General features: G+C 69.4%; 52 protein-coding genes (1 of these 52 only partly in view). 28 read left to right on the plus strand and 24 right to left on the minus strand.

Annotated elements, in window-relative coordinates:
* Positions 1-20: 20 nt before the first annotated feature.
* The gene (locus tag FE263_RS00725; RefSeq protein ID WP_138324047.1) at positions 21-407 is read right to left on the minus strand and encodes a response regulator; all 387 of its coding nucleotides are present in this window, start codon (positions 405-407) and stop codon (positions 21-23) included.
* 125 nt (positions 408-532) lie between these two features.
* On the opposite strand from FE263_RS00725, the gene FE263_RS00730 reads away from it, so the two are divergent.
* Positions 533-1024, plus strand: coding sequence for a VOC family protein (locus tag FE263_RS00730; RefSeq protein WP_138324048.1), 492 nt, complete (start codon positions 533-535; stop codon positions 1022-1024).
* Positions 1025-1265: 241 nt separating this feature from the next.
* Here FE263_RS00730 and FE263_RS00735 read toward each other — a convergent pair whose 3' ends face one another.
* On the minus strand, positions 1266-2984 hold the full coding sequence (locus tag FE263_RS00735; protein ID WP_138324049.1) for a thiamine pyrophosphate-binding protein: 1719 nt from the start codon (positions 2982-2984) through the stop codon (positions 1266-1268).
* 476 nt (positions 2985-3460) lie between these two features.
* On the opposite strand from FE263_RS00735, the gene FE263_RS00740 reads away from it, so the two are divergent.
* Positions 3461-3775 carry a hypothetical protein gene (locus FE263_RS00740; RefSeq protein ID WP_138324050.1) on the plus strand — a complete coding sequence of 105 codons (315 nt, stop codon included), beginning with the start codon at positions 3461-3463 and terminating at the stop codon, positions 3773-3775.
* On the opposite strand, the gene FE263_RS00745 is transcribed toward FE263_RS00740, so the two are convergent.
* From FE263_RS00745 to FE263_RS00755, 3 genes are all read right to left on the minus strand, one after another.
* A complete protein-coding gene (locus FE263_RS00745) occupies positions 3759-5723 on the minus strand; it encodes a S9 family peptidase (RefSeq protein ID WP_138324051.1) in 1965 nt (654 codons plus the stop codon). The two genes, FE263_RS00740 and FE263_RS00745, sit on opposite strands and share 17 nt — an antisense overlap.
* Positions 5724-5776: 53 nt before the next feature.
* Positions 5777-7114: an alpha/beta hydrolase gene (locus FE263_RS00750; protein WP_138324052.1), complete on the minus strand. Its 1338-nt coding sequence runs from the start codon at positions 7112-7114 to the stop codon at positions 5777-5779.
* Between the two features lie 63 nt (positions 7115-7177).
* Positions 7178-8020 (minus strand): PhzF family phenazine biosynthesis protein, encoded by an 843-nt coding sequence (locus FE263_RS00755; protein WP_138324053.1) that lies wholly within the window; start codon positions 8018-8020, stop codon positions 7178-7180.
* Positions 8021-8093: 73 nt separating this feature from the next.
* Here FE263_RS00755 and FE263_RS00760 point away from each other — a divergent pair, with 73 nt between their 5' ends.
* A complete protein-coding gene (locus FE263_RS00760) occupies positions 8094-8426 on the plus strand; it encodes a hypothetical protein (protein WP_138324054.1) in 333 nt (110 codons plus the stop codon).
* Here the strand turns inward: FE263_RS00760 and FE263_RS00765 are convergent.
* Positions 8420-10438: an alpha/beta hydrolase family protein gene (locus FE263_RS00765; protein ID WP_138324055.1), complete on the minus strand. Its 2019-nt coding sequence runs from the start codon at positions 10436-10438 to the stop codon at positions 8420-8422. The two genes, FE263_RS00760 and FE263_RS00765, sit on opposite strands and share 7 nt — an antisense overlap.
* A gap of 134 nt (positions 10439-10572) precedes the next feature.
* Here FE263_RS00765 and nagB point away from each other — a divergent pair, with 134 nt between their 5' ends.
* Both nagB and FE263_RS00775 read left to right on the plus strand, forming a co-directional pair.
* Entirely contained in the window at positions 10573-11343 is a 771-nt protein-coding gene (gene nagB, locus FE263_RS00770; protein ID WP_138324056.1) for a glucosamine-6-phosphate deaminase, read from the plus strand.
* A gap of 76 nt (positions 11344-11419) precedes the next feature.
* Complete coding sequence (locus tag FE263_RS00775; protein ID WP_138324057.1) at positions 11420-12634, plus strand: oxalate decarboxylase family bicupin; 1215 nt, start codon at positions 11420-11422, stop codon at positions 12632-12634.
* A 78-nt stretch (positions 12635-12712) separates the two neighbouring features.
* Here the strand turns inward: FE263_RS00775 and FE263_RS00780 are convergent, their stop codons facing one another.
* The 3 genes from FE263_RS00780 to FE263_RS00790 all read right to left on the minus strand — a co-directional run bounded on the left by FE263_RS00780 (position 12713) and on the right by FE263_RS00790 (position 16987).
* Positions 12713-13492: a Bax inhibitor-1/YccA family protein gene (locus tag FE263_RS00780; protein WP_138324058.1), complete on the minus strand. Its 780-nt coding sequence runs from the start codon at positions 13490-13492 to the stop codon at positions 12713-12715.
* Between the two features lie 162 nt (positions 13493-13654).
* Entirely contained in the window at positions 13655-16237 is a 2583-nt protein-coding gene (locus tag FE263_RS00785) for an ABC transporter permease (protein ID WP_138324059.1), read from the minus strand.
* On the minus strand, positions 16238-16987 hold the full coding sequence (locus FE263_RS00790) for an ABC transporter ATP-binding protein (RefSeq protein ID WP_240758922.1): 750 nt from the start codon (positions 16985-16987) through the stop codon (positions 16238-16240). It abuts the gene before it with no gap.
* A 110-nt stretch (positions 16988-17097) separates the two neighbouring features.
* Here FE263_RS00790 and FE263_RS00795 point away from each other — a divergent pair, with 110 nt between their 5' ends.
* From FE263_RS00795 to FE263_RS00850, 12 genes are read left to right on the plus strand one after another with little or no spacing between them, the layout of a single operon-like run.
* Positions 17098-17640 (plus strand): arylesterase, encoded by a 543-nt coding sequence (locus FE263_RS00795; RefSeq protein ID WP_276611166.1) that lies wholly within the window; start codon positions 17098-17100, stop codon positions 17638-17640.
* Positions 17637-18170 carry an RNA 2',3'-cyclic phosphodiesterase gene (gene thpR, locus FE263_RS00800; protein ID WP_138324061.1) on the plus strand — a complete coding sequence of 178 codons (534 nt, stop codon included), beginning with the start codon at positions 17637-17639 and terminating at the stop codon, positions 18168-18170. The genes FE263_RS00795 and thpR overlap by 4 nt, the downstream gene beginning before the upstream one ends.
* Before the next feature lie 7 nt (positions 18171-18177).
* Positions 18178-18618, plus strand: coding sequence for a copper chaperone PCu(A)C (locus tag FE263_RS00805; RefSeq protein WP_171033869.1), 441 nt, complete (start codon positions 18178-18180; stop codon positions 18616-18618).
* A gap of 22 nt (positions 18619-18640) precedes the next feature.
* On the plus strand, positions 18641-19327 hold the full coding sequence (locus tag FE263_RS00810) for an NAD-dependent deacylase (RefSeq protein WP_138324063.1): 687 nt from the start codon (positions 18641-18643) through the stop codon (positions 19325-19327).
* Positions 19324-19926: a uracil-DNA glycosylase family protein gene (locus FE263_RS00815; RefSeq protein ID WP_138324064.1), complete on the plus strand. Its 603-nt coding sequence runs from the start codon at positions 19324-19326 to the stop codon at positions 19924-19926. Before FE263_RS00810 ends, FE263_RS00815 begins: the two co-directional genes overlap by 4 nt.
* Before the next feature lie 10 nt (positions 19927-19936).
* Entirely contained in the window at positions 19937-21589 is a 1653-nt protein-coding gene (locus tag FE263_RS00820; RefSeq protein WP_171033870.1) for a peptide ABC transporter substrate-binding protein, read from the plus strand.
* A complete protein-coding gene (locus FE263_RS00825) occupies positions 21586-23265 on the plus strand; it encodes a peptide ABC transporter substrate-binding protein (RefSeq protein WP_138324066.1) in 1680 nt (559 codons plus the stop codon). Before FE263_RS00820 ends, FE263_RS00825 begins: the two co-directional genes overlap by 4 nt.
* Positions 23266-23267: 2 nt before the next feature.
* Positions 23268-24911, plus strand: a complete 1644-nt coding sequence (locus FE263_RS00830) for a peptide ABC transporter substrate-binding protein (RefSeq protein ID WP_240759004.1) — start codon at positions 23268-23270, stop codon at positions 24909-24911.
* Positions 24911-25870, plus strand: a complete 960-nt coding sequence (locus FE263_RS00835) for an ABC transporter permease (protein ID WP_138324068.1) — start codon at positions 24911-24913, stop codon at positions 25868-25870. The genes FE263_RS00830 and FE263_RS00835 overlap by 1 nt, the downstream gene beginning before the upstream one ends.
* On the plus strand, positions 25863-26735 hold the full coding sequence (locus FE263_RS00840) for an ABC transporter permease (protein ID WP_138324069.1): 873 nt from the start codon (positions 25863-25865) through the stop codon (positions 26733-26735). Before FE263_RS00835 ends, FE263_RS00840 begins: the two co-directional genes overlap by 8 nt.
* Positions 26732-28576 carry an ABC transporter ATP-binding protein gene (locus tag FE263_RS00845; protein ID WP_138324070.1) on the plus strand — a complete coding sequence of 615 codons (1845 nt, stop codon included), beginning with the start codon at positions 26732-26734 and terminating at the stop codon, positions 28574-28576. The genes FE263_RS00840 and FE263_RS00845 overlap by 4 nt, the downstream gene beginning before the upstream one ends.
* Positions 28577-28622: 46 nt before the next feature.
* The gene (locus FE263_RS00850; protein WP_138324071.1) at positions 28623-28832 is read left to right on the plus strand and encodes a hypervirulence associated TUDOR domain-containing protein; all 210 of its coding nucleotides are present in this window, start codon (positions 28623-28625) and stop codon (positions 28830-28832) included.
* Between the two features lie 2 nt (positions 28833-28834).
* On the opposite strand, the gene pstS is transcribed toward FE263_RS00850, so the two are convergent.
* From pstS to FE263_RS00870, 4 genes are all read right to left on the minus strand, one after another.
* The gene (pstS, locus tag FE263_RS00855) at positions 28835-29908 is read right to left on the minus strand and encodes a phosphate ABC transporter substrate-binding protein PstS (RefSeq protein WP_138324072.1); all 1074 of its coding nucleotides are present in this window, start codon (positions 29906-29908) and stop codon (positions 28835-28837) included.
* A 1-nt stretch (position 29909) separates the two neighbouring features.
* The gene (locus tag FE263_RS00860) at positions 29910-31379 is read right to left on the minus strand and encodes an MFS transporter (RefSeq protein WP_138324073.1); all 1470 of its coding nucleotides are present in this window, start codon (positions 31377-31379) and stop codon (positions 29910-29912) included.
* Positions 31380-31629: 250 nt separating this feature from the next.
* Entirely contained in the window at positions 31630-33750 is a 2121-nt protein-coding gene (locus FE263_RS00865; protein WP_138324074.1) for a lysylphosphatidylglycerol synthase domain-containing protein, read from the minus strand.
* A 5-nt stretch (positions 33751-33755) separates the two neighbouring features.
* On the minus strand, positions 33756-35390 hold the full coding sequence (locus FE263_RS00870) for a lysine--tRNA ligase (protein WP_138324075.1): 1635 nt from the start codon (positions 35388-35390) through the stop codon (positions 33756-33758).
* A gap of 132 nt (positions 35391-35522) precedes the next feature.
* Between FE263_RS00870 and FE263_RS00875 the strand changes: the two genes are divergently transcribed.
* Together FE263_RS00875 and FE263_RS00880 are read left to right on the plus strand one after the other, a co-directional pair.
* Positions 35523-38432 (plus strand): ATP-dependent DNA helicase, encoded by a 2910-nt coding sequence (locus FE263_RS00875; protein ID WP_138324076.1) that lies wholly within the window; start codon positions 35523-35525, stop codon positions 38430-38432.
* A 55-nt stretch (positions 38433-38487) separates the two neighbouring features.
* On the plus strand, positions 38488-39054 hold the full coding sequence (locus FE263_RS00880; RefSeq protein WP_138324077.1) for a hypothetical protein: 567 nt from the start codon (positions 38488-38490) through the stop codon (positions 39052-39054).
* Positions 39055-39093: 39 nt separating this feature from the next.
* On the opposite strand, the gene FE263_RS00885 is transcribed toward FE263_RS00880, so the two are convergent.
* From FE263_RS00885 to groES, 3 genes are all read right to left on the minus strand, one after another.
* Positions 39094-39297 (minus strand): cold-shock protein, encoded by a 204-nt coding sequence (locus FE263_RS00885; RefSeq protein WP_138324078.1) that lies wholly within the window; start codon positions 39295-39297, stop codon positions 39094-39096.
* 223 nt (positions 39298-39520) lie between these two features.
* Positions 39521-41158 (minus strand): chaperonin GroEL, encoded by a 1638-nt coding sequence (groL, locus tag FE263_RS00890; protein WP_138324079.1) that lies wholly within the window; start codon positions 41156-41158, stop codon positions 39521-39523.
* Positions 41159-41237: 79 nt separating this feature from the next.
* Positions 41238-41537, minus strand: a complete 300-nt coding sequence (gene groES, locus FE263_RS00895; RefSeq protein WP_138324080.1) for a co-chaperone GroES — start codon at positions 41535-41537, stop codon at positions 41238-41240.
* Between the two features lie 264 nt (positions 41538-41801).
* On the opposite strand from groES, the gene FE263_RS00900 reads away from it, so the two are divergent.
* Entirely contained in the window at positions 41802-42062 is a 261-nt protein-coding gene (locus FE263_RS00900; protein WP_138324081.1) for an usg protein, read from the plus strand.
* A gap of 56 nt (positions 42063-42118) precedes the next feature.
* Here FE263_RS00900 and FE263_RS00905 read toward each other — a convergent pair whose 3' ends face one another.
* Positions 42119-42325 carry a DUF4169 family protein gene (locus FE263_RS00905; RefSeq protein WP_138324082.1) on the minus strand — a complete coding sequence of 69 codons (207 nt, stop codon included), beginning with the start codon at positions 42323-42325 and terminating at the stop codon, positions 42119-42121.
* 41 nt (positions 42326-42366) lie between these two features.
* Here FE263_RS00905 and FE263_RS00910 point away from each other — a divergent pair, with 41 nt between their 5' ends.
* Complete coding sequence (locus tag FE263_RS00910; RefSeq protein ID WP_240758923.1) at positions 42367-43059, plus strand: dienelactone hydrolase family protein; 693 nt, start codon at positions 42367-42369, stop codon at positions 43057-43059.
* A 105-nt stretch (positions 43060-43164) separates the two neighbouring features.
* Positions 43165-43320, plus strand: a complete 156-nt coding sequence (locus tag FE263_RS00915; RefSeq protein ID WP_138324083.1) for a DUF3309 family protein — start codon at positions 43165-43167, stop codon at positions 43318-43320.
* A 118-nt stretch (positions 43321-43438) separates the two neighbouring features.
* Here the strand turns inward: FE263_RS00915 and FE263_RS00920 are convergent, their stop codons facing one another.
* Entirely contained in the window at positions 43439-45472 is a 2034-nt protein-coding gene (locus FE263_RS00920) for an acyltransferase family protein (protein ID WP_138324084.1), read from the minus strand.
* Positions 45473-45669: 197 nt separating this feature from the next.
* Here FE263_RS00920 and FE263_RS00925 point away from each other — a divergent pair, with 197 nt between their 5' ends.
* Entirely contained in the window at positions 45670-46794 is a 1125-nt protein-coding gene (locus FE263_RS00925; protein ID WP_171033871.1) for an acyltransferase family protein, read from the plus strand.
* 45 nt (positions 46795-46839) lie between these two features.
* On the opposite strand, the gene FE263_RS00930 is transcribed toward FE263_RS00925, so the two are convergent.
* The 3 genes from FE263_RS00930 to FE263_RS00940 are packed head-to-tail and all read right to left on the minus strand — an operon-like array spanning position 46840 to position 49890.
* Positions 46840-47718, minus strand: a complete 879-nt coding sequence (locus FE263_RS00930) for an S-methyl-5'-thioadenosine phosphorylase (RefSeq protein WP_138324086.1) — start codon at positions 47716-47718, stop codon at positions 46840-46842.
* Positions 47719-47743: 25 nt separating this feature from the next.
* Complete coding sequence (locus FE263_RS00935) at positions 47744-48529, minus strand: cytochrome c1 (protein WP_138324087.1); 786 nt, start codon at positions 48527-48529, stop codon at positions 47744-47746.
* Positions 48529-49890, minus strand: a complete 1362-nt coding sequence (locus FE263_RS00940; protein WP_240758924.1) for a cytochrome b — start codon at positions 49888-49890, stop codon at positions 48529-48531. The genes FE263_RS00935 and FE263_RS00940 overlap by 1 nt, the downstream gene beginning before the upstream one ends.
* Before the next feature lie 144 nt (positions 49891-50034).
* On the opposite strand from FE263_RS00940, the gene hemF reads away from it, so the two are divergent.
* Both hemF and FE263_RS00950 read left to right on the plus strand, forming a co-directional pair.
* Positions 50035-50964: an oxygen-dependent coproporphyrinogen oxidase gene (hemF, locus tag FE263_RS00945; RefSeq protein WP_138324088.1), complete on the plus strand. Its 930-nt coding sequence runs from the start codon at positions 50035-50037 to the stop codon at positions 50962-50964.
* 95 nt (positions 50965-51059) lie between these two features.
* Positions 51060-52184: a hypothetical protein gene (locus FE263_RS00950; protein ID WP_138324089.1), complete on the plus strand. Its 1125-nt coding sequence runs from the start codon at positions 51060-51062 to the stop codon at positions 52182-52184.
* 626 nt (positions 52185-52810) lie between these two features.
* Here the strand turns inward: FE263_RS00950 and FE263_RS00955 are convergent.
* Positions 52811-53017 (minus strand): DUF1150 family protein, encoded by a 207-nt coding sequence (locus FE263_RS00955; RefSeq protein ID WP_408886143.1) that lies wholly within the window; start codon positions 53015-53017, stop codon positions 52811-52813.
* 227 nt (positions 53018-53244) lie between these two features.
* The gene (locus tag FE263_RS00960) at positions 53245-53736 is read right to left on the minus strand and encodes an Hsp20 family protein (RefSeq protein ID WP_138324091.1); all 492 of its coding nucleotides are present in this window, start codon (positions 53734-53736) and stop codon (positions 53245-53247) included.
* Between the two features lie 190 nt (positions 53737-53926).
* On the opposite strand from FE263_RS00960, the gene def reads away from it, so the two are divergent.
* From def to truA, 3 genes are read left to right on the plus strand one after another with little or no spacing between them, the layout of a single operon-like run.
* A complete protein-coding gene (gene def, locus FE263_RS00965) occupies positions 53927-54514 on the plus strand; it encodes a peptide deformylase (RefSeq protein WP_138324092.1) in 588 nt (195 codons plus the stop codon).
* Between the two features lie 3 nt (positions 54515-54517).
* Positions 54518-55438 (plus strand): methionyl-tRNA formyltransferase, encoded by a 921-nt coding sequence (gene fmt, locus FE263_RS00970; RefSeq protein ID WP_138324093.1) that lies wholly within the window; start codon positions 54518-54520, stop codon positions 55436-55438.
* A 2-nt stretch (positions 55439-55440) separates the two neighbouring features.
* Positions 55441-56244: a tRNA pseudouridine(38-40) synthase TruA gene (truA, locus tag FE263_RS00975; RefSeq protein WP_138324094.1), complete on the plus strand. Its 804-nt coding sequence runs from the start codon at positions 55441-55443 to the stop codon at positions 56242-56244.
* On the opposite strand, the gene FE263_RS00980 is transcribed toward truA, so the two are convergent.
* Positions 56237-56575, minus strand: partial view of a hypothetical protein gene (locus FE263_RS00980; protein ID WP_138324095.1) — the 3' portion only. It continues 321 nt past the right edge of the window; 339 of the gene's 660 nt are visible here — the last part of the coding sequence; its start codon lies off the right edge, out of view; it ends in the stop codon at positions 56237-56239. The two genes, truA and FE263_RS00980, sit on opposite strands and share 8 nt — an antisense overlap.

Genomic DNA, 56575 nt, shown 5'->3' on the forward strand with positions numbered 1-56575 from the left:
GCAGCAACGCCAGTCGCGGTTCAGGAGCCCGCCGGAGGGGAAGCCGGCGCGGTATCGAGCTCGCGCAGCAGGTCGATCAGCTGGCTCGGGCGGAACGGCTTGGCCAGCATCCTCTCGCCAGGGCGCAGCGTTCGGTCTTCCAGCACATCGGCCCGACCGGTGATGTAGACCACCGCGATGTCCGGCAGCAGCGCCTGGGCGATGGCGGCAACGACGAAGCCGTTGCGTCCGGTGCGCAGGTCGAGGTCGGTCACCAGGACGCGCGGCTTCACCTGCTCGTCGCGCAACGCTGCCAGCGCCTCCGCCTCGCTCGCCGCCTCGACCACGCCGATGCCGGCATCGCGCAGCGCCTCGCCGAGCGTTGTCCGCACCAGCGGGTCGTCGTCGAGCAACAACAGGTCACACATCAGGTGTCCTTCCCGCCCACGACGATGCAACGAAATACCGGCGCAGTTCTATCACGGATAGATAACGTCGAAACGCTCTGTTTTCCCAAGCGCTTCGTCCGAGCGACGGTTGCAGGGGAAACAGCATGTCCACGATCGACCAGGGAAGCGGGCCAGGCAGCGGTCCGGCGGGCGCGGCGCAGGCAGCGGGCGACACCCGGCGTCCAAGGATCAGCCACCTGCTGGAGACCTCGGTCTATGTCGCCCACCTGGACCGGGCGCAGCACTTCTACCAGGAAGTGTTCGGCTTCGAGCTGTTCCTGCGTGACGAACGCATGGCGGGCCTGGCGATCCCGGGTTCGAGCGTCCTGTTGCTGTTCCTGGCCGGCGCCTCGACGCAGCCGACCCCGACCGATGGCGGCGGCGCGATCCCGCCGCATGACGGCGGCGGCGCGGTGCATCTGTGCCTGGCAATGCCGCTCGGCGAGATCGAGGCCTGGGAGGCACATCTTGCCCGGCTCGGGGTGCCGGTGGAAAGCCGCATTACCTGGCCGCGCGGGGGCGTCAGCCTCTACGTGCGCGACCCCGACGGCAGCCTGCTCGAAATTGCCACCCCGGGGCTTTGGCCAAGCTGGTAGTCGCAAATTATAACGTCTGACACTAGGGATTTTACGATTTATTCATTACGTTAATCCGGATCCGCACGGCGATTGTCCCGGCTGTCGAACCGTTATCGGAACGGTATCCCAGGACCTCATTCCATGCTTGAACTTGCCATCATGCTCATGAGCTTTGTCTCCTTCGGAACGCTGTGGGCGTTCTGCGCGATGTTGTTCGACCGCACTCCGATGCTTTCGCCGGAGGACGTCTGAGCCTGCATCACACCGAGATCGGCACCTCGATCAGGTTGGGCAGGCCTGAGGCGATCCCCGCCTCGACGGCCTGGGCGATGTCGGCGGCGCGATCGACCCGCCGGGCAGGTACTCCCATCGAGGCGGCCAGCGCGAGGTAGTCGATCGGTGGATCGATCAGGTCCATGGCGATGAAGCGGTTCGAGGCGCGCGACAGGTAGTGCGCCTGTCCCTTCATGTAGTTCTTCAGGATGTTGTATTCGCGGTTGTTCATGACCACGAACGTCACCGGCAGCTTCTCGTGCGCCGCCGTCCACAGCGCCTGCGGCGAATACAGCGCCGCGCCGTCGCCGACCAGGCACACCACCGGCTCGCGGCCGATGCCGAGGCTGTAGCCGACCGAGGCCGGCAGGCCCCAGCCGAGTGCGCCGCCGCGGAGGAAGGCATACTCGCGCACCGTCTCGCTGTACAGCAGCGACCGCAGATGGCCGGAGGTGGCGATCGCCTCGTCGACGATCGGGATCTTCGGACCGATGGCGCGCAGCACCTCGCGGGCGGCGACCAGCGGCGTGGTGACCGCCTGCCCGGCCTCGCGATCGGCCTGCGCCGCCAGCGCCTCGCGACGCGCGCGCATGGCGGTGGCGTGGCCGGCGGCGGCGCGGTCGTGCGCCTCGCGGCGTGGCGCCACCCGGTCGCGCAGCATCGGCACCAGCACGCGCAGCGAGGCCTGGATATCGCCCTGCAGCGACAGCTCGGTCGGATAGGAGCGGCCGAGATCGCGCACGTCGGTCGAGAGCTGGAACACCCGGCAGGTATCCGGCACCGCCGAACCCTCGGTGTAGAGGATCGTGATCACCGACTTGCCGCCGAGCGCGAACAGCGCGTCGTAACCCGCCAGCACCTCGGCGATCTCGTTGGCGCGGGTCGGCAGGTTGCCGCTCCAGAGCGGGTGCGCCGTCGGAAACGGCAGGTGCGCCGGCCAGGACGAGCCGTACACCGGCGCGCCGAGCGCGTCCGCCAGCAGCACCATCTCGCCGGTCGCCCCACGCGCGCTCACCTCGTCGCCGGCAATCAGGGCCAGACGGCCGGGCGGGATCGAGGCCAGCAGATCGGCGAGCCGGTCGAGCGAACCCGCGACCGAGGCGGTATCGATGGTGGAGCGCTCCGGGACGGCGATGGTGGTCATCGCCTCCATCATGTCCATCGGCAGCGACAGGAAGACCGGCCCGGACGGGGCGGCCGCGCAATCCAGGAAGGCGCGCCGCACCAGGATCGGCAGCTGGTCGACATGGGTGACCTCGCGCGCCCACTTCACGCTGGGGGCCGCAATGCCGACCAGGTCGCCGAACAGCAGCGGGTCCATCAGCGCATGGCGGCTGTCCTGCTGGCCAGCGGTCACCACCAGCGGCGTCCCGGAGATCGAGGCGTTCAGCAGATTGCCGAGCCCATGCCCCAGCCCTCCGGCGGTATGCAGGTTGATGAAGCCGGGGCGCCGCGCCGCCTGCGCGTAGCCGTCGGCCATCGCCACCACGCTCGCTTCCTGCAGGGCGAGCACGTAGTCGATCTGCGTGGTGCTCAGCAGGGCGTCGATCAGGGGCAGCTCGGTGGTGCCGGGATTGCCGAAGATATACTCGACGCCCTCGCCTTCGAGCAGTTCGAGCAGCAGCTCGGCGCCACGACGCGGCGCGAGGTCGGCGGCGCGCCGGACACCGCTGGACCCGGCGCCGAGGGTGGATGGGTCGGACATCGGTGGCGCTCCGGTTGCAGGTCGCCATGATGCCGGCATGACGCACCGGCGTCAGCCCCTCCGGCAGCAGTGCCATGTCGCGACATGCTGCAGCTAATTTCGCAATAACGGTCTCCGTCCGACAAAATACCGTTTTCGTCCGTTACAACAAATATAGATGCGTGTTAGCCTAGTAATACTTCGTCAAAGCGAGGTGAGTAACGATCTCGTTGCTTGGTTGGAAGTTTCGTCTTCGACATGTTGTCGGCAGTGCTTCAACCGGATTACCCCTCGTCATGTGGCTGGCAAGATCCGCTCGCTGGGCTCTGCTGTTCGCATGCCTTGCCGGGACCTCCTCCGCTTTGTCGGTCGTCGGCGGCGCAAGATCGCTCGATACCCCGCCCAACGGAGCGCCGGGCTTCGCAACGCTGCCGAGCATCGGGGGAGCGCCGGCAACCGCTTCCGTCCGTCCGCGGGGGATGCCCAGGGGCCGGCACATGGAGCCGATCGCCGATGCGCTCGCCGACGCCGCGACGTTGCCGTCGGGCACCGAGTTGCTGGTCGGTCCGGGCTGGCTGCTCTGCACCAAGAACGGAGCCTGCATCCTGCATGACGAGGACGATCCGAGGGTGTCGATGACCATCGGGACTGCCTTCCTGGTCAACGGGCAGCGCGAGATGCTGGTCGCCAACCCGTCGCTGCTGAATGCACCGGCGGCGGTGCGGCTGGTCCGCGCCAGCAGCGGCCGGACGTCCTACCAGGCCCTCGAGGTAGTCGACGCCAGGACGCGCGAGCCTATCGGCCTGGAGTGATCGCGGGGCCGGACGCCGTGGCGAACCAGCGGGTGAACCAGGCGACGCCGCGGCGCTTCAGGTCCTCGCGATCGGCCTCGTGCACCAGGGCGTGGCCCTCGCCCGGGTAGACGACGAAGCTCGCCGGGACGTGCAGCGCCCGCATGGCGGTGAAGAACTCCTGGCTCTGCGGCAGCGGACATTCCACATCGCGCTCGCCGACGGCGATCAGTACCGGTGTCGCCACGCCGCGCATGTGGGTGATCGGCGAGGCGCGCAGGTAGGGCGCCGGATTGTCATACACCGAGCCGCCGAAATTGACCTCGTCGGACCCGGCCTGCGGCGCCTCGCCCTCGATCGACAGCCAGTCCGACACGCCCGCATCGGCGACGCCGGCGCGGAAGCGATGGGTCTGGGTGACCGCCCACATCGTCATGTAGCCGCCGTACGAGCCCCCGGTGATGCCGAGCCGGCGATCGTCGATTGGTGCCGCGCGTTCGGCGGCGTCGACCCCGGTCAGCACGTCGCGCCAGTCGCCGCCGCCGATGTCGCGTATGCTGCCGGCGGCGAACGCCTCGCCCTGGCCGAAGCTGCCGCGATAGTTCGGCTCGAACACGTCCCAGCCCTGTTCCAGCCAGGCGCGCACGGCACCGCGCATGGACGGAAATTCCGGTGTCGCGGCGGCCTCCGGACCGCCATGCACGTCGACGATCATCGGCCGCCTGGCGGTGCCGGCGTGCGCGGGCGTCAGCAGCCAGCCCTGCACGTCGAGCCCGTCGTTGCGCCAGGTGATCGAGCGGGCAGTGCCGGCGGCGGCGGCACCATCGTTGTCGTGGGTGATCGGCCGCCAGGCGCCGACCGGGCCGGCCACGATCGCGGGCGCGCGGTCGAAGCTCTGCGACACCGCGGCGGAGCCGTGCCGGCTGCAGGACAGCGATAGATTCCAGCCACCGGCCGACAGCATGCGCTGGCCGGACCACAGCGTGCGCGGCGGCATCCCCGGCGCCAGGGTGGCGATGGCGCTGTCGCCGCCCGAGAGCATGGTCGCGGTCAGGCCGTCGCCGCAGTGCCAGTCGAGCGAGGTGACGGTGGCGTGCAGCCCGGGGGTGAGGTTGCGTGGCGGCGTCGCCGAGGCGCCGGAGAGCGGCAGCAGGAACGCGTCGCCGCCGGTGGAGCCGAAATCGCTCATCCAGCCGCCGATGAAGGCGACGCTGGCGCCGTCCGGGGCGACCACCGGACTGGCCAGTTGCTCGCTCGGTCCGGGGGTGAACAACGTGCGCGCGGCGCCCGATCGATCGAAGGCGTAGAGCCGCGCGACCCACCAGTTGCTGTCGCCGTTGCCGTGCGCCGCGGTGGCGACGAAGCCGCCATCCGGGCGCCAGTCATATTCGTAGACGTAGAGATCGGCCGGCGATGCAAATCGCAGCGCGCCGTGCTCGACGGTGGCGATGCGCTGCTCGTCGAAGGTGACGCCGACCTCGCCCTGCAGGGGCGCTGCCGCCTGGGTGGCGCCGACGCGCTTGTGGGCGTTCGCGGTGGCCAGCACGGCGAGCCGGTCGCCGGGGCCGTAGCGCAGGCTGTCGAGCGGCCCGTCGAACGACAGGATGCGGCGCGGCGTGCCACCGGTGGCGGCGACGGTCTCGATGGTGGTGCCGACTCCGTCCGGCGCGTCGAGCAGGAAGGCGAGCGTGCTGCCGTCGTGCGACCACGCCAGCGAGGATGGCGCGCAGCCCGGCTGGCCGTCGCACGGCAGCGCCACCGGCCGGGCGCTGCCGTCGAGTCCGCGGATCAGCAGGCGGGCGGGCGGCTGCGTCTCCGCAGGCAGGTCCAGCGTCTCGATCGAGGCGACGTGCAGCCCGTCCGGCGCGATCGCGACGCTCCTGAACAGGTGCAGGGGCGGCGTGTCGGCCGAAGCGTCGGCAAACGGAACGAGGGCGAGGAGAGAGGTGGCAGCAAGCAAGCGAAGCATGACCGGGGTCTGGGGCCTGCGGCCCCAGCGGGTCAAGGGCAGCGCCCTTGCCCTTACCTGCCTGTCGACGAGTAGCCCGCCCAGACCCACTCCAGCGCCTCCGGCAGCGTCTGCGCCAGGGTCGGCTTGTCGACGTGCGCCGCGTTGCGCGCGAACACGAACTGGTAGCGGTAGTCCGCCGCCGCCAGCACCCTGGCGGTGTGCTCGTTGGCCAGGACCCAGTCGTGCATGCCGTCGGCCAGTGCAGCCGCCGGGTAGAACAGGTCGCGGTCGCCGGTCTCGAACCAGTAGCGGATCGGCTTGCGCGGCGCGTTTGCGATGAGCGGCACGCCGGTGCCGCCGGTCGCGGCCGTGATGTGCAGCCCGTCGACCGCCTGCGGGGCATGCGCGGGACCCGGCCAGTCGTCGTGGTATTCCCACGCCCCGCCCGGCAGCGCGCTGTCGTGCGGCCATTGCTGGTTCACCATGGTCGGCGAGTAGGCCAGCACGCGGTGGTACCATTCCGGATGGAACCAGGCCATCGTGAAGGCGGCGACGCCGCTGGAACTGATGCCCATGGTGGCGCGCCCGTCCGGATCGTGCGTCAGCTTCACGTGTGCCGTCTGCTCGACGCGCGGCAGCACCTCGTGCTCGACCCACTCGGCATACAGGCCGTTGACCGCGTCGTATTCGCGGCCGCGCTCGCTGCCCTGCGCATCCTGGCCGCCGGCGCCGATGCCGATCGCCACCATCGGCGGCAGCTTGTGCTGGTGGATCAGGTTGTCGAGCGTGGTGAAGAACTGGTGCTCGTTGAAGAACCCGGCCGGCCCGCCGTCGCCGAACACGATGAACGGCGCGTTGCGGGGCACGTGCCCGGCCGGAACGTAGACATCCACCGCGCGCGTCCACTGGCCGGGATGGCTGCTGGTGACGATCATGCCGGACGGGTCGCCAGGCGCTGTGTGCGCGCTGAAGATGGCGGCGTTGCGGCAGCCGTTGGCGTCGTCGCGCACCATGCCCGGGCGGTAGATCACGCTGTCGTTCGAGGTCATCGTGAACGACACCACGCGCCCGGCGGGCACGCCGTCATGGTGCATCGTGTCCGGGGACACAGGATGCGTCGGCCCGATGATGAAGTTGCCGCGGGCGCCGGTTGATGGCACCGCGCGGTCGGCGAGCTCGGTGGCGCGCGGGTAGTCCGGGTTGGCTGGATCGCGCGTCGGCGCCTGGGTCTTGAGGTCGAGGCCCCTGGTGTCGATGTAGAACGGCGCCGAGGCCGAACTGGTGTTGGCGCCGGGTGGCACGGCCGCGTTATCGGTGGCGCAGGCAGCGTCGGCGGCACGCCCCTCGGAGGAAATCGCGGCGCAGCACAGGGCGCCGCCGAGGGCGGCGTAGGCAAAGGCACGTTTCATGTTCTGGCGTCTCCCGGTCGGGATCCCGACCAAGACGGACGCTATCGGCGCCGCATTACGCGGTCAAACCGGTGCGGCAGGCAGATCGACGTGCCCCTCGATGCAGGTCGCGACCGCGCCGCCGATCCAGATGGCGGCATCGCGACGCTCGACATGCACCACGCCGCGGCGACCGAGCACGGTGCCCTGCCGGGCGACGTAGCGCGGCGGCGCCAGGCCGGCGCCGATCAGCCACTGCGCCAGCCCGGCATTGAGGCTGCCGGTGACCGGGTCCTCGGTGCGATCGAAGCCGCGCACCTCGAAGGCGGCCTCGTCGCCGTCGACCTCGGGGTCCCAGGGGGCGACCAGGCCGATATCCAGCCCGGCGAGCAGGCTGAAATCCGGCCGCACCGCGAGCAGTTCTGCGCGGGTCGCCAGCATGAGACCGATCCAGCCGGGGCCGTTATCGATCCATTGCGCCTGCCGGATCGCGTTGCGCGCCAGGCCGAGGGCGTTGGCGATGCGATCGAGCAGGCCCGCCTCCACGTCGCCGGTGCGCAGCAGGGGCGGCGCGGCGAAGGCCAGCCGGCCGGCATCGCGGCGGATCCGGATCAGCCCGGCGCCGCATTCCTGCACAACCTGGTCGGAGCGAGGCACGCCGCCGGCCTGCAGCCAGGCATGGCAGGATCCGAGAGTCGGGTGGCCGGCGAACGGGAGTTCGCGATCCGGCGTGAAGATGCGCACGCGGTAGTCGGCCGCGAGCTGCGTCGGCCGCAGCAGGAAGGTGGTCTCGCTCAGGTTGGTCCAGTTGGCGAAGGCCTGCATGGTCGCGCCGTCGAGCGCGTCGGCGTCGTGCACCACGGCGAGCGGATTGCCGAGCAGTGGCGTCTCGGTGAACACGTCGACCTGTCGGAACACGAACTTCATGGGCGATAGCCCCTTCCCTGTATCGGATGCAGGAGGACACCCATCTGGCAGTCCCGGCCTCCCGGAGGACAGCATGCGCCGTTTCCTGGACACGATCATCCCGGCGGGTTTCGCCATCGCGCTGGCCGGCTGCGCCGGACCGGTGCGGGAAACCGACGCCGCCTGCGTCCACCGCTACTACGATCTACCCAACCGCACGATGCCGTTCCAGTCGGCGGTCGTTACGTGCCACCCGGAAGGTCCGATCGATCTCACCGGCGACCGCTACTACCAGCTGCTCGCCAGCAGCCTGAACGTGCCGTACGTGACGCGCACGCCGGCGGCGGACAGCCGGCTGGTGGTGACCGGCAGCCGCATCGCGCAGCCCACCGATCGACCAGCCGACCCGCAGCTCAGCTTCTACTGACGGCGGTCGGCAGCCGGGGCAGCCGGCTTCAGGTAGCGGTCGAACCAGGCCAGGGTGCGGCGGTTGGCGTCGGCGCTGCTGGCCGGATCCTTCATGCCGTGGCCCTGGCCGGAATACACCACGAACTGCGTCGGCACGCCGAGCGTGTGCAGCGCGTGGTAGAATTCCTGTGTCTGCGGCAGCGGGCATTCGACATCGGCGTCGCCGGCATATTCCAGCGTCGGCGTATGTACCTTCGTGATAAAGGTCATCGGCGAGGATTTCGCGTAGATCGCCGGATCGGCATAGATCGAGGCGCCGAAGAACGGCAGCATCCACTGGTCGATGCCGTTCTCGCCATAGTAGGATTGCCAGTTCGAGATGCCGGCGCCGGCGACCGCGGCGCGGAAGCGGTCGGTCTGGGTGACCGTCCACATCGTCATGTAGCCGCCATAGCTATAGCCGGTCAGGCCGAGCCGGGTGTCGTCGACGGGCACAGTGCGCTCGACCGCATCGATGCCGGCCATGATGTCGCGCAGGTCGCCATGGCCGAAATCGCGCACGTTGGCCTGCGCGAACGCCTCGCCCTGGCCGAAGCTGCCGCGCGGGTTGGGCAGGAAAACCCGGTAGCCGGCCTTCAGCAGGAACAAGGTGTCGCCGCGCGGGGTCAGGTAGTACGGCGTCCAGGCCGCCGACGGGCCGCCATGCACGTTGACGATCAGGGCATCTTTCCGGCCATTCATCGCGTCCGGCGCATCGGGCGGCGACAGCAGCCAGCCCTGCACCTGGTACTGGTCGCTCTTCCAGACGATGCTCTGCACGCGGGCGGCGGCGGAGCGGCCGGCATTCTCGTGCGTGAGCGTGCGCCAATGCCCGATCGGCCCGACCTGAACTTCCGGCGGCGCTGTAAAGGTCTGCCGGATCGTGGCCGAGATGCCGCCGCCGCAGGACAGGCCGGAGCCGTACAACGTCGGAGACAGGTCGGCCTGGCCGGACCACAACACGGCGGGCACGACGCCAGGTTTCAGGGCAAGCACCTGCGTTGCCGGCCCGGCCAGGCTGCCCCCGACCAGATCCGGCCCGCATGACCAGGACAGCGAGGTGATGGTGGCGGTGGCGCCCTGGGTAAGGTTCGCGGGTTGCGCCGGATGGTCGAGCGGCAGCACGAAGGCGTCGCCACCGGTCGAGCCGAAATCGCTCATGATGCCGCCGATGAAGGCGACCCGGCTGCCATCGGCGGACACCACCGGATCGGCGAGCTGCTGGCGCTGCGGCGGCGCGTAGAGCAGGCGTTCCGTGCCATCGGAGAAGTCGTAGAGCCGGGCGGTCCACCAGTTGTCGTCACCGTTGCCGGGCGACGCGGTGCCGACGAACTCCGGCGGACGCGTCCCGTGCGGCCGCCAGTCGTACTGGTAGACATAGAGCCCGGCCGGCGATTGCCAGTGCACCGCGCCGCCGGCGATGGTGGCGATGCGCTGCTCGTCCTGCTGCGCGCCGATCTCGCCGACCAGCTTCGCTGCGGCCTGGGTCGCGCCCGGCTCCTTGTGCGCGTTGGCGGTGGCAAGCACGGCGAGCGCACCGTCAGGCCCGTAGCGCAGATCCTGCAGGGTGCCCTTGAACGACAGCAGCCGCACCAGGCCGCCGCCGTCCGCACGCACGCCATAGACGGCGCGCGGCCCGGTCGGCGACGGCTGCAGGACGAACGCGAGGCGCCGGCTGTCCGGCATCCAGGCGAGGCTGGACGGTATGCAGTCGGGACCCGAGCAGGGCAGACGCAGCCTGACCGGAGCGTGGTCGCCATGCACGGCGCGTATCAGCACCGAGGTCGCGACATCCTGGCTCTCGTTCTCCGGCAGGTCCGCTTCGAGCGAAGCAACCAGACTGCCGTCAGGGGAGAGGGCGATCTCGCCGAACTGGTGGAGCGGCGAATTGGCGGGCGGTGCGGCGAGCGTTGGGAGTGTGGCGGAGAGCAGCAGCGCGGCGGTGGTTCGCAGCATCGCACCGGGCAGGCATGAGCGTGTATCGAGGCTCATCGATTGGTATTCCAAGGCAGTAAGGCGCCTGCCTGTAGGCTAAGGGCGACCCTGTCAACCGCGCCACTCGTTGGTTCGCGTTCATAAACAATGGTTTACCATTCAGCTACCCGATCGAGATGGAGCAAGCTGCCATGCAGATCGTCATCCGGCCCGACCGTAATACCGCCTGCGCCACCGCCGCTTCGTTGATCGCATCCCAGCTCAACACCAAGCCGGCTAGCGTTCTCGGGCTGGCCACCGGCCGCACCATGGAGAGCGTCTACGATGCGCTGGTCGACCTCCATGAGGCCGGAGCTGTCGGTTTTTCCGCAGCCACGAGCTTCAATCTCGACGAATATCTCGCCATCGCGCCGGACGATCCGCGCTCCTATCGCAGCACCATGGACCGCCTGCTGTTCGACCGGAACGACATCGATCTCGCGCGCACGCACGTCCCGCACGGCAGCGGTCCCGGCTCCGGCGGCGCAGCGTACGAGGCGCTGATCCGCGACGCCGGCGGCATCGACCTGCAGTTGCTCGGGATCGGGGAGAACGGCCATATCGGTTTCAACGAGCCGCTGTCGTCGTTCGCCTCGCGCACGCGCGAGGTGACGCTCGCACCTGCGACACGCAGGCAGAACGCCGCACTGTTCGATGGCGACGAGGATGCGGTGCCGAAGCGGGCGATCACCATGGGGATCGCGACCGTCCTGGAGGCGCGACGCATCCTGCTGGTGGTGACCGGGCGCGCCAAGGCCGGCATCCTGGCCCGCGCGGTCGAGGGGCCGGTCACCGCCATGATCGGCGCGACCGCCCTGCACTTCCATCCCGACTGCCTCGTCGTCGCCGACGAGGACGCGGCGGGCAACCTGGCCGAGCGCGAGTACTACGATGCCATGGCCGCGGGCAGCCAGGAGCCATGACCGCGCGCTGCAACGACGTCTCGCCCGCCCCGTTGCGATGCGGTCGCGACAGCGATCACGTCACGCGAGGCCATGCATGAACCCGTTCTCCCGCCGGAGTATCCTTTCCACCAGCGCCGCCGCCGCCGGGGGTCTCGCCGCCGCGGCCGTCGCGCGCGCGCAAGGTGCGCTGCAGCCGGCCCATCTCGGTCGCGGCGCGTCCGATCCGGGTCCGCGCGATACGATCCGGGATGCCGAGAATCCCGATATCCTGAACCCGCCGCCGACCGACCAGGGCACGCTGCCGAACCTCCGCTTCTCGTTTGCCGACAGCCACATGCGACAGACCGACGGCGGCTGGACCAGGCAGGTCACGCAGCGCGAGCTCGGCATCTCGACCACCATCGCCGGCGTCAACATGCGCCTGAAGCCGGGCGGCACACGCGAGCTGCACTGGCACAAGGAAGGCGAGTGGTCGTACATGCTGTACGGCAGCGCACGCATCACCGCCGTCGACCAGAACGGCCGCAACTTCGTCGACGACGTGCACGAGGGCGACCTCTGGTACTTCCCGTCCGGCGTACCGCACTCGATCCAGGGCCTTGGCAGCGATGGCTGCGAGTTCCTGCTGGTGTTCGACGACGGCAGCTTCAACGAGGAAAGCACCTTCCTGCTCAACGACTGGTTCACGCACATCCCGCCGGAGGTGCTGGGCAAGAACTTCGGCGTGCCGGCCTCGATGTTCGGACACACGCCGCCGGAGGAGCAGCGCTACATCTTCCCGCTGCCGGTACCTGGCCCGCTGAGCGCCGACCGTATCTCCGGCAACGGCGCGGTGCCGGAGAGCTTCAGCTACCGGATGTTGCAGCAGGCGCCGCAGAAGCTGCCGCACGGCCAGGTGCGCATCGTGGACAGCACCAACTTCAAGGCATCGAAGACAATCTCGGCGGCGCTGGTCGAGATCGAGCCAGGCGGCATGCGGGAGCTGCATTGGCACCCGAACGCCGCCGAGTGGCAGTACTACCTGTCCGGCGAGGGCCGCATGGGCGTGTTCGCCTCGGGCGGCAACGCGCGCACCTTCGACTTCCGAGCCGGCGATGTCGGCTACGTGCCGTTCGCGATGGGCCACTACATCGAGAACACCGGCAACCAGACGCTGAAGTTCCTGGAGATGTTCCGCAGCCCGACCTTCCAGGACATCTCGCTCAACCAGTGGCTGGCGCTGACGCCGCCGGCGCTCGTGCAGGGTCATCTGCAGCTCGGCGACCAGTTCACCGCAGCCCTGGACAAGTCCAAGCGCCCGGTGGTCTGAAATACGGGGCGGCTGGGCCCACGAACGAAAAGGGCGGCTCCCGCGGGAGCCGCCCTCGCCTTTTGTCCTGCAGATCGATCAGTTGTTCGAGCTGCGCGTGCCGGTCAGCGACAGCAGGAACTGGAAGAGGTTGATGAAATTCAGGTAGAGGTTCAGCGCATCATACACGCTGCGCTTGGCGGCACCCTCGACGCCCTCGTAGGCGGCGAACTGCGCGTAGCTCAGCTTGATCCGCTGGGTGTCGTAGGCAGTCAGGCCGGTGAATATGAACACGCCGAGCACGCTGACCAACATCTGCAGGCCGGTGCTGTGCATGAACATGTTGACCACCATGGCGATCAGCAGCCCGACCACGCCCATCATCAGGAACGAGCCGAACTTGGTGAGGTCGGTCTTGGTGGTGTAGCCCCACAGGCTCATGGCGCCGAAGGTGGCGGCGGTGATGAAGAACACCCGGACCACCGACGTCTCGGTATAGATGAAGAACACGCTGGTCAGGCTGACGCCCATCGCCGCACAGAACAGCCAGAACAGGGTCTGCACAGCCTGGCGTGACAGCCGGTTCACGCCGAAGCTCAGCACCAGCACGAAGGCCAGCGGCGCGAAGATCGACAGCATGCCAAGCCCGGTCGGGTGCGGCACGATGCGGCCGTCGGCAAGCTCGACCTGGTTCCAGAACAGGCTGGCCAGCGAGGAATGCGCCACCCCGTACGAAACGATGCCGGTCAGCAGGAGACCGGAGGTCATCCAGTTGTAGACGCGCAGCATGTAGGCGCGCAGGCCGGCATCGATGACCCCGGCCTGGGCACCCACGCCCATGGCGCGGGAGGTGCTTCGGAAATCGGGATTGAAGGCCATGTGAGATCGGTTCCTCTGGTTCGGTCTATCCGGACCGCAGCGGATATCTTGGTGGTACCGGTTGGCAGGTCAAGCGGAACCGGACCGGCCGGTCTCACCGGCCGCTTTATTTCGCATTAAGTCGCATCCATCCCCGGCTGCAGCCCATCCCGGCTCCGGCTGTCACCCCTGGCGCAGCAGCTCCGCGGGACTCGCCCGCAGCGCCTGACGGGTGGCGAGCAGGCCGGCAAGCAGCATGAGCAGGATGGCGCCAGCGATGGTCGCAGCCAGGGTCCCCGGCAACAAGCGCCACGGCGCCTGCAGCACGAAATGCAGCACCAGCCAGCTCAGCGCCGCGCCGACGCCGGACGCGGCCACGCCGGCGACCGCGCCCATGACGCCGAACTCCACCAGCCAGGCCGCGCGCAGCTGCCTGCCGGTCGCGCCCAGGCTGCGCAGGATCGCCGCCTCGCGACGACGCGCCGCCTGCCCGGATGCCAGCGTCGCCGCCAGCACCAGCGCGCCCGACAGCAGCGCAAGCACCCCCATCGCCTGCAACGCGAGCGCCATCCGGTGCACCAGGGAGCCGATCTCGCCCAGCACGTCGGCGACGCGTATGCCGGTGACGTTGGGCAGCGCGTCGGTCACCGCCTGCAGGATGGCGGCATCGTCGGCCGGACGCCCGCTGGAGCCCACGGTTGCCACCAGGGTGTGCGGGGCGCCCGACAGCAGGCCGGGCGATGCGATGAAGGCGAAGTTGAGCTGCAGCGAGCGCCAGGCGATGTCGCGCAGGCTGGCCACGCGCAGATCGACGTTGCGGCCCAGCACGTTCAGCGTGATCGTCGAGCCGACGCGCACGCCCCAGCCGCGCGCAAGGTCGGCGTCGAACGACAGCAGCGGCGGTCCTGCGTAGCCCGCCGGCCACCACGCGCCCTGGGCGATATGGGTGCCGGGCGGCGGCGCGGCCGACAGGCTCAGCCCGTGGTCGCCGCGCAGGGCCCAGCGCGTCTGCGGCGAAGCCCGCACCTGCCCGACCGGCACCCCGTTCACCGCGACGACGCGCGCCCGCAGGCTCGGCAGCTGGCGGACCTGGCCGGCCTGCGGCAGGGCATGCAGCACGGCGTCGAACCGCGCCGCCTCGTCCGGCTGGATGTCGATGAAATAGAAGGACGGCGCGTCCACCGGCAGCTGCCCGAGCACGGCGGCGCGTATGTTGCCCTCGATCAGCGCGATCCCGGCCAGGGTGGAGAGGCCGGCGCCGAGCGCCAGCAGCATCGCCGAGGCTGGCGAGCCAGGCCGATGCAGGGCGCGCAGCCCGAGTGCGAGCCACGCCGAACCCAGACCGGTGCGCGCGAGGCCGGTGCGGCTTACGGCGCCGGCGCCGAGGCGCAGCAGCAGGCCGGCACCACGGAACAGCAGCAGGATGCAGGCCGCGGCACCGCAGAAGCCGAGCGCCAGCCAGGGCGACGGCGAGGTCAGGGTGGCCAGCAGCACCAGCACGGCGACCAGCGCGGCCAGCACCGCCGGCAACCTCCAGCCGCCGATCCGCCGCTCCCACGGATCATCGCGGAACAGGGCGACCGGCGAGACCCGCACGGCGCGCAGCAGCGGCGGCAGCGTGAACAGCGTGGCGACCAGCAGGCCGAACGCCGCCGCCAGCAGCAGCGGGGCCGGATGGAAGCCGGCATCCGGCGACACCGGCAGCAGCCCTGCAAGCTCGTGGATCGCCACCGCCGGCACGACGATCCCGGCCAGCACGCCGGCCAGCACTCCGGCGCCGCACAGCAGCCCGAGTTGCAGCGAGACGATGCGGGCGATGGTGCCCGACGAGGCGCCGAGGCAGCGCAGCACCGCCAGCGTCTCGGTGCGCGCCTGCAACCAGGCCGAGACGCCGGAGGCGACCCCGAGGCCGCCGAGCAGCAGGGACGCCAGCCCGATCAGGGTCATGAACTGCGAGACCTGCGCCACCACCTGCGTCAGCGCCGGGGCGGCATCCTGCACGTCGCGCAGGCGCAGCGGCTGCTCCGGGTAGCGCTGCGAGATCGTCCGCGCCAGGTCCTGCACGCGGCGGGCGCGACCCTGCATGCGGTCGTCGGGCAGCGCGATCCGCAACCGGTAGGTCACCAGCGCACCCGGCGCCAGCAGCCCGGACTGCTCGAGGCGGGCCTGCGAGAGCATCACTTCGGGGGCGAGCGAGGTGCTGCTGGCGCCGTCCGGCACATGCGCCAGCGCACCGGCCAATGGCAGCGCCAGGGTGCCGATCCGCAGCGTGTCGCCGGGATGCACCCCGAGCCGGTCCTCGATCAGGGGTTCGACGAGGACCCCCTGCGCCAGCGCCGAGGAGAGCGTCCGGGCCGGATCGACGGTGACCGCGCCGACCAGCGGATAGGCGGCATCCACCGCCGAGACCTCGACCAGCATGCGCTGCCCGTGCGGGCCATACAGCATGGAGCGCAACCTGGTCTTTTCCGCGATGCGCAGGCCCTGCGCGCGCAGGAACGGCGCGAGATCGGCTGGCAGCGGATCCGGGCTCTCCACGCTGAGATCGCCACCGAGGATGGCGCGCCGTTGCGACGCCACCCCGCCCTGGATCGCGGCGCGCAGGCCGCCGACCGTGCCGATCGCCGCCACCCCGAGGGCGAGGCAGGCGAGCACGATGCGCATGCCGGACAGCGTGCCGCGCATGTCGCGCAGCGCAATCGACAGGGGCAGGCGCCACGAGGGCGGGCTCCAGCCAGGGCGGCGGCCCGGGATATGGCGCGACACCTAGCGGACCGGTTCCGACAAGTGCCCGTCGCTCACCGCCAGCACCCGGTTGCAGCGTGCCGCCAGCGCCGGATCGTGGGTGATCAGCACCAGCGTGGTGCCGCGCTCGCGCTGCAGGGCGAACATCAGGTCGGCGACCCGGCCACCGGTCTCGAGGTCCAGGTTGCCGGTCGGCTCGTCGGCCAGCAGCAGGCGCGGCCCGGGGGCGAACGCACGCGCCAGCGCCACCCGCTGCTGCTCGCCGCCGGACAGCTGGCCCGGGCGATGGTCGAGCCGGTGCGACAACCCGACCTGCTCCAGCGCCTCGGCGGCCCGCCTGGACGCATCGGCGCGGCCGGTCAGCTCCAGCGGGATGGCGACGTTCTCCAGCGCGGTCATGCTCGGGATCAGGTGGAAGGACTGGAACACGATGCCGATGCTGCGGCCGCGGAACTGCGCGCGCTGGTCCTCGGTCAGGCCGGCGAGGTCGGTGCCGTCGATGCGCACGCTGCCGCGCGACGGCCGTTCCAGCCCGGCGAGCAGCATCAGCAGGCTGGTCTTGCCGGACCCGGACGGCCCCACGATGCCGAGCGAGACACCGGCCTGCAGGTCGAGCGAGGCGCCGCGCACGATATGCAGCGAGCCCTCGGCCTGACCATGCTGCGTGTTGACCGCCCCCGGACGCGCGGGCACCGTCAGCCAGAGGTCGCGCGCCTGCAGCATGGCGTGCGCGCCGGAATACTCAGGAGGCAGCGCTGCCGGTCCGTCCACTCTCTCTCCGCCTGGCTGCATGGTGGACGACAACGCGCGCGCCCATCCTGGTTTGCGTCCCTCTCTGGCTCGCGGCCCCGGCGCACGCGGCCGCGGTCAGGATCCTTGCCCTGGGCGACAGCCTCACCGCCGGCTACGGGCTGCCGCACGAGCAGGGCTTTACCACCATTCTGCAGCAGGCGATCGACAAGGCCGGCCTGGATGCGCAGGTGCTGGATGCCGGCGTCTCGGGCGACACCTCGACCGGGGCGCTGGCCCGGCTCGACTGGGCGCTCGGCGACAATCCCGATGCAGCCATCGTCGAACTCGGCGGCAACGACGGACTGCGCGGCCAGCCGCCGGCGCAGATGGAGCACAACATCGCAGCCATCCTCGACCACCTGCAGGCTCGCCACATCCCTGTTCTGCTGTCCGGCATGGTGGCGCCGCCCAACATGGGCGCCGAGTACGGGCACGCCTTCGCCGCGGTGTTCGAGCATCTGTCGCACCGCCCCGGGCTGCTGTACGACCCCTTCTTCCTGCAGGGGGTCGCCACCCACGAGGATCTCGAACAGGCCGACCACATCCACCCCGACGCCGCCGGAGTGCGTATCATCGTCGCGAGGCTGATGCCGCAGGTGCGCGCGCTGATTGCCGAGGCACGCCGGAAGTGAGGCTTTTCGTCGCCCTCGACCTGCCCGATCCGATGCGCGAGCGCCTGACGCGACTTGCCGGCAGCCTTGCAGGAGCACGCTGGACCCCGCCCGCCAACCTGCACCTGACCCTGCGTTTCATCGGCGAGGCGGACCGGGTGATGGCCGAGGAGATCGACCACGCGCTCTCCGCCATACGCGGGCGAGGCTTCAAGCTGGCGCTGTGCGGCACCGGCCTGTTCACCCGGTCCGGAAAGACCTGTTCGCTCTGGGCCGGCATCGAGGCCAGCGAGCCGCTGGAACGCCTGCAGGGCAAGATCGAGACGGCGCTGGTCCGCATCGGCTTGCCGCCGGAGCGCAAGCGGTTCAAGCCGCACGTGACGCTGGCGCGGGTCGACACCGTGGCCGAGCCGGCACTGGCGACCTGGATCCAGGCGCACAACCTGCTGCGCTCGGAAAGCGTTGCCATCACGCATTTCACCCTGTTCTCGTCGCTGCGCGGCAAGGAACAGGCGGTCTATCACCCGGAGGTCGATTATGAGCTTGGCTAGACACCTCGTGCCTGCAGCGGCCGTGCTGCTGCTCGGCGCTTCCGAGCCGGGGCATGCGATGACCCAGGTCTCGGGGCCGATCCAGATCGGGCCCTCGCAGGGCGACCCCGACGACCAGGACCATGCGGCGCAGCTCTCCACCACCATCACCAACCAGGGCACGCTGCCCGACCGGCTGATCAATGCGGCCTGCCCGGGCAGCGGCCACGTCGCGCTGCTCAACGGAAGCATGCGGCAATATCCGAACGGGCAGTACAACGGCCTCGACATCCCGGCAGCCACCGGCGGCCAGTATCAGCCGGTGCAGGCGCAGTTCTCGCTCACCCAGGCGACCCAGCCGATGGTGCGCGGCGCCCTGGTGCCCTGCACCGTGAGCTTCGAGCACGGCGGCCAGCGCATCATCGTCTTCTCCATCGGCATCAAGGAGACGCAGACCGACGAACCCTGAGATGCCGCAGGCTAGGACACAGATGTTCCGCCGCATCGTCATCCTGACCGGGGCCGGGATCAGCCAGGAAAGTGGGCTGCATACGTTCCGCGATCCGGACGGGCTGTGGTCGCGGGTGCGGATCGAGGATGTCGCGACACCGGCGGCCTTCGCCCGTGATGCGGCGCGGGTACATGGGTTCTACAACGCCCGGCGAGCGCAGCTCGCGTCGGTGCACCCCAACGCGGCGCATGTGGCGCTGGCGCGGCTGGAGCGGGAATTTGGCGGCGACCTGCTGGTCCTTACGCAGAACATCGACGACCTGCACGAGCGGGCGGGGAGCACGAAACTCCTGCACATGCATGGCGAACTGCGTCGTGTGCGCTGCACCGCCTGCGGCAACAATCCCCGGTGGGACGGCGATACCGGAACCGACGTGCCCTGCCCGGCCTGCGGGCAGCACGCGCTGCGGCCGGACGTGGTGTGGTTCGGCGAGATGCCGCTGCACATGGAGGCGATCGAGGCGGCGCTGGCGGTGTGCGACCTGTTCGTCTCGATCGGCACCTCGGGCACCGTGTATCCGGCCGCCGGTTTCGTCGATGCCGCAAGGCGTGCGCAGACCATCGAGCTCGACCTGGCGCCCGATCCCGCAAGCCGGTTCGAGCGCTCCATCGAGGGTTTTGCCACCAACACCGTCCCGCATCTTGTGGACGAGCTGCTGCATCCTTGAGCGATCCCGACGCACTCGACCGCCTGGTGGCCGAGGTGCGCGCCTGCCGGCATTGCGAGGCGCACCTGCCGCTCGGGCCACGCCCGATCCTGCATGTGTCGGCGACCGCCAGGCTGCTGATCGCCAGCCAGGCGCCCGGCACCAAGGTGCACGAGAAGGGCATCTCGTTCTGGGACCAGTCCGGCGAGCGGCTGCGCGGCTGGCTCGGCATCGGCAAGGAGGTGTTCTACGACACCAGCCGGGTCGCCATCCTGCCGATGGGCCTGTGCTACCCGGGCCGGCTGCCGCAGGGCGGCGACCGCCCGCCGCGTCCGGAATGTGCGCCACTCTGGCGCGACCGCGTGCTCGGGCTGATGCCTGGGATCCGGCTCACCCTGCTGATCGGCACCTATGCGCAGAACCACGTGCTCGGACCCGGTGCGATGACCGCGCGGGTCGAGCGGTTCCGCGACTATCTGCCGCGCTACTTCCCGCTGCCGCATCCGTCCTGGCGCACCGGGGTGTGGGAAAGCCGCAACCCCTGGTTTCGGGAGATCGTGTTGCCCGCGCTGCAGGCAGAGGTGCGTTGCGCCCTGGACATGGCAGGGCCGCCGCCGTAAACGCGGGTTGGTGAGGGTATCGTCTCTATTTCTGGCCGCGCTGGTGGGCCTGCTGCTGCCCGGGGTGGCGGTGGCGACGACCGCCGGCTGCGGTACGGTGGTGCTGCCGTCCGGACTGGGCTTGTCGGCACCCGGCGCGGTCACCTCGCTCAACCCGCTGCTGACCACGTCCGTCTACAATCTCGAGGTCTCCAACCAGATCTATCGTCCGCTGATCTGGCTGGACCGGCATCTGGAGTTCGATCCGACCCGAAGCCTCGCCTCGGCGGTAGCTACGCCGGATGGCGGCCATAGCTGGCGCTTCACCCTTCATTCCTGGCAGTGGTCGGACGGCATCCCGGTCACGCCCGACGACGTGGCATTTACCTTCGAGCTGATCCGGAAGATCGGCCCGGGCTACGTCAAGTACGGTATCGGCGGCATCCCGGACTACATACAGGATGTCCGTGCCACCGGCCCGCACGAGGTCACCCTCACCCTCAACCATGCGGCTAATCCGGACTGGTTCCTGCGCCTCGGCCTCGGCGGCCTCCCGGTGCTGCCCAGCCACGTCTATCGCGGCCTGAGCCTGCGCGACATGCGGATGCGGCAGACCGATCCAAGCCTGTTCCGGGTTTCCGACGGCCCGTTCCTGGTCGACGAGTTCGCGGTCGGTCGCTACCTCGCGCTGGTGCCGAACCCGCGCTATGGCGGCACGCCGCCGAAGCTGCGGCGCCTTGTGATCGACTTCCTCGAAGGTGGCTCCCCGCTGCAGGCGCTGCGCTCTGGCGAGATCGACGCCGCCGATATCCCCTACAACCTGTGGGATCTCGCCACCGCGCTGCCGAACCTGCACACCATCAGGCTTGGCGGCGGCTTCAGCTACGACGCGATGATCCTGAATTTCCGCAGCTCCGGCGCGCCCTTCCTGCGCGATGTGCGGGTGCGGCAGGCGATGACGCTGGCGATCGATGAGAACGAGATCATCTCGCTGGTCTTCCACGGCCAGTCGACGCCGATCCACGGCCCGGTGCCACCGGCAATGGCAAAGTTGCTGTCGCCGCTTGCCATGTCCGGCTACCCCAGGATGCAATTTTCGCCGCAGCGCGCCCGGGCGCTGCTGAACGAAGCCGGGTGGCATCCGGGACCGGACGGCATCCGGAGCCGCGACGGTCATCGGTTGCAGTTCGAGGTCGAGGCGACATCCGGAATCCCGACCCTGCTGACCTATCTACAGATCGTGCAACGCAACTTTGCGGCGGTCGGTATCGCGATGGATATCCGCGCGATCGACTTCAACGAGATGATCTCGACCCTGCAGGGCAACGGCCATGACTGGGATGCAGCCGTGCTGGGCTGGACCGTCGAGGGCTTTCCGGACAGCCAGGAATTCTTCTCCTCGAACGGTGCGCAGAATTATGGCCATTACGAGGACAAGACGATGGACGCCCTGAATGCAGCCGTGGTGCAGGCTGCCGGGCATCAGGCGCTCGATGCGGCGCAGGACTATGCAGCCGAGCAACAGCCGTTCCTGTTCCTGCCGGCGGGCGAGGTCTCGGTGCTGGCGCGGCCGGAGCTGCACGGGATTGCCAAGATGACCAGCCCGAACGGCAACTGGTCGCCGGAACTGCTGACACTGTCAGGTAACATGGCCTGCCCGTCGCAAGTGGCGGCCACCCGGTGAGCGTTCCGAGCCAGCGCGGGTCCGGCGTCCTGCTGGCGGCCGCGATCCTGTGCCTCGCCGCCGCACCGGCGCGGGCAGCACCCTCGCCCTGCGGCACCGTCGTGCTGCCCGCCGGTCTCGGCCAGAGCACGCCGTCGGCGGTGACGTCGCTGAACCCGCTGCTGACCAACTCGATCTACAACTCGGAGATGATCTACCAGATCTACCGGCCGCTGGTCTGGCTCGACCGCCACCTCGACTACGACCCGGCGCTCAGCCTCGCCTCGTCGGCAACCACGCCGGATGGCGGCCATACCTGGCGCTTCACCATCAAGCCGTGGCTGTGGTCGGACGGCGTGCCGGTGACGCCCGCCGACGTGGTGTTCACCTTCGACCTGATCCGCAAGCTTGGACCATCCTATGTCCTCTACGGCGTCGGTGGCGTTCCGCAATATATCCACAGCGTGCAGGCGAGCGGGCCGCACGAGGTCACCCTGATCCTCAACCATCCGGTCAATCCGGAATGGTTCCTGCGCCTCGGGATCGGCAACACGATCCGGCCGTTGCCCGAGCACATCTATCGCAACCTTACCCTGCGCGAAATGCGTGCGCGGCAGACCGATCCGGCATTGTTCAAGGTATCGGACGGCCCGTTCGTGCTGGACGATTATTCGGTGGGACGGCACATCGTGCTGGTGCCGAACCCGCTCTACGGCGGCACCCGGCCGAAAATACGCCGGCTGGTGGTCGACTTCCTCGAAGGCGGCAACGCCCTCGAGGCGCTGCGCTCCGGCGAGATCGATGCAGCCAGCATCCCGTTCCAGCTCTGGAACCTTGCCACCGCGCTGCCGAATCTGCGCACCATCAAGCTCGACGGGCCGTTCGGCTACATGTCGATCATCATGAATTTCCACAGCCGGTCCGCGCCGTTCCTGCGCGACGTACGCGTGCGGCAGGCGATCGCACTGGCCATTGACCAGGACGAAATCGACAGGCTGGTCTATCACGGCCAGGCGGTGCCGATCCACGGCTCGGTACCCCCCGCGATCGCCCGCTTCCTGTCGCCGCAGGCAAGGGCCGGCTACCCGCAATGGCAATTCTCGCCGGCAAAGGCGCGTGCCCTGCTCGACGCCGCCGGCTGGCACCCCGGCCCCGATGGCATACGCGTCAAGGACGGCCAGCGCCTGGAGTTCGAGGTCGAGGTGTCGTCGGAGTCCATCGACCGCTTCATCGAGTTGCAGGTGGCGCAGCGTGGCCTCGCCGCGGCCGGCATCGCCATCGATATTCGCGGCGTCGCCTTCAGCGAGCTGATCGCGACGCTGAACGGCAACGGCCATGACTGGAACAGCATCGTCATCGGCTGGACCGTCGATGCGTTTCCGGACGGCCAGGAGTTCTTCTCCTCGGACGGCGCGCAGAATTTCGGCCACTACGACGACAAACGGATGGACGCGCTGAACGAGGCGGTGGTGACCACTGCCGGCGAGCAGGCGCTGGACCAGGCGCAGGACTACGCCGCCGAACAGCAGCCGTTCATCTTCCTGCCGACCGGCGCGATCTCGCTGCTGGCCCGGCCGGAGCTGCACGGCCTGCACGACATGACCAGCCCGACCGGCACCTGGTCGCCGGAGTTGCTGACCCTGTCGGGCGACATGGCCTGCCCGACCCGGACCGCTACCGCGGCCACGCCCCGTTGAGCGTGCCGCAGGCGCATGCCACCGGCGCCATCCTGGCGGCCGCCATGTTCTGCACCGCCGCGGCACCGCTGCAGGGCTGCGGCACCGTGGTGCTGCCGGCCGGGCTCGGCCAGTCCGATCCGCAGGCCGTCAACTCGCTGAACCCGCTGCTCACCAACCATGTCTACAACGTGCAGGTCATGCAGCAGATCTACCGGCCGCTGGTCTGGCTCGACCGCCACGTCGACTACGACCCGGATCTCAGCCTCGCCTCGTCCGTCACCAGCGCCGATGACGGCCGCACCTGGCGCTTCACCATCAAGCCCTGGCTGTGGTCGGACGGCGTGAAGGTGACCGCCACCGACGTGCTGTTCACCTTCGACATCATACGCAGGCTCGGCGCCGGCTACGTCAACGACGGCATCGGCGGCATTCCGGAGTTCATCACCCGCGTCGCCAGCGACAATCCCCACGAGGTCACCCTGACACTCGACCGCAGCGTCAACCCTGGCTGGTTCCTGCGCACCGGGCTCAACATCCCGGTGCTGCCCGAGCATGTCTATCGCGGCCTGACGCTGGAGCAGATGCGGCTGCGGCAGACCGACCCCGCCCTGTACCGCGTATCGGACGGGCCGTTCATCATGAGCGAGTTCGTCGTCGGCCGGCACATCACGCTGCTGCCGAACCCGTCCTATGGCGGCCGGCATCCTGCCATCAGCCGGCTGGTGGTGGATTTCCTCGAGGGCGGCAATCCGCTGCAGGCGCTGCGGGCCGGAGAGATCGATGCCGCCGACATCCCGTTCCGGCTCAGCGATCTCGCCCGCGCGCTGCCCGGCTTCACCACCACCCGGCTCGACGGCCCGTTCGGCTACGGGCTGCTCTACCTGAACATGCGGAGTGCGGCGGCGCCGTACCTGCGCGACGTGCGGATCCGCCAGGCGATCGCACTGGCGCTGGACCAGGACGAGATGATCGCCCTTGCCTGGCACGGCCAGTCCGGCGAGGTGCACGGCCCGGTGCCGCCGGCAATGGCGGGGTTCCTGTCCGACGCCGCACGGCAGACCTACCCGTCGCTGCGCCACGATCCCGCCAAGGCGCGCGCGCTGCTCGACGCGGCCGGCTGGCATCCCGGCCCGGACGGCATCCGGCGCAAGGACGGCGTCGTGCTGCGCTTCTCGGTGGGTGTGTCGGCCGGCGTCGTCGACCGGCTGATCGAACTGCAGGTGGCGCAGCGCAACCTCGCCGCCGTCGGCATCGACATCGATCTGCGCGGCCTCGAATTCAACGACCTGTTTGCGACCCTGGAAGGCAACGGGCATGACTGGGACAGCATCATGATCGCCTGGACGATCACCGGCTATCCGGACGGCCAGCAATCCTTCTCGTCCGACGGCGCCTCCAACTATGGCCACTACGAGGATGCGAAGATGGACGCGCTGAACCGCGCCGTGCTGAAGGACGCCGGACGCCGGGCGCTGGATGCGGCACAGGACTATACCGCGGCCGAGCAGCCGGTGATCTTCCTGCCGGACGGTGCGATCTCCCTGCTGGCGCGGCCCGGACTGCACGGCCTGCGCGAGATGGAAAACCCGCTCGGCTCCTGGTCTCCGGAGTTCCTGACACTTTCGGGCGACATGGCCTGCGCCCGCGAAGCAGCGGCGCGCTGATGCGCATCCTGGGCGGCATCGGCCGCAAGCTGGGCAGCGCCGCGCTGTCGCTGGCGATCCTGATCACCCTCACCTTCGTGCTGGTGCATGTGGCGCCCGGCAGCCCGGTGTACCAGATCCTCGGCCCCAAGGCGTCGCCCGCCTCGATACGCGAACTCAATCATGCGCTCGGCCTCGACCTGCCGTTCTGGCACCAGTATTTCCGCTGGTGGCTCGATCTCGCGCACGGCCAGCTCGGCACCTCCTATTCGGTCGAGCGTCCGGTCGGCAGCCTGATCGTCAGCTACGAGCTGAACACGCTGGCGCTGCAGATCGTCTCGCTGGTGGCCAGCCTGCTGATCGCCTTTGCGCTCGGGCTGGCGCACGGCGTGTTCTACGACCGCACGCCGGGCCGCATCATCGGCGGTGTGGAACTCGCGCTGTATGCGATGCCGTCGTTCTTCAGCGGAACCCTGCTGATCCTGTTGTTCTCGATGCAGCTTGGCTGGTTCCCCGCCGGCGGCCTGGAGAACCTGCGCCTCGCGCACCAGACCGTCGCCTCGAACGCTCTGCACATGGCGCTGCCCTGCGTCACCATCGTGCTGCTCACGGTGCCGGTGCTGTCACGCTACTTCGCGCAATCGGTGCACGAGGAACTCGGCCGCGATTATGTGAGGTCCGCCGCTGCACGCGGCGCGTCGCCGTCGCGCATCCTGCTGCACCACGTCATACGCAACGCCCTGCGCCCGCTGGTCACCGTGCTCGGGCTGTCGCTGCCGTCGATCTTCGCCGGCGGCGTGGTGGTCGAGACGGTGTTCTCCTATCCCGGCCTGGGCTGGCTGCTGTGGCGATCGGCGCTGGCGCAGGATTATCCGGTGCTGATCGGCATCGTGCTGGTGATCGGCATCCTGACCGTGCTGGGCAACCTGCTCGCCGACATCGTCAACACGCTGCTCGACCCGAGGACCGGATATGCTTGACGCCACCCAGCAACCGGTCCGGATCGGCGCCTCCTCGTTCCTGGCGCGCCTGCTGCAACTGCGCCCCGGCAACGCGACGCTGACCGCCGGCCTGGTGCTGGCGGCGATCATCCTGCTGGCTTCCGCCATCGGCCCGGTGCTGTACGGGCGCGACCCGTACGCCCTGCACACCGCCAGCGTGCTCGCCGGCCCCAGCGCCGCCTACCCGTTCGGCACCGACGACCTCGGCCGCAACGCCTTCGCCCGCCTGCTGGTCGCCGGACGCTCGACGCTCTACGTGGCGCTGCCCGCCACCGCCGTCGCCTTCGTCGTCGGCACGCTGTACGGCCTTGCGTCCGGGCTCGGCCCGCGCCTGCTCGACCAGGCGCTGATGCGGCTGCTCGATGCGGTGCTGGCGCTGCCCGGCCTGGTGGTGCTGATCTTCTTCGGCGCCATCGTGCCGCTCAACACCGGCAGCCTGATCCTGCTGCTCGGCCTGATCTCCTGGCCGTCGCTGGCCCGCCTGGTGCGCAACGAGACGCTGGCGCAGCGCGACCGCGACTTCGTGCATGCATCGCGGCAGCTCGGCGGCGGCCTGGCCCACATCGCCGGCACCCACCTGCTGCGGGTGATGGCGCCGGTGCTGGTGGTGAACTTCACCTTCCTGGTCGGCGACATGATCTTCGCTCTTTCGGCGCTGTCCTTCCTCGGCCTCGGCGTGCAGCCGCCGCACACCAGCTGGGGCGGCCTGCTGCAGGAGGGGCTGGAGCTGGTGGCGCTCGACGCCTGGTGGCTGGTGCTGCCGCCCGGCCTGATGATCTTCGCCGCCATGCTGGCGACCTCGCTGATCGGCCAGGGACTGCTGGCGCGCGGAGGCAGCCGATGACCGGCGTCGTGCTTTCCCTGCGGCAACTCGGCGTCGAACTCGCCGGCCGTGACGGACCCAGGCTTGCGTCGAATATGGCCCCGGTGCTGGAGGGTCTCGATCTCGAGGTGCGCGAGGGCGAGATGACCGCCCTGGTCGGCGAGAGCGGATCCGGCAAGACCATCGCCGCACTCGCAGTCATGCGCCTGCTGCCGCCGGGTGCGCGCATCACCGGCCAGGCGCTGTTCGGCGGCGAGGACCTGCTCGGGCTGGACGAGCGGCAGATGCGGGCGCGCCGCGGCAGCGTCGGCATGGTGTTCCAGAACCCGCTCTCGGCGCTCAACCCGTCGATGACCATCGGGCGCCAGGTCGCCGAGGGCCACCGGCTGCATACCGGCGCCTCGGCACAGGCGGCCCGGCGGCATGCGGTCGACCTGCTCGGCGAGGTCGGCATCCCCGATCCGGCGCGGCGGCTCGACGAGTATCCGCACCAGTTCTCCGGCGGCCAGCGCCAGCGGGTGATGATCGCGGCCGCACTCGCCTGCAACCCGAAGCTGCTGATCGCCGACGAGCCCACCACCGGGCTGGATCCGCTGGTGGCGCGGCAGATCCTCGACCTGCTGGCGAAGCTGCAGCGCGATCACCGCATGGGGCTGCTGTTCATCACCCACGATTTGTCGCTGGTCGAGCGGCACGCGCAGCGCCTGTGCGTCTTGTATGCCGGACGCGCCGTCGAGTGGGGCGAGGCGCCGGCGTTCTTTGCCCGTCCCCGCCATCCCTACAGCCACGCCCTGCTCGCCGCGGTGCCGCGCCTGGGACAGGCCACGCTGCGAGGCATCGCCGGCACCATGCCGGACCCGGGACACCGTCCGCACGGCTGCCGCTTCGCGCCGCGCTGCCCGCAGCGCCAGGACGCCTGCACCCGGGCCTACCCGCCGCCGGTCGGCGACGGCCGCACGCAGGCCGCCTGCCTGTTCCCGCTCGGGGAGATCCCGGTGGCCGCCGCCCTCCCCGAAGCGCCGGCCGCAACCACGCCGCTACCGGGCAGCGCGCTGCTGCAGATGCAGTCGGTCACCATCCGCTACGGCAGCCGGGCCGGCCTGCTCGGCGGCAGCAAGGCGGCGGTGGCGCCGTCGCTGGACGATGTCAGCCTGGAGCTGGCCCGCGGCGAGTGCCTGGGCATCGTCGGCGAAAGCGGCTCCGGCAAATCCACCCTCGGCCGCGCCATCCTGCACATGCTGCGCTACGAGGGCCGCATCCTGCTCGACGGCCGCGCCCTCGGCGACCTCTCTCCCGGCGACCGCAGGCGGGAGCGGCGGCGGGTGCAGGTGGTGTTCCAGGACCCGCGCGAGAGCCTGAACCCGCGCCTGCGCATCGGTGCCATCATCGCGGAGGCGTTGCAGCTCGGCGGCCAGCACGACCGGGACAGCCTGCGCCGGCAGACCGATGCCCTGCTGGAGCGGGTCGGACTGAATGCAGCACTCGCCGGGCGGCTGCCGAATGCGATCTCCGGCGGCCAGGCGCAGCGTGTCGCGGTGGCGCGCGCGCTGGCGGCGCGGCCGGACATCATCGTGCTGGACGAGCCCACTTCGGCGCTGGATGTGTCGACGCAGGCGATGCTGCTCAACCTGCTGCGCGACCTCAGCCGGCACGAGCAGCTCGCCTACGTGATGATCAGCCACGACATCGCCGCCATCGCCTGGCTCGCCGACCGCATCGCGGTGCTGCGCGCCGGCCGCATCGTCGAGCTGGCCACCACCGACCAGCTGGTGAACCACCCGCGCGACCCGTACAGCGCGTCCCTCGTCGCCTCCGCGCCGCGCCTCGGTGCCGCAACGATCACGGTGCCGGGAGAGGCCTGAACCAGGGGCGGTGCCGCCTGTTCAGCCCGCGGACAGGGAGGCCGGCATGACGAAGACACCGAAGCAGGGCGACAAGGTGAAGTGGAACACCGCCCAGGGCGAGACCCACGGCACCGTGGAGAAGACCGTCACCAGCACCACCAAGGTGAAGGGCCACGTTGCGAAGGCGACCAAGGAAGACCCGCAGGTCCTGGTCAAGAGCGACAAGAGCGGCAAGCAGGCGGTGCACAAGCCGGAAGAGCTGAAGAAAGCCTGAACTCAGGGTGACGCTGCCGCCGATCGCTGCATGGCGGTTCCGATGCGCTGGATCTGGGCCTGCGAAAGCTCCCAGGTATGCGGCGGCAGCGGCACGAAACGGACCTGGTCCAGCAGGGCCTGCTTATCTTCCGAGGGCTCGATCGACCAGAGCAGGAAGCGACGCAACGCGGCAGCGTCGGCGTCGCTCTGCTGGCGCGTCGAGACCACGGCATACTCGTAGTTCACCAGCGGATAGGCATCGGGGCCGGGCGCGAAAACCAGGCTGAGGCGCTCGTCCGCCGGCGTGCGCGCCGCCAGTCCCGCGGCACCGGCGATGACCGTCTCGCGCGTCGGCAGCACGAAAGCGCCGTCGGCGTTCTTCAGGGCTACCGTGGCAAGGGTTCCGAGATCGCTGCTGATGCCGACATAGCCGATCGCGTATGGCGTCGCGTGCAGCGTCTGCACCATGCCGTCGTTGCCGGTCGCCTCCAGGGCGCCGGTGACCTGCGGCCAGGCCGGGCTGGTGCCGAAGCCGGTCTGGCCGTCCCAGGACGGGGTGGAGAAACTGAGGAACTGGGTGAAGATGAAGCTGTCGCCCGAGCCGTCGCGGCGTCGAACCGGCACGATGGCGTGGTGCGGCAACGTCACGCCCGGATTGAGGGCGGCGATCCCGGGGGCATCCCACTGCCGGATCGAGCCGTCATAGATCCCGGCCAGCGTCGGACCGTCCAGGCGCAGCGGCCTGCCCGGGCCGGGCAGGTTCACGGCAACACTCTGCGCCGAGATCGCCATCGCGATATCGACGAATTCCGGATGCGCCGCAGCCTGCGCGTCCGGGAGCGGAGCATCCGAGGCGCCGATCATCACCTGTCCGGACAGCGCCTGCTGCATGCCGGCCTCCGAACCGGTACCGGCGGTGGTGATCCGGACGCCAGGATGGTGCGATGCGTAGCCGGCCGCCCACAGGCCGAACAGCGGCCGCATCAGCGTGGAGCCGGTCTCGGTGATGGCGAGATCCTCCGCCCGGGCGCCGGGTGTTGCCAGCAGGAGCAGGGCGAGGGTCGTTGCCACGCCCGTCCGGTGCCATGCACGCATGTCAGATGTCCTCGAGGTTGACGCCGGTAGTCTCGATCCGGAACTTCCAGGTCACCACGGCGCCCAGGAGGGAGGTCGCCACCAGGATGTAGAGCAGCGGCGTCGTGCCGATGGCCACCAGCAGGATCGGGAACAGGAACGCGGTCGCCACCGCGCCGATCTTGCCGAAGGCGGCGGCGAAGCCCGCACCGGTGCCGCGGATCGCGGTCGGGAACACCTCGCCGGCCAGCAGGTAGGTCTGCGCGTTCGGGCCGAGATTGGTCATGAAGTTGAACAGCATGAAGCCGGCGAAGATCATCACCGTCTGGCTCTCGCCGGTGAAGCCGTTCGCCAGCGAGGCCACCAGCAGGCCGGCGGCACAACCGACGAAGCCCACCACCTGCAGCGAGATGCGTCCGACCCGGTCGGCCAGGACCACCGCGAAGATGATGCCCACGATCAGCAACGTCGTGATCAGGGCTGCGCCCTTGGCGGCCAGGATGTCGTTGAGGATGATGTCGGAGACGCTGCGGACGTGGTCCGCCTTGTGCCCGAGGGCGGCGGCCAGGATCGTCGGCGTGAAGATGCCGATGCCGTAGGTCCCGAGATCCTGCAGGAACCACGGCACCGAGGCGAGCACGGTGGCGCGTGTGTTGCGGCCACGAAACAGCGCGGCGAAGCCCTGGCCGCCGCCGTGGCCATCCGGACGTGCCTCGCGCGACAGGCTGATGTTGGGCGGGTAGAGCGGCTTGCGGAACAGCAGGCGGCGCGCCTCCTCCTCCGCACGCTCCACGCGGCCACAGATATGCAGCCAGTTGGCGCTCTCGGTGATGGTGAAGCGGCCGATCGTGACCGCCAGTGCCGGCAGGATGGCGGTCGCATACATCCAGCGCCACGCATCGAGATCCGGGTCCAGCGACAGCACCGCGAAGCCGACGCCGGTCCCGGCCAGGGCGCCGAGCGCCTGGAAACCGAAGGCCGCCAGCACCAGCTTGCCACGGCTCAGGCTGGGAATGCTTTCCGAGATGATCATGTGCGCGGTGGGATAGTCGCAGCCCAGCGCCACCCCGAGCCCGAACAGGCAGACGACCAGGGAAATGAAGTTGCTGCACAGGATGAGCAAGGTCAGGAAGGCGCAGAAGATGATCATCTCGACGATGAACATCCGCTTGCGCCCGAAACGGTCCGACATGCCGCCGAGGCCGACGGCGCCGACCAGGATGCCGAACAGGCTGGCGGCGCTGATGAAACCGTCCTGCGACGCGCCGATGCCGAACTCGCGCGCGATCAGCGGCAACGCCACGCCGGTCATGAACACCACGAAGCCCTCGAAGAACTTGCCGGCGGCTGCGAGCGACCAGATGCGCCACTGCATCGACGTCATCGGCGCACTCGGAAGCGAGGTCCCATCCGGCCAGGCAGGCCGCTCGTCGATGTAGTGCTGGACCGTCCGGTGATCGGGCTCGCGTGCTTCGTTCAGGATCTGGTCCATGTATCCATCACCTCGGGATCCTGGAAATATTCGCCCCCGGCCTGTTCGGGATGTACTCGGACAGGGCGTCAGGCGATATTTCCCGATGGCTGGCTCTGCAGGATCTCAGGGATGTTCCTGAGCCGGCACCTCGAGTTCTTTAAGTAGCCGAGGCGAAACATCCTGGCGATTGCGCCGGAGGCCAGTTCATCAATGTTTCATGTTCGACATGGGCGATGACCGGCCTGACCCGGGCATGCCCCGGAGCTGGTCAGGCGATCGCCGCATCGTTCCGGGGGGATGGGGTCGGCCGACCGGCTTCCTGCAAGCCCCTGAGCCGGATCAGCAGCGCCGGGCCGGACTCCGCGGTGCTGCACAGATAGCGTCCGGCGGTCCCGTCCGCCGCAAGCGGCCAGGCGATCAGCCCCAGGCTGGAATACACGTCCAGCAGCTCCGGGCCCACGTTCCAGAAGGCGACGTCGCGGCCTTCCTGGGACGCCAGGTCGCGCAGCCGCCAGATCGCCGAGGACCGGTCGGATGCCACCCCGACCGGGTCGCCCAGCCCGAGCAGCAGCGGTGACTGCCGGTCGACGCGGCGGAACGCGATCATCGCGCGACCGGTCTCGCTGGCCACCGCGCCCTCCGGCGGGATCGGGCTGCCCGGGTCGTTGTCCGCGTAGCGCTCCTGTAGCGCCTCGTCCCAGGGCAGCACCGCGATGCGCCCGGGGAGGATCAGCCGCCACAGCGTCAGCAGCATCAGCAGCACCGCGCAGCCGAGCGCCAGCCTGGTGCGGTTGGAGGCGTCGTCGCCGATCACCACCGCCCACCAGCTGTTGGCGTCGATCTCGCGCAGGTGCGGCTCCAGCCGGCCGAGCGTCAGCACGCAGCCGACCAGCAGCAGCAGCGGCAGCGCGGTGCCGGGTGCGAACGGCTCGCTCAGCACCCTGGCATGGCGGTAGTACGACCGCCGGAACGGTGCCAGCAGCAGCGCGGTGAGCAACAGCGCGCCCGGCACCAGCAGCATGGTGCCGCGCAGGAAGGTCAGCAGGGCGGCGAGGCAGAGCAGCACGATGGTGGTGCCCCAGGCCAGGGTCACCCGGTTGGACAGGCCGATCGCCATGCCCATCAGTCCGGCGCCGATCAGCGACGGCACGTAGTCGCCGGCCATCGCGGTCACCCAGGCGAAACCGCTCGGGTGATCGAACAGGCCGGTCGCGGGCGGGATGAAGGCGTCGAGGTCGGAGGTCGGATCGAGCACGCCGAGCGCCAGCAGCATGGCGCCGCACAGGGAGACCGCGCCGACCGCGACGATGACGGAGAAATCCGCCTCGCTCTGGCGCAGCGACAGCGTGGTCCCGATCGGTACCGCGTCCCTCGACGCCACCAGGCCGCGCCCGCGCAGCAGCACCTCGTGGCCGGCGAACAGGATACCGGCGATGAACAGCGGCACGATGTAGTAGAAGATGCGGAACACGAAAACCATGCCGAGGATCGCCGGCGTCGGCAGCCAGTGCGACAGGCCGAGCAGCATGGCGCCGTCGAACACGCCGAGGCCGCCCGGCACGCTGGCGACCAGGCCCGCGGTGTATGACGCGATGTAGATCGCGAGGAACGTCGGATAGCCGAGTCCCGGTGTCGGCGGCAGCAGGGCGAAGGCGATTGCGGCGGTGGCGGCGACATCGAGGGTGGCTACCACCACCTGGCCGATCGCCATGCGCAGGCCGGGCAGTTCGACCCGCACCTTCCAGATCTCGAGTACCCTGGGTCGGCAGGACAGCAGGACGTAGGCCGCCACCACCGCCCAGCCGAGCAATCCGCCGGCGCGCAGCAGCAGGTGCGGCACGTGGGTCGCCAGGATCGGCAGCGAGCCTGGCTCGATCAGCATCACGCCGCCGATCAGCGCGCAGGCGCCGAGCACGAAGGTCAGCGAACAGAAGGCGATGATCTGGGCGATCTCGGCCGGCGCCAACCCCCAGTTGCCGTACAGCCGGAAGCGTACCGCCGCCCCGGACAAGGCCGAAAATCCGAGGTTGTGCGACAGCACGTAGGAGCAGAACGAGGCGAAAAAGGTGCGGTGGAACGCCAGCCGGTGGCCGACATGGATCGCCGCCAGCCGGTCGTAGAACGACAGGATGAAGTAGGCGAGCAGCGTGAAGCCGGCGGAAAGCAGCAGCGCCGGACGAGGGATCGCGGTCAGCCCGGCGCGCACCTGCGCGAAGCTCAGGTGGCGGAACTCGCGCTGCACCACGAAGATCGCGCCGGCCAGCAGCAGCAGTCCGATCAGGTGCGGCAGGTGATGCGCAAGGCGACGCAGCGGCGGTGGTTTCGCGCAGTCCTTGCCGTCCGGGTCCGGAGCCCCGTGGCCCGGCGGCGGGCGCTTGGCGGGATACATCCGGCTCAGCGGGGCGCGCCCGCCGCGCCCTCCAGCAGCGCCGTCTCGATCAGCGCGACCGTCTCCGGCACGCCGTAGAGGGCGATGAAGATGCCGAAGCGCGGTCCTTCCGCCTGCCCCAGCAGCACCTCGTACAGGCAGCCGAACCACCGGCGCAGCGGATCGAAGCCATGCCGCTTGCCGACTTCGAAAACCAGGTTCTGCACCGCTTCCGCCTCGACCGGTTCGTCGCCGATGCCCCTCAGGGTCTCCGCGAGATCGGCCAGCGCAGTGCGCTCGTGCTCGTCCGGCGCACGGAAGCGCTTTTGCGGGCGCACGAAGTCGCGGTAGTACGCCAGCGCGTGCTCGATCAGCCGGCCGAGCAGAGGCTCCGCCTCCGGCACCAGTCCGGGCTGGTAGCGGCGCAGGAAGCTCCACAGCACGTCGGGGCTGTCGGTATTGGCGACCGAGGCGAGGTTGAGCAGCATGCCGAACGAGACCGGGCTGGCGCTGCTGGCCAGGTGGCTCTCCTGCGGCAGCGCGCCGCCATGGATGAACCAGGCCGGATTGGCGCGCAGGCCGGGCTCGTCGTCCGAGGCGTCCTGGATGCGCGCGCGGGCGAGGTTCGCCAGGTACTCGTCGGTGGCACGCGGGATCACGTCGAAGAACAACCGCTTGGCGCGCTGCGGATTGCCATACATGAACTGTGCCAGGCTCTCGGGCGGGGCGTAGCGCAGCCACTCCTCGACCGAGATGCCGTTGCCCTTCGACTTCGAGATCTTCTGCGCATGCTCGTCGAGGAACAGCTCGTAGGTCAGGCTGAGCGGCGGCTCGGCGCCGAGCAGGCGGCAGATCCTCGCCGACAGCCGGACGCTGTCGATCAGGTCCTTGCCCGACATCTCGTAGTCGACGCCGAGTGCCGCCCAGCGCATCGCCCAGTCCGCCTTCCACTGCAGCTTGGCCTGGCCGCCGGTGACCGGGGTCTCGAAGCGGACGCCGTCCTGGTCTAGCCAGGCGATGGTGCCGGCATCGGCGTCGATGGCGTCGATACGCACCTGCATCACCACGCCGGTGCGCGGATGCACCGGCAGGAACGGCGAGTAGGTGGCGCGCCGCTCCGCACCCAGGGTCGGCGCGATCACCGCCACGATCTCCTCGTGCGACCGCAGGGCACGCAGCAGGGCGGCGTCGAAGCGGCCGGAGGCGTAGTACTCGGTGGAGGAGGCGAATTCGTATTCGAAGCCGAAACCGTCGAGGAAGGAGCGCAGCCGGGCGTTGTTGTGCGCGGCAAACGACTCGTGGGTGCCGAACGGATCGGGAATGCGCGACAATGGCCGGCCGATATGCTCGCGCAGCATCTCCTGGTTCGGCACGTTGTCCGGCACCTTGCGCAGCCCGTCCATGTCGTCGCTGAACGCCAGCAGCCGGGTCTGGCGTCCGGTCAGCGCGGTGAAGGCCTGCCGGACCCAGGTTGTGCGAGCCACCTCCCCGAAGGTGCCGATATGCGGCAGGCCGGAGGGGCCGTATCCGGTCTCCAGCAACGCCGGCTGCGACGCATCGCGGGCCTGCAGGCGCGCGGCTAGCTTTGCGGCCTCGTCGAACGGCCATGCCTTGGGGAGCACGGGGTTCGCCGCCGGAGCGCCTGGACTGTGAGAGGACATGGTGCGGAAGCTAGGAATGCGCGGCGGTGTGGTCAATTGCTGGGCAGAACCGGTGGCCCGCGGATGCGGCGCCAGTCCACCGCATGCGCCCATGGCTTACGGCCCCGGTGCTTCCCTCTATAGATGGCACGGATGCCAGAAGCCCCGATGACGTCGCATGATCCGCCGCCCGCCCTGGTGGCCGGGCACGGCCGCACCTCCCTGCTGACGCCCGACGGCGAACTGCTCGAACTTGGCTCCAACGAGGCGCTGGCGATGCTGCGCACCCTTGCCCCGCCGCTGGTGGTGCACGCGCCGGCCACCCTGCGGCGTCTTGGTGGCGGTGGCCCGGCGCCGCACCTGCCGACGCTGGACCTGCTGGAGCTGTTCGCCTTCGTGATGCCGGCACGCAGCGTGGCGCCGACGCCGCGCGGACTGGCGCAGGCGCTCGACCTGACGCCGCAGGAGATCGGCCACGCCGATGCCGGCCTGCTGCCGCAGCTCGCCGGGCTGCTCATGCAGCGCGCGGCACAATTGCTGAGCACGCCGTCCGGCGCCGACATTCCGGGGCTGCTGCAGCTGCTCGGGCAGGCCGGCTGGAGCTGGGCGCCGATGCTGGGCGCCGTGCTCGCGCGGCAGCCGGCCCCGCGTGGTGCCGCCGCGATGCCGGCCGCCGAGGCGCTCCGGGTCTGGCGACGGCTGCCGAAATGGGAGGAGACCGCGCCGCGTCCGGCACCGGGGCAGGCCGAGGTGGCGCCGCAGGAAGCGCGCACCCGCCTCGCCCGCCTGCTCGGCCCGCAGGCGGAAAGCCGCCCGGGCCAGGCGGACTATGCCGACGCCGCCGCAGAGGCGTTCCGCGCCCGCCTGCGTCCCGGCGACCCGCATCTGGTGCTGGCGGAGGCCGGCACCGGCACCGGCAAGACCCTCGGCTATGTTGCGCCATCCAGCCTGTGGGCGGAACGCAACGGCGGCGCGGTCTGGATCAGCACCTATACCCGCCACCTGCAGCGCCAGATCGAGACCGAGCTCGCGCGCCTGCATCCCGACATCGCCGAGCGCCGCCGCCGCGTGGTGCTGCGCAAGGGCCGCGAGAACTATCTCTGCCTGCTCAACCTGGAGGAGGCGGTGAATGCCGCCGCGCCAGGCGCCGCACCATCCCGGCGCGGAGCGGCGCCGGCGTCTCTGATCCCGCTTGCCCTGCTGGCGCGCTGGGCCGCCGCCACCGGCGATGGCGACGTGCTCGGCGGCGACCTGCCCGGCTGGTTCGCCGAGCTGTTCGGCCAGGCCTACGTGATGGGCGTCGCCGACCGCCGCGGCGAGTGCATCCACGGCGCCTGCCCGCACTACCAGCGCTGCTACATCGAGCACGGCATACGGCGTGCCCGGCAGGCCGACCTGGTGGTGGCGAACCACGCCCTGGTGCTGACCCAGGCGGCCTGGCACGCGCAGGGTGCCGAGGCGAATTCCGCGGGAGGCACCGATGAGGACCAGGTGCCGACGCGCTACGTGTTCGACGAAGGCCACCACCTGCCCGACGCAGCGGACAGCGCATTTTCCGCGGTGCTGTCCGGCATCGAGACCGCGGAACTGCGGCGCTGGCTGCTCGGCGCCGAGGGTGGCCGGTCGCGGGCACGCGGGCTGAAGCGCCGCCTCGACGACCTTGTCCTCGGCCAGCCGGCGCTGGAGACGCCGCTCGATGCCGCCCTGCTCGCCGCCCGCGCGCTGCCCGCCCCCGGCTGGTCGCTACGTCTCGCCGACGTGCAGCCTGAGCTGCCGGCGGATGCGGGGCCGGCCAATCCGAGCGAGGCGCTGCTTCGCCTGTTGCGCCTCCAGGTGCTGGCACGGATGCCCGGCGCCGGCGGCCGGCGCGTGCAGGGCGGCCAGTCGGAGTGCGACCTGCATCCGGTGCCGGACGAACTGGCCGACGCCGCCGCCACGCTGGAACGCGCGCTCGGCCGCATCGTCGAGCCGCTGCTGACGCTGGTGTCGCGCCTTGGCGCACGTCTGGAGGAGGAGGCCGACAGCCTCGATGCCACCACGCGCGGGCGCATCGAGGCGCTGGGCCGGACCATCCGCCGGCGCGCGATCGGCCGGCTGGAGGCCTGGATCGCCATGCTGCGCGCCATCCCCGAGACACCGCAGGCCGGCATCCGGCCTGACCATGTGATGTTCCTGCGGCTCGACCGGCGCGATGGGGGTGGCCAGCCTCCTTCAAGTGGCGACCGCGATGTTGGGCTGCACCGGCACTGGCTCGACCCATCGGTGCCGTTCGCCGCCGTCCTGGCCGCCCCTGCGCATGGCATGCTGATCACCTCCGCAACGTTGCGGGACGAGAGCGGCTCCGATGCCGAGATGTCGTGGGCGGCGGCGGAGGCCCGCGTCGGCGCCTCGCACCTGCCGTCGCCCGCCTTGCGCGCCTCGCTCGCCTCGCCGTTCGACTATGCCCGGCAGACGCGCACGTTCGTCGTCAACGACGTGGCGCAGGACGATCCGGAGCAGCTCGCCGGCGCCTATCGCGCGCTGTTCCTGGCCTCCGGTGGAGGCGGGCTCGGCCTGTTCACCGCGATCAGCCGGCTCCGGCTGGTGCATCGCCGGATCGCGGCTCCCCTCGACGCGGCCGGCATCCCGTTGTTCGCCCAGCATGTCGATGCCATGGACAATGCCACCCTGGTCGACGTGTTCCGCACCGAGACGGACAGCTGCCTGCTCGGCACCGACGCCATGCGCGACGGCGTCGACGTGCCGGGGCACGCCTTGCGGCTGGTGGTGTTCGAGCGGGTGCCGTGGCCACGCCCGGACATCCTGCATCGCGAGCGGCGGATCCATCTTTCCGGTGGCGCACCGTCTTCATACGACGACCGTATCGCCAGGCTGCGGCTGCGGCAGGCGTTCGGCCGGCTGATCCGGTCGAGCGGCGATGTCGGCGTGTTCGTGCTGCTCGATCGCCGCACGCCATCCAGGCTGCTGTCGGCCTTTCCGTCGGGGGTGATCGCCGAGCGTACCGGCCTGGCTGACGCGGTGGCGAAGACCGCGAGCTTCCTCGCCACGAGCGGCCGCGGCTAAAGCCAACTTCCACGCCCCGGCGGCGTTGCTGTCCATGAAGCAGGAAGGTCGAGTGATGAGCGACGCGCCAGCCAACCCGATCACGATCCCGATCATGTCCGACACCATCCGTGAGGTGCAGGGGATCATGCCTGACGAGGGCATGCTGCAGAACGCCACGCAGGCCTTGCTGTCGGCGGGGTTCGACCGTCATGACCTCAGCCTGCCGGCAGCGCGGCCGCCTCTGCAGGAAGCCACGCCCGATCAGGGCGCGGAGAATCCGGTCGACGAACACGATGCGCGGCAGGCGCGTACGCTCGCCAACAGCACGATCGGTGTTGCGGGTGCGATGATCGGCGGTCTGGTGGCGTCGGTCGCGACCGGGGGTGCCGCGATCCCCGCGGCGGCCGCTGCGGTGGCGGCCGGCCTTGGGGCCGGTGGCCTCAGCCAGGCATCATTCCAGGGCGCCGCCAACGTTCGCGAGCAGCGGCACGACGCCCAGGGCGCTCGCGGCGAGCTGGTGCTGGCCGCCCTTGCCCGCGACGCGGAGCGTGAAGCGCTGGCGACCAAGGTGCTGACGGAAGCCGGAGCCACTCGCGTCGAGACCGTCGAGAAGACGGGGAACCTCACCCGGATCGCCTAGCGCCGATCGTCGCGCCAGGTCTCATCGTCGCGACAGGTCTCAGGCCGGCTTGAGGTTGGTGGCGGCGGCCTTGCCGCGCTCCATCGCGATCTCGTAGGTGACCTTCTGGCCCTCGTTGAGGCCACGCAGCCCGGCTGCCTGCACCGCGGTGATGTGGACGAATACGTCCTTGCCGCCGTCAGACGGCATGATGAAGCCAAAACCCTTGGTTGTATTGAACCACTTCACGGTGCCAATGGCCATGACCGTGTATCCCCTCAATCGTAGCCAGGCCCCACGCCCGACATCCCTTAAATCCGAGACCCTGACAGGAGCCTTCGGTTGCCGTTACGTAACAGAGCGCGAAATAAAGACGAAGTCAATCACATTTTCACGATGAGGTATTAGGTAAAAAAAAGGGCGATCCCGCAGGACCGCCCTCTTTCTCGAAATTGATACGGTCTTGCGAGACCGGATCAGAACTGCCTCAGAAGTCCATGTCGCCCATGCCGCCGCCCGGAGGCCCACCGGCGGGGGCCTTCTTCTCGGGCTTCTCGGCGATCATCGCCTCGGTGGTGACGAGCAGGCCGGCAACCGAAGCCGCATCCTGCAGCGCCGTGCGGACAACCTTGGTCGGGTCGATGATGCCGGCCACGATCAGGTCCTTGTACTCGCCGAGCTGGGCGTCGAAGCCGAACGCGTAGTTCGGGTTCTCGAGCACCTTGCCGGCGATCACCGCACCGTCCTCGCCAGCGTTCTCGGCGATCTGGCGCAGCGGGGTCTGCACCGCCTTGCGGATGATCTCGATGCCGAACTTCTGGTCCTCGTTCTCGGGCACCAGCGACGCCAGCACCAGGGAGGCGCGGGCGAGTGCCGTGCCGCCGCCGGGGACGATGCCTTCCTGGACCGCGGCGCGGGTGGCATGCAGCGCGTCGTCGACGCGATCCTTGCGCTCCTTCACCTCGACCTCGGTCGAGCCGCCGACGCGGATGACGGCGACGCCACCGGCCAGCTTCGCAAGACGCTCCTGCAGCTTCTCGCGGTCGTAGTCCGAGGTGGTCTCCTCGATCTGCGCGCGGATCTGGTTGCAGCGGCCCTGGATCTCGGTCTTCTCGCCGACACCCTCGACGATCGTGGTGTTCTCCTTCTCGATATGCACCTTCTTGGCGCGACCGAGCATGGCGAGCGTCACGTTCTCGAGCTTGATGCCGAGGTCTTCGCTGATCACCTGGCCGGCGGTCAGGATCGCGATGTCCTCGAGCATCGCCTTGCGGCGATCACCGAAGCCCGGCGCCTTGACTGCGGCGATCTTCAGGCCGCCACGCAGCTTGTTCACCACCAGGGTGGCGAGCGCCTCGCCATCGACGTCCTCGGCGATGATCAGCAGCGGACGGCCGGACTGCACGACGCTCTCGAGCAGCGGCAGGATCGGCTGCAGCGAGGAGAGCTTCTTCTCGTGGATCAGGATGTAGGGGTTATCCAGGTCCGCGATCATCTTCTCGGCGTTGGTGATGAAGTACGGCGAGATGTACCCGCGATCGAACTGCATCCCTTCGACGACATCGAGCTCGGTCTGGATGCCCTTGGCTTCCTCGACCGTGATCACGCCCTCGTTGCCGACCTTTTGCATGGCCTGGCTGATCATCTCGCCGATATCGGCCTCGCCGTTGGCGGAAATGGTGCCGACCTGCGCGGTCTCGGCAGGCGTGGTGATCTTCTTGGTGTTCTTCTCGAGCTCGCTCACGACCAGGGCGACCGCCTTGTCGATGCCGCGCTTGAGGTCCATCGGGTTCATGCCGGCGGCAACCGCCTTCAGGCCCTCGCGGACGATCGACTGCGCCAGCACGGTGGCCGTGGTGGTGCCGTCGCCGGCGATGTCGTTGGTCTTTGAGGCCACTTCGCGCACCATCTGCGCGCCCATGTTCTCGAACTTGTCGGTGAGCTCGATTTCCTTGGCGACCGTCACACCGTCCTTGGTGATGCGGGGCGCGCCGAAGCTCTTGTCGATGACGACGTTGCGACCCTTGGGGCCGAGCGTCACCTTCACGGCGTCGGCGAGGATGTCGACGCCACGCAGCATGCGCTGGCGCGCATCACCGCCGAACCTTACGTCCTTGGCAGCCATGTATAATTCTCCAGTTTGTTTACAGAACCACTATCGAAAGCGGTGGGGTTCGCAGAGGGCGGCCCGTCTGATCAGACGATCAGGCAGCCTTCTCGACGACGCCCATGATGTCGCTTTCCTTCATGATCAGCAGCTCTTCGCCGTCGAGCTTGACCTCGGTGCCGGACCACTTGCCGAACAGCACACGGTCGCCAGCCTTCACGTCCAGAGCCACGATCTGGCCCTGCTCGTTGCGCGCACCGGCACCGACGGCGACGATCTCGCCCTCCATCGGCTTCTCCTTGGCGGTGTCTGGGATGATGATGCCGCCCGCGGTCTTCTCTTCGCCGGTGAGCCGGCGGACCACGACCCGGTCATGCAGGGGACGGAACTTCGCCATAGTCGGATCGCTCCTCGATCGAAAGACGGCGCCCTCACAAGGAAGCAGCGCCGCCGGGGTTTGGCACTCTCCGGCACTGAGTGCCAGACGTGACCGAGGCCGATGTAGGCTCCTGCCTGGGGCAAGTCAAGTTCGGCAGCACTTGCCACCGTCGAGTGCCAAGCCTCTGAACTCTATGATCTTTTTGTTGCATAGAGGCGGCAGGACAGGTCACGATCGGGCTGTCAACCCTTAGCCCGAAGTCATCCATCCCCGGAGACGCACATGGCCCTCGCGCTGCAGCTCAAGGACTATCGCCTGACCACCGCCGAGATCCTGTATCGGCTTCCGGACCATCCCGCCGTGCTGCAATCCTACATCTGGCAGGAGCTCGACCTTGCGCCGCAATTTCCGATCCTTCGGCGCTTCCTGGAATTCTGGAGCAAGGAGATAGACGGCAAGCTGCACTCGGTCCGGGTGGGCTCGGTGACGGTGGTGAAGGCGCCGGAAGTCCGTCTCGCCAGCAGCGTCTTCACGCTGCACTGATCGGCCAGCAGCGTCTTCACGCTGCACTGACCGGGTCACCCATGCCGCCCGGGGCGCTACTCGGACGCCTCGTCCGGGCCGGGGACACGGTCGATAAGGCGGTGATCCTGCACATGCTTCTCGGCGTCATCGGTAGTCCGACGGTCGCTCTGCTTCTGCGCACCGGTGCGGCCGTGCCGGACGCGATTCTCCTGCGCAAGCTTGCGGGCCTCGGCTCGTGCCCTCTGCTTGCGGACCTGGTTGAGGTTGACGATCTCGCCCATGCGGTCATCTTCGCACGTTCCCCGGTAAAGGACGAGAAAAGTTGAACCAGGCAGAGAATGCTTCCAGAGGGCTGGGACGCACCGTCACCCTCGTCGCCCGCGACGGCCATTCCCTTTCCGCCTACGAGGCCGGCTTTGCCGACAGCCCGCGCGCCCTGGTGGTCCTGCAGGAGATCTTCGGCGTCAACCACCACATCCGCGCCGTCTGCGACGGCTTCGCGGAGGCCGGATATCATGTGGTGGCGCCCGCCCTGTTCGACCGCGCCGAGCGCGATGTCGAACTCGGCTACACGCCGCCGGAGGGCCAGCGCGGCATGCAGTTGCGCAGCCGGATCGCCGCCGAGGCGACCCTCGCCGACGTGCTGGCCGCCGCCGATCATCTCGGACGCGAGAGCGTCGGCGTCATCGGCTATTGCTGGGGCGGCGCCCTTGCCTGGGCCGGCGCCACGCAGAGCACACGGTTCAAGGCGGCGGTCGGCTGGTATGGCGGCGGCATCGCGGCAACCGCCACGGCGCATCCGAACTGCCCGGTGCAGCTGCATTTTGGTGCCCTGGACGACCATATTCCGTTGAGCGATGTCGAGGCGATCCGCACCGCTCAGCCCGGCATCGAGGTGTTCGTCTACGAAGGCGCCGGGCACGGCTTCGGCTGCAACGAGCGTCCGAGCTATGATGCGCGCGCAACCGCGCTGGCGCAGGAGCGCAGCCTCGCCTTCCTGCAGCACAACCTCTAGCGCCGCTGGGTTCAGACCGGCTTTTCAACGCACGCCGGCGTGAACCCGTTGTAATCGCAATCGTTATCATTGCGATCTGCGGACTGTTCAACGGAGGCCACGTCCATGCTCGGCACGATCCTGCTGATCGTCATCATCCTGCTGCTGATCGGCGCGCTGCCGACCTGGGGCTACAGTGGCGGCTGGGGCTACTTCCCATCCGGCGGCCTCGGTCTGGTGCTGATCATCGTCATCGTGCTGCTGGTGATGGGGCGCATCTAGAGCGTCATCCGACCGACCCTGCCACTCGATCGGACAAGGACGCGCGTCAGAACAACGAGCAAGACGGCGGCGTTTCCAGCCGGCGGTCGCCGGGCCACGAAACGGCCCGGCGGACCTTCTAGCGCCTGGCCATGTCCCCCGGGGTCGGCCCGACCGGGAAAAGCTCTTCCTGCGACAGTGCCAGGGCGCGCTGCCCACCCGCCTTGGACAGGTGGTTGGTATCGACATAGAAAAGTTCGGCACCCTCACGCCAGCGACAGCCCGGCGTGCAGAAAGCCGGGGTCGTCCGCAGCAGGCGCGCTCCAGAGGTCGAAGCGACATCACCGACGGCACGCTCCATCTCCGGTGGCCGCGCGACGATACCAATGGCCGCAGGCCCCGGTCCGCTTTCGATCAGCCGCTCGAAATCGTGGCGCAGCGGCATCGCCTCCAGGAGTGCCAGGCGCATCGGATCGAGCGTCCAGCGCGGCACGTCCTCTGCGATGAAGACCTGTTTTCCAGCCGCCCGCAGGGCCCGGACCGCCTCGTCGAGCCCGAGGGTGAGCAACCGGGTGCCATCGTCGACGCCGAGGCCGGGTCCGTCGTAGCGCTCGTTGCGATCCACCAGTGGCCCGCTCCACAAGCCGGCGAGGATGACCGACGACACCGACCGGGTCTTCAAGACGCGCTCGAAGCTCGCGCGCATGAAACTCCGGCATGCCTCGGCGTAGCCGGGCCGGTCGAACTGGACAACCGTCACCGTGCGCATCGGGCGACAGGAGGATTTCGTCAACACCAGGCTGCCCCAGCCGCTGCGCCGTGCGATCGCCTGCAGCCCCGGGCCCAGCGCCGCCGCGTGGCTGTCGCCGATCAGCGCGATGCTAGGGGACGCGACGCCGGGAGTGACGCAGGACGCGGTGAGGTTTGGCGCCGTTGCTTCCATGGAAGCCAGGCAAGGATAGGTCTGCTCCGCGACGACCTCGCGGTCCATCGCCGCCACGCCCGGCTGGAACCGGCCCGGCATGCCCCGGGAGAGGGTTGCCAGCATCGGCAGCACCAGCATCGAAGCCAGCACGGCGCCATAACGCACGACAGTGGCGCCATCGCTCCCCCTCGGGCGCCGGAACGGTTGCTCGACAAGGCGCCAGCTCAACGCCGCAAGGGCAAGCGACAACACGGCCACGGTCAGCAGCACGGTGACCGGTGGCTGCTGGATCGAGCAGATGCGCACGAACGTCATCAGCGGCCAGTGCAGGAGGTACCAGGAATACGAGATCCGCCCGATCGCCACCGGCACGCGGTGCCCGAGCACGCGACGGTTGATCGGGCTGTCGCCGGACGCGATCAGGACGACGGTGCCAAGTACCGGCAGCAGCGCCGCGAGACCGGGAAACGGGGTCCGGGCGTTGAACACCACCAGCGACGCCGCGACGGCTCCAAGACCCGCCACGCTCGCAACCTGCGCCGGCCGGCCGCGCAGGACCCGACCGCCCTGCGCCTGGAAGATCGCCAGCATCGCGCCGGCGCCGAGTTCCCAGGCACGCGTAGGCAACAGGTAGAACGCCATGGTCGGCATGTGCGCCGTGCAGATGGCAGAGGCCGTCAGGGAAAACAGCGACAGCGCCAGCAACGCCGGCAGAACGCTGCGCGTGCCCAGTCGCCGCAGGCCGAGCAGCACGAACGGGAAGAAGATGTAGAACTGCTCCTCGACGCCGAGGGACCAGGTCATCAACATCGGATCGTTGCGGGCGTCGGGCGAGAAATAACCGGTCCCCAGCCAGAACCGGACGTTGGACAATGCGGCGAGGGCGCTCCCGGCGCTGACGCCGAGGCGATGCAGTTCCGACGGGTCGAGCAGCAGCAATCCCAACGCGAGCGAGCCGGTCACGACCACGAACAGTGCGGGCAGGATGCGGCGGGCGCGGCGGGCATAGAAGCGCGCGAAAGTGAAACGGCCGGCGACGGCGTCGCGATAGATGATGCCGCCGATCAGGTAGCCCGAAATGACGAAGAAGATATCGACCCCGGCGTAGCCCGAGCGAAGCGGCCACAACCCGGCATGGAACAGCACGACGGCGACAACGGCAATGGCGCGCAGTCCGTCGATATCCGGACGGTAGCGCACGGCGGCGAGGTCATCGTGGAACCGAGCAACAGCCGGCTGCTCAACCATGCGTCCGCTTCCATCATCGAATACCTCGGTTCGGTAACGAAAACGTTAGTACCTCGTCAACAAGCAAATGCCGGGGATCCGGGACAATCGGCTGCCCGGGGCGGGAACGCTCGACACGACAAAGTCCCGGGGCCATGCTGATTGCCGGCATGGACAGACATGGCTCATGGCCGACCATGTCGTCTGCGAGGAGGTCGGTGATCGGTAACCGGGCAGATCATGGCGACGCAGGCGCCGGCGACCCGGAGGCCGGCTCCATCGGTTTCAGGCTCGCTCTACCGGTTTCACATTCCCATCCGAGTCGGCTGGCCTACCTGGACGGGTGGCGCGGCCTCTCGATCATCGTGGTGCTCGCCGGACATTTCCTCGGCAATATCCTCTTAGCCCTTGGCCATCTCGGCGTGGAGATGTTCTTCGTCCTGAGCGGGCGACTGATGGCGCAGATCCTGTTCGTCGAGCAGTTTCCGCTTCGCGAATTCTACCGGCGCCGGATCGCACGGATCTTGCCGGCCATGACCGCCTTCATCGCGATCAGCCTCGTGGTGTTCCACTACGATCCATATCTCGGCGCGAGGTTGAAGCTGGCCATCGCCTCGCAGGCCCTGGTCTACAACTTCGTCGGCGCGGCGGGTCACCGCTCGCCGGTCTTCGATCATGTCTGGTCGCTCTGCATCGAGGAGCACAGCTACATTCTGCTTGCGATCCTGGCCTGGATGGTGCGGCGGGGCCGCATGACGCTTCGCCCTGCCCTGCTGGTCATAGCGGCCTTGTCGATGCTCGACGGCATCTTCAGCGAACTCGTGCTCCGGCAAGGCTGGTTCACCGCCTACTGGCGCACCGATGCGCATATCGCCTCGATCGTGGTGTCGGCGTGGCTGTTCCTGACCCTCCGGGACCGCCGCCCCGTGCCTGCCTGGATCTCGCCAGCCAGTGCCGTGCTCGGGATTTCGACCTTTGCCAACGGAACGCCGGAATACCTCTATGTCACCGTCGGCACCTCGCTCCTGGCGATCGCCGTGGCAACCCTGGACACCACCTGGAGCGGCATCCGGGCCATCCTGTCGATGCGGGTCCTGACGATGGCGGGGACCCTGAGCTATTCGGTCTACCTGTGGCAGCAGCCGTTCTACCAGATCGCCGTCTGGAAGCTGCGGTTGCCGCCGGGTTGGGCGGTCTGCTTCCTCATCCCCGCGGTCGCCTGCGGCATCATGAGCTATGTCCTGGTGGAGAGGCCGTGCCGACGTTGGCTCAACAGCCTCGACCTGCCCATGGTCCCGCGAAGGCCGGTCCCACGGGCGACCGGGGCGGTCGCGGATCACTGAGGCGATACGGGTCCGGGCGGAGATCGGCCGGACGTCCTGGCAGCTTCAGGCCGGCTGCAGCACGCGTCCCGCAACCGCATCGAGCCTCGCCACCAGGGCCGGATCGCGTGCCTCGGGGGGCGTGATCAAGGCGTGGTCGAGTGCACGGTCGCATCCTGCCGGACAGGGTCCGCGGGGCCGGCCGAGGGTGGGGATGACGCCGCGCACCAGGTCGCGGGCCTTGTCGGCGTTCGACATCATCACCTGCACCACGGCATCGACGGTGACGCTGTCATGCCCGTCGTGCCAGCAATCGTAGTCCGTGACCATGGCGACGCTGGCGTAGCAAAGCTCGGCCTCGCGGGCGAGCTTGGCCTCCGGCATGTTGGTCATGCCGATCACCGAGCAGCCCCAGGAGCGATACAGCTCGCTCTCCGCCCGGGTCGAGAACTGCGGACCCTCCATCACCAGGTAGGTGCCGCCGCGCGTCACCGGCAGCCCCTGCCGGCGTGCCTCCGCCTCGAGCACGTCGCCGATGCGCGGGCAGAGCGGATCGGCCATCGAGACATGCGCCACCAGCCCGGTCTCGAAGAAGCTCTTCTCGCGCGCGAAGGTCCGGTCGATGAACTGGTCGATGATGACGAAATGGCCCGGCGGCAGCCCCTCCTTCAGCGAACCGACCGCCGACAGCGACACCACGTCGGTGACACCCGAGCGCTTCAGCGCGTCGATGTTGGCGCGGTAGTTCAGCCGGCTCGGCGGGATGCGGTGGCCGCGGCCGTGTCGCGGCAGGAATACGCAGCGCACCCCGTCCAGGCGGCCGAACAGCAGCTCGTCCGACGGCTCGCCCCAGGGGGTCGCGACCTGGCGCCACTGCTTGTCCTCGAGGCCGGCGATATCGTACAGGCCGGAGCCGCCGATCAGGCCGATGACGGGTTCGATCATTGCGTTCTCCACAAGGTCCGCCGGGTCAGATCCGGACACTTGCCCAGACGCGCCGCTTGAGCACCGCCACCAGCACCAGCAGCAGCGTCAGGTACACCAGCACGCGGATGCCGAGCCGGTGGCGCTCCTCGAGATGCGGCTGCGCCACCCAGGCCAGGAAATTCGAGACGTCATGCGCCATCTGCGGCGTTGTCGCCCTGGTGCCGTCGGTATATCTGACGTGGGCGTCGTGCAGCACATCGGGCATCGCGATCGCGTTGCCCGGCACATAGATGTTGTAGTGCATGCCGGGGCCGAGCGTCACGCTGGACGGCGTGTCGCGGAAGCCGGTGAGATATGCCTGGATGAAGCTCGGGCCGCCCTGGATGGTGCCGGCGAGGCGCGACTGGTCGGGCGGCAGCGCACCCGCGTTGGCTGCGCGGGCAGCCGCCTCGTTGGCATACGGCAGGCGGAAATGGTCGCCCGGGGTGGCGGCGCGCAGCACCACGTTGCCGGCGGCATCGGTACCGGCCGGCACCGGCTGCGACGCCGCGATGTCGTGCAGCTGGTCGGCATCGAGCCCCAGCGACGACAGGTCTCCGTAGGTCATCTGCCGCAGCGAATGGCAGGACGCGCAGACCTGGCTGTAGACCGCAAACCCACGCTGCACGCTGGCATAGTCGAAACGGCCGGTGGCGCCCCGGAAGCTCCAGTCCTGCGGCGGCACCGGCAGCGCCTGCAGCTGCTGCGCCTCGGCTCGACCGCCCAGGAGTGCCGCCAGCACGCCGGCTGCCAGGAACGACTTGCAGGCCAGGTGCGTCGGGGGGCGCATCAGTCGTTCTCCATCCGCTGCGCCATGGCGCCGTCCGGCATCGGCAGGCCGGCGCCCGCGGTGGAGATGGTCGCCTGCCGCGGTGGCAGCACCGGCCGGCCGATGCTGTCCGGCAGCTTGAGCGGTGTCTCGATGCCGCCGAGCAGCGGCAGCAGCACCAGGAAATGCAGGAACCAGTACAGCGTGGCGATGCGGGACAGCGCCAGCCAGATCCCGGCCGGGCGGTGCAGGCCACAGGCCAGCAGCAGCAGGAAGGCGACCACCAGCAGCATCATGGCGATGCGATAGAGCGGCCGGAACCGCGCGCTGTGCACCGGCGAGGTGTCGAGCCAGGGAACCGCGAACAGCACCAGCACCGAGCCCGCCGACAGCAGCAGGCCGCCAAGCTGCGACGGCACCGCACGCAGGACGGCGTAGAACGGCGCGAAATACCATTCCGGGGTGATGTCGGCCGGCGTCGAGTACGGGTTGGCCTCGATGTAGTTGTCCGGCTGGGTCAGCCACCCCGGCAGGTAGAACACCAGCACCGCAAAGGCGATCAGGAACAGCACGACGCCGATCGCATCCTTGGAGGTGTAGTAGGGATGGAACGGCAGCGTGTCCTGCGGCCCCTTCACCTCGATGCCGAGCGGATTGGAGGAGCCGGTGACGTGCAGCGCCACCACATGCAGCACCACCGCGCCGAGGATCAGGAAGCCGAGCACGAAATGCAACGCGTAGTAGCGGTGCAGCGTGACGTCGCCGATGGTATCGCCACCCTGCAGCCAGACGGCGAGCGGATGGCCGATCCCAGGCAGCGACGAGATCGCGCCCGAAACCACGCTGGCGCCCCAGTAGCTCATCTGGCCCCAGGGCAGCACGTAGCCGGCGAACGCGGTCACCATCATCATCACCAGCAGCAGCATGCCGGTCAGCCAGAGCACCTCGCGCGGCTCCTTGTAGGACCCGTAGTACAGCGAGCGGAAGGTGTGCACGTAGAGCGCTGCGAAGACCATGCTGGCGCCGGCCATGTGCGTCGACCGGATCACCCAGCCGCTGCCGACCTGCCGGTCGATCGCCTCGACGCTGGCGAAGGCACCGGCGGCCGTCGGCGTGTAGGCGATGGCGAGGAAGATGCCGGTGAGGATCAGCATGGCCAGCGCGACGGTCGCCAGGGCGCCGAAATTCCACAGGTAGTTGAGATTGCGCGGGGTCGGGTAGACGACGTATTCGCGTCGCAACAGGCTTATCACCGGCAGCCGGCGGTCCAGCCAGCGCGAGCGCGGGCCGTAGCCGTCCGGCAGCGTGGACGCCGGGGCCCGGGACGTAGGTATCCCGGTCATTGCCGCTGGCGTCGTGGACGAGGTGAGCGGGTCGGCCATCCTTGGGGTCCTTCAAGCCTGTCGCCCGCGAAACCTGTCAACGGCGCCAGCAGGGCCGGCGTTCACTGATCCTTGAGTGTGCGCACATTACGGTCGCCGCCAGGGCGCTGCAACAGGTCGGGATTTGCGCTACGACTGGACGACATGAGCACGCAGCCGAGCCGCGCGGAAAGCAGCGCAGCGCCGTCACCCCGCCCGCCCCACGACGCCCTGCGCGCAGACGCCCAGGCCTGGTTCGAGGGCCTGCGCGACCGCATCTGCGGCGCCTTCGAGGCGGTCGAGGACGCCTACCCCGACCCCGACCGGCCGGCCGGGCGCTTCGAGCGCACCGCCTGGACCCGCCCTGCCGACGAGAAGGCGGCCGATGCGCTCGAAGGCGGCGGCGGCGTGATCAGCCTGATGCGCGGCCGGGTGCTGGAGAAGGTCGGGGTCAACGTCTCGACGGTCCAGGGCGAGTTCAGTCCGGCATTCCGCGCCTCGATCCCGGGCGCCGAGCAGGATCCGCGCTTCTGGGCCTCCGGCATCAGCCTGGTGGCGCACCCGCGCAGCCCGCTGGTGCCGGCGGCGCATTTCAACACCCGCATGCTGATCACCACCCGCGGCTGGTTCGGCGGCGGCGGCGACATCACCCCGATGTTCCCCGACAGCGCCGAGGCGCGGCACGATGCCGCGCAGTTCCACGCCGCCTTCCGCGACGCCTGCGACCGGCACGATCCCGCCTACTACCCGCGCTACAAGGAGTGGTGCGACCGCTACTTCTTCCTGCCGCACCGGAACGAGCCCCGCGGCCTCGGCGGCATCTTCTACGACCATCACGACACCGGCGACGTCGCCGCCGACTTCGCCTTCACCCGCGATGTCGGCGAGGCCTTCCTGTCGATCTACCCGCACATCGTCGCGTCCCGCATGGCCCAGCCCTGGACCCCGGCAGAGCGCGAGCACCAGCTTGTCCGGCGCGGACGCTATGTCGAATTCAACCTGATCCACGATCGCGGGACCCTCTTCGGGCTGAAGACCGGCGGCAACGTGGACGCCATCCTGATGAGCCTGCCGCCGGAGGTGCGCTGGCCGTGACGGGCCAGGCGTGACTTTTGGCGCGCACGCGGTTCTCGGTTATGAGCATGCCATGACAGGACGGGATAGCGCCGCTTGAGCCAGGGAGGGCGGCCATGACGAGAACCTCCGGCATCGGCCGGCGAGCGTTGTTGCGTGCCTTCGGCCAGTCTGGCGCGCTGTTCGCCGGCACCCTCGCCACCGGTGCCGCCGCGGCCGCCCATGGCGCCGGACAGCGCGGACTGCTGCTCGCCGACGCCGCCGATGCGGGCCGGGCCGGCACGCCGGCGCCCTCCCTGGGCGAGCCGGCAATGATGGTCGCGGGCCCGTCGACCTCCGCTGCCGGCGCGCTCGCGCAGATGCTGGCGCCGCTGCTGTCGGTTGCGCTGGGCTCCAGGTCACTGACGCTTTCCGCGGTGGGCGGCCGCGACGGTGTCACCGGGGCCAACGCTTACGAGGCACTGACCAATCCGGACGGCGCCACCGCGCTGCTGGTGCCGGGCGCCGCCTGCATCGCCTGGCTGGCCGGTGACCCGCGTGTACATTTCGATGCCGGCCACTGGGTGCCTGCCCTGACCAGCTTCGGCTCCGCCGCGCTGATGTGCCGCGACAGGCCGGACCGGCGGTTCCGCTCCGCCGCCCCGCTGCGGGTCGCCGCTTCCACGCCGGCCGGCCCGGAGTTGCCGGCGCTTCTCGGCCTCAGCCTGCTCGGTATCCGGGCGGTACCGGTATTCGGCCTCGCCGAAGCGGCCGACGCCGCTTCGGCCCTGCACGGCGGCCGGGTGGATGCGATCCTGCTGGCCGGCGGCAGCGTCCCCGATCGTGCCGACGCCCTGGTCGCTTCCGGCCTGCAGCCGATCTTCTCGCTGGGCACCGGCAGTGGCGATGCGCGCGACCCGGCGCTGCCCGGAATGCCGACGCTTCCCGAACTGCTGCGCGCGTCGCCGGGAGGCTCGCCCGCCTTGCTCGACGCATGGCGTGCCACCGCCGCGGCGGCACGGCTGCACGTGGCCCTGGTGCTGCCGCAGCTTACCCCCGCCTCGCTGGTGGCGCTCTGGCGTGGCGCCTGCCGCACCGCAGCGCAGGACAGCGCCAGCACCCAGGCCGCCGGTCGGGCACAGTTGACGATCCTGCCGGCGCCGGAGTGCGTCGCAGCCCTCGCCACCATGGTCGCCGGCGAGAACACGCTGCTTGCCCTGCGGCGTTGGCTTGCGAGCCGTACCGACTGGCGGCCCGCCTGAATGACCCCGACCGCGAGACCGGCGGCCTGAAGTCGGCGCTCTGCCGGCAGGTCGCCGATGCCACCCGTGCCTTCTGCGACCTGTATTCCATTCCCTGCCAGACTCGCGACAGGCTGGTGGTCGCGATCCACGAGAGCGAGTGTGCCCCGATGGATCGCCTGGTCGCCACTGCGCGTCGTCCGGCGCGAGGAGCGCGATCTCGTTGACAGTATGTCTGGCCCGGCGGCCGGTTCAACGCCCGTGGCGAACGTGGTGCGCGGCATGGTGCGCGAGGGCTATTCCCGACAGTCGGTCTTGCCGCGCGGCCTGTTGAACACGTTGGGCTTTCCGGGTGCTTGGCGCACCGCGCCATCGGAGCGCGGCAACGTTTTTTCGAAGTGCCGTTGCCCCGCCGCATGTCGTCGCCGTGCCCCTGGCCCTTACGACCTGGAGCCGATGCCGGCCAGTATACGGACGCAGGCGGGATGCAGGCCGGTAGCAGGGTGCAGGACATCCCGTTCCTGCGAGCGTGGCGTAGGCCGGATCTGCGCGACGCTCCCTCCCCGGCGGTTACCTCGTCGCTGCCGACCGGGGACGTGATCGGTCCATCGCGCGCTGACGAGCCGCTCCCGGCCGGGCGATCCCGCTCAGTGCACCAGGGTCGGCATCATCTCATGCTGGCGGATCGCCGCGAACGCCACTTCGCAGTCGTCGGCAAGCGCCATCGGCGTGCCGTCCGCCGCGTGGATCGCGAACGCCGCCTCGCCATCGACCGTCACCGACTTCACGTAGGCGACCTGCGACATCCCGAGCATCTGCAACTGCTGCTCCGATAGATGGCGGATATCCACCATCGTCAAAGCCTCTGGCGTCGTGGCCTGATCGCTGATCGTGCTCATGAGCATGTCCTTCACCAGAGGCGAACCCTGCTGGGCAACGCGGGCCGGTCGACCGGGTTGTCCCGCACCCGGTCAGGCCCTGGCTGGTCGTGTCCAGCTTGGGCCACCGTTCGGGTGCGGACCCGATCGGACCCGCAGATTGTGTCAATTTGACGAAGCGGAACCTGGCTTCCGGTCAGGTTTCAGTCATCGATCGCGACGTTCCGGACCCGGGCGGGACGTGCCGCCGGCGGGGCGAGCGAGCCGGACTTTCCGTTGGTGCCGGCTCCCTTCGAGATCTCGATGCGCTTGACGCGCACCTCGGGTTGCGGCCTCACCAGATCGATATGAAGCAGGCCGCTATCGAGCCATGCTCCACTGATGTCGATGCCTTCCGCCAGAACGAAAGCCCGCTGGAACTGCCGGGCGGCAATCCCGCGATGCAGGAAGACCCGGCCCTGCGTGTCGTCATTCTGACGGCCACGTATGACCAATTGGTTATCTTCCTGCGTGATCTGCAGGTCATCCATCGAGAAACCGGCGACGGCGAGCGTGATGCGCAGTCCGGTCGAGCTGATCTGCTCGATATTGTACGGCGGATATCCCTCCGAGGAGGTCTTGCTGGCACGCTCGAGCATCTGCTCCAGATGGTCGAAGCCCAGGAATAGCGGCGAGGCGAACAGACGGCCTGACATCGAGCCTCCTCCTTCGAGCGAGACGAACCCGGAGCCGGACGATGGGACTCCACGGGACCCGGTGCGGCATCCCGTCATCGAAGGATATGGCCCTGCGGTCTGCACAAGCAAGCATGAACGCCCACCCGGCCGCCGCCCTCCCTGCCCCGTCGCACTTGGCCTTCCGCGAGGCTGCCGCTACATGCCGGGCATGAGCGACGTCGACAGCACTCCCGCCGCAGGATCCGGAACCGCCACTCAAGGACCTGCCGTAATCGGCCCGGCGCCGGCGACGATCCTGATCGCCCCGCAGGCGATCCTGCGCCAGAAGGCGCGGCTGGTGCGGCCGGAGGATGTTCCCGCCATCCGCAACCTGCTCGGTGGCATGTTCGCGGCCATGTACGCAGCACCCGGGATCGGGCTTGCCGCGCCCCAGGTCGGGCTCGGGCTGCGCTTTGCTATTCTCGACCTGATGGAAAACGAGCAGCCGCGGCCCATCACCCTGGTCAACCCCGAGATCATAGCCTCGAGCGAGGCGCTGGTCTCGCGCGAGGAAGGCTGCCTGTCGCTTCCCGGCCAGTATGCCGAAGTGGTGCGGCCCGAGCAGGTTCGCGTGCGCTACCAGGATCTCGACGGCGCGCGGCACGAGATCGAGGCGGACGGACTGTTGTCCACCTGCCTGCAGCACGAGATAGACCATCTCGACGGCATCCTGTTCGTCGACCACATCTCCGCCCTGAAGCGCAACATGCTGATGCGCCGGCTCGCCAAGGAACAGAAGATCAAGGCAGGTGGCTGATCCATGCGCCTCGCCTTCATGGGAACCCCGGACTTCGCGGTCCCCGCGCTGCGGGCCCTGCACCAGGCCGGGCACGAGATAGCCGCGGTCTACAGCCAGCCGCCGCGTCCCGCCGGACGCGGCCAGGCGCTGCGGGCCTCCCCGGTGCAGCGCGAGGCGGAGCAGCTCGGCCTGCCTGTGCGAACGCCGGCACGGGTGCGTCGCGACGCTGCGGAACATGCGGCCTTTCGCGACCTCGGTCTCGATGCCGCCGTGGTCGCCGCCTACGGCCTGATCCTGCCGGCCGAGATGCTGCACGCACCCCGCCGCGGCTGCCTGAACATCCATGCCAGCTTGCTGCCGCGCTGGCGCGGTGCTGCGCCGATCCAGGCGGCGATCCTGGCCGGCGACAGCGAGAGCGGCGTCACCATCATGCAGATGGATGAGGGCCTCGATACCGGACCGATGCTGCTCGCAGGCCAGGTGCCGATCACCGCCGCCACCACCGCGCAGGCACTGCACGACGCCCTTGCCCCGCTCGGCGCCAGCTTGATCCTGCGCGCCCTGGAGGAGGCCCCGATGGCGCGGCCGCAACCCGAGGCAGGCGTCACCACCGCGTCACGCCTGTCGCGCGACCATGGCCGTCTCGACTGGACGCAATCCGCCGAGGCGCTCGACCGCCGCATCCGGGCGATGACGCCATGGCCCGGCGCCTGGACGCTGAGCGACGGCACGGTGCTGAAGGTGCTTGGCGCGACCCCGATGCCCGGTCTTCGGCCGGACGTCGCGCCCGGCAGCATCCTGCCGGGGCAGGACGGGCTCTGGATCGCCTGCGGTTCCGGGGTTCTGCGCATCGACCGGCTGCAGCTCCCCGGACGCGCCGCCCTCGCCGCCGCCGATTTCCTCCGTGGCCACCGGTTCGCGCCGGATCATCGGCTCGGCTGAACATGACGTCGCCGCGGGATGAGAGCGACGACGCGACCTGCCGGTGGGCAGTACGTCTCGAATACGACGGCAGCCGGTTCGTCGGCTGGCAGCGTCAGGCAAGCGGGCGCTCGATCCAGGACGTGCTGGAAGCCGCCACCGCCCGACTCGCCGCCGGTCGCCCCGTCCCCAGCATCGTCGCCGGGCGCACCGATGCAGGCGTGCATGCCGCGGGCCAGGTGGCTCACTTCGACCTGCCGCGGGCGGCCTCGGAGCGGCTGACCGGGGCCAGGCTGCGCGACGCGCTCAACTTCCACATGAAGCCGGATCCGGTCGCAGTCCTGTGCGCCGCACGGGTCGATGCGTCGTTCAGCGCCCGCTTCTCGGCAATCCGTCGCGTCTATCGCTATCGCATCCTCAACCGTCCGGCGCGTCCGGCGCTGGAGGCGGAGCGGGCGTGGCATATCAGGCAGCCGCTCGATGCGAGTGCCATGCAGGCAGCGGCGGCGATCCTGGTCGGACGGCACGACTTCACCTCGTTCCGCGCCTCCTCCTGCCAGGCGAAGAGCCCGGTGCGGACCCTCGACCGCCTGGACGTCGCCCGCGACGGCGAGACGGTGACGCTGCATGCGGAAGCGCGCTCGTTCCTGCACCACCAGATCCGCAACCTTGCGGGAACCCTGAAGCTGGTCGGCGACCATCGCTGGAGCGTAGACGACGTCGCCGTCGCGCTGGCAGCGCGAGACCGCAGCCGGGCCGGTCCGACGGCGCCGCCGCAGGGCCTCACCCTGCTGGCGGTGGACTACCCGGAGGACCCGTTCAGGTGACCTGCCCGGCCCCCGGCAACGCGCTCAGCCGGATCGATCCGCCACCGGGCATCGTGAACAGGCCGACATGCGGCGGCAGCAGCTGCACCAAGGCGCAGAGCACACCGGTGGCGACCACCACCGCGAGCACCAGCAGCGCCGCCCGCCCGGCGCCAAGGGCCAGGCCGCGCCAGGCCAGGAACCAGTGCAGCCACAGCCAGTACAGAGCCACCAGCGCGAGGAACACCAGCCCGGCGACATCCGCCGGCACGCCGAGCTGCAGCAGCGCGGTGACCAGCATCAGCGACACCGCGTAGGCAACGATCACCAGCCATTCGCACCAGATCACCGC

It is taken from the genome of Lichenicoccus roseus (assembly GCF_005844085.1).
GTDB lineage: Bacteria > Pseudomonadota > Alphaproteobacteria > Acetobacterales > Acetobacteraceae > Lichenicoccus > Lichenicoccus roseus.

Bases quoted from the DNA above. Each gene is read 5' to 3' on its own strand.
- FE263_RS00725 (WP_138324047.1), bottom strand. From the start codon at position 407: ATGTGTGACCTGTTGTTGCTCGACGACGACCCGCTGGTGCGGACAACG.
- FE263_RS00730 (WP_138324048.1), top strand. From the start codon at position 533: ATGTCCACGATCGACCAGGGAAGCGGGCCAGGCAGCGGTCCGGCGGGC.
- FE263_RS00735 (WP_138324049.1), bottom strand. From the start codon at position 2,984: ATGTCCGACCCATCCACCCTCGGCGCCGGGTCCAGCGGTGTCCGGCGC.
- FE263_RS00740 (WP_138324050.1), top strand. From the start codon at position 3,461: ATGGAGCCGATCGCCGATGCGCTCGCCGACGCCGCGACGTTGCCGTCG.
- FE263_RS00745 (WP_138324051.1), bottom strand. From the start codon at position 5,723: ATGCTTCGCTTGCTTGCTGCCACCTCTCTCCTCGCCCTCGTTCCGTTT.
- FE263_RS00750 (WP_138324052.1), bottom strand. From the start codon at position 7,114: ATGAAACGTGCCTTTGCCTACGCCGCCCTCGGCGGCGCCCTGTGCTGC.
- FE263_RS00755 (WP_138324053.1), bottom strand. From the start codon at position 8,020: ATGAAGTTCGTGTTCCGACAGGTCGACGTGTTCACCGAGACGCCACTG.
- FE263_RS00760 (WP_138324054.1), top strand. From the start codon at position 8,094: ATGCGCCGTTTCCTGGACACGATCATCCCGGCGGGTTTCGCCATCGCG.
- FE263_RS00765 (WP_138324055.1), bottom strand. From the start codon at position 10,438: ATGAGCCTCGATACACGCTCATGCCTGCCCGGTGCGATGCTGCGAACC.
- nagB (WP_138324056.1), top strand. From the start codon at position 10,573: ATGCAGATCGTCATCCGGCCCGACCGTAATACCGCCTGCGCCACCGCC.
- FE263_RS00775 (WP_138324057.1), top strand. From the start codon at position 11,420: ATGAACCCGTTCTCCCGCCGGAGTATCCTTTCCACCAGCGCCGCCGCC.
- FE263_RS00780 (WP_138324058.1), bottom strand. From the start codon at position 13,492: ATGGCCTTCAATCCCGATTTCCGAAGCACCTCCCGCGCCATGGGCGTG.
- FE263_RS00810 (WP_138324063.1), top strand. From the start codon at position 18,641: ATGTTCCGCCGCATCGTCATCCTGACCGGGGCCGGGATCAGCCAGGAA.
- FE263_RS00835 (WP_138324068.1), top strand. From the start codon at position 24,911: ATGCGCATCCTGGGCGGCATCGGCCGCAAGCTGGGCAGCGCCGCGCTG.
- FE263_RS00840 (WP_138324069.1), top strand. From the start codon at position 25,863: ATGCTTGACGCCACCCAGCAACCGGTCCGGATCGGCGCCTCCTCGTTC.
- FE263_RS00845 (WP_138324070.1), top strand. From the start codon at position 26,732: ATGACCGGCGTCGTGCTTTCCCTGCGGCAACTCGGCGTCGAACTCGCC.
- FE263_RS00850 (WP_138324071.1), top strand. From the start codon at position 28,623: ATGACGAAGACACCGAAGCAGGGCGACAAGGTGAAGTGGAACACCGCC.
- pstS (WP_138324072.1), bottom strand. From the start codon at position 29,908: ATGCGTGCATGGCACCGGACGGGCGTGGCAACGACCCTCGCCCTGCTC.
- FE263_RS00860 (WP_138324073.1), bottom strand. From the start codon at position 31,379: ATGGACCAGATCCTGAACGAAGCACGCGAGCCCGATCACCGGACGGTC.
- FE263_RS00865 (WP_138324074.1), bottom strand. From the start codon at position 33,750: ATGTATCCCGCCAAGCGCCCGCCGCCGGGCCACGGGGCTCCGGACCCG.
- FE263_RS00870 (WP_138324075.1), bottom strand. From the start codon at position 35,390: ATGTCCTCTCACAGTCCAGGCGCTCCGGCGGCGAACCCCGTGCTCCCC.
- FE263_RS00875 (WP_138324076.1), top strand. From the start codon at position 35,523: ATGCCAGAAGCCCCGATGACGTCGCATGATCCGCCGCCCGCCCTGGTG.
- FE263_RS00880 (WP_138324077.1), top strand. From the start codon at position 38,488: ATGAGCGACGCGCCAGCCAACCCGATCACGATCCCGATCATGTCCGAC.
- FE263_RS00885 (WP_138324078.1), bottom strand. From the start codon at position 39,297: ATGGCCATTGGCACCGTGAAGTGGTTCAATACAACCAAGGGTTTTGGC.
- groL (WP_138324079.1), bottom strand. From the start codon at position 41,158: ATGGCTGCCAAGGACGTAAGGTTCGGCGGTGATGCGCGCCAGCGCATG.
- groES (WP_138324080.1), bottom strand. From the start codon at position 41,537: ATGGCGAAGTTCCGTCCCCTGCATGACCGGGTCGTGGTCCGCCGGCTC.
- FE263_RS00900 (WP_138324081.1), top strand. From the start codon at position 41,802: ATGGCCCTCGCGCTGCAGCTCAAGGACTATCGCCTGACCACCGCCGAG.
- FE263_RS00905 (WP_138324082.1), bottom strand. From the start codon at position 42,325: ATGGGCGAGATCGTCAACCTCAACCAGGTCCGCAAGCAGAGGGCACGA.
- FE263_RS00915 (WP_138324083.1), top strand. From the start codon at position 43,165: ATGCTCGGCACGATCCTGCTGATCGTCATCATCCTGCTGCTGATCGGC.
- FE263_RS00920 (WP_138324084.1), bottom strand. From the start codon at position 45,472: ATGGTTGAGCAGCCGGCTGTTGCTCGGTTCCACGATGACCTCGCCGCC.
- FE263_RS00930 (WP_138324086.1), bottom strand. From the start codon at position 47,718: ATGATCGAACCCGTCATCGGCCTGATCGGCGGCTCCGGCCTGTACGAT.
- FE263_RS00935 (WP_138324087.1), bottom strand. From the start codon at position 48,529: ATGCGCCCCCCGACGCACCTGGCCTGCAAGTCGTTCCTGGCAGCCGGC.
- FE263_RS00940 (WP_240758924.1), bottom strand. From the start codon at position 49,890: ATGGCCGACCCGCTCACCTCGTCCACGACGCCAGCGGCAATGACCGGG.
- hemF (WP_138324088.1), top strand. From the start codon at position 50,035: ATGAGCACGCAGCCGAGCCGCGCGGAAAGCAGCGCAGCGCCGTCACCC.
- FE263_RS00950 (WP_138324089.1), top strand. From the start codon at position 51,060: ATGACGAGAACCTCCGGCATCGGCCGGCGAGCGTTGTTGCGTGCCTTC.
- FE263_RS00955 (WP_408886143.1), bottom strand. From the start codon at position 53,017: ATGGTGGATATCCGCCATCTATCGGAGCAGCAGTTGCAGATGCTCGGG.
- FE263_RS00960 (WP_138324091.1), bottom strand. From the start codon at position 53,736: ATGTCAGGCCGTCTGTTCGCCTCGCCGCTATTCCTGGGCTTCGACCAT.
- def (WP_138324092.1), top strand. From the start codon at position 53,927: ATGAGCGACGTCGACAGCACTCCCGCCGCAGGATCCGGAACCGCCACT.
- fmt (WP_138324093.1), top strand. From the start codon at position 54,518: ATGCGCCTCGCCTTCATGGGAACCCCGGACTTCGCGGTCCCCGCGCTG.
- truA (WP_138324094.1), top strand. From the start codon at position 55,441: ATGACGTCGCCGCGGGATGAGAGCGACGACGCGACCTGCCGGTGGGCA.